Source organism: Novosphingobium sp. (genome assembly GCF_036803765.1).
Classification (GTDB): domain Bacteria; phylum Pseudomonadota; class Alphaproteobacteria; order Sphingomonadales; family Sphingomonadaceae; genus Novosphingobium.
In genome coordinates this window covers 1-54752 of sequence record NZ_DAIRTS010000009.1, presented here as the reverse complement: position 1 = coordinate 54752, position 54752 = coordinate 1, and the positions used below count along the sequence as shown (strand labels likewise).

Below are 54752 nucleotides of genomic sequence, written 5' to 3'. Positions count from 1 at the left end.
CCGGCCATCGCGCCGGGTTTCGTGCATCTGAAGGACTTGATCCATGCACAGCGAACCCATTTCGGCGGCTGCTTCGACCGCCCCTCTCTACAGCCAGGTCGCGTTCGATGACCGCGGCAACTTTCACTATCAGGGCGATCTCCAACAGCCGCGCGAAAGCCTTGCGTCAATTGTCGCCCGTATCGAAGCGCATCTTCGCACCTGCTTTCCCGACGCGCGCTTTGCCATTCTCACGCAGAGCTTCTCCGGCGGTCGCAAGATCATCGCGGAGGTTCTCGATGCGCCCGAGGACCTGACCGGCCGGGACGCCCAAAACGCCTTCATCGTCACGGTCAAGGATCAGATCGAGCGCTTCGGCTTCACCCGCTCGAACATCTATCAGGACTCGCACCACTGCGCCTTCTTCTGCGAGGTCCGCATAGGCCAACCCTATTGGTCCGCGCTGGCTGAACGGCGCGGATCAGGCAGCACGGTCGCGAGCATTGTATCGCTTGCCGCGTTCAAGAAGCGGGTGAAGCCGGGCGACCAGTTGAAACTCATCAGCGCACCGGGTTGGCATCGCGCCATCGGAACCACGCGGACCATCGAGGCCGTTCGGTCGAAAGATATCGTCCTTGAGGGATCGAGCTATCTCACCCTCCCGCGTGCGGCGCAGTTCGCCTGTGACGGCACGCTCGTGCGGATCGCGATCGGCACCGAGGACCGGCCAGACGCTCATCTTTTGTACCAATGGATACCCGCCAAAGCAGCCTGAAGCCTGCTGTTCCGCTTCCAGCGTGACCGGCCGGGCGCGCCGGATACTTGCCCCGCGACCGCGGGCCATTCCCGGTCATATTCCACCAAGGAGTGATATGATGAAAATTGACGAGATCGACACGGCATCGCCGGAGCAGCTTGCTCCGATCCTGCATGCCGCTCTCCAGCGTTTGGGGCAACTCGGACGCACAGGCGCCGTCGCGCTCGCGGTGCTCGTTGGCGACGATGACGCAGACTTCGACGAGGCATCGGGCTGGATCGAAGACATCGCCTCCGGGGGGCTGCGCGGCTGAAGCCAGAAAGCATCCATCGACGGGAGAAGCCCGGCCATCGCGCCGGGCTTCTCATAGGCGCGCCCGCGCCAATCATATCCCGAAAGGAATAGCTATGACCGCCTCAGCCGCGCGCTATCGCGTGCTTGAGCAGATCTACGACCTGCTATCGAATTATCTCGTCGACGAATGCCCGGACGATGAGCATTGGGAAAACTTCGACCCTGAAATCGATGACCTCCGCACCGTGGCAAGCGACCTGCTGGGCGCCGAGGCGGTGTCGCTGGCGGCAGCTCCAACCGAGCCGACGATCTTCTCCGTCGAGATCGAGTTCCTCAGCGGCCAAGAGCGCTTCGCCTCGGAAACCTACCGCGTCGAGGCCTATGACTGGAGCCAGGCAAAGCGGCTCGCCTTCGATCTGGCATCCGGCAGCGCCTACAATGACGAGGAACGCATACCGGATCTTGCCCGTCGCGCGATCGACCGGACAATCTTGGAGCTAGCCCAGCCATGCGATGAGGCTGTCCAGTCGGAGGCCTCGACCCGTCCCGATCCGGACGCCCACGCCGCACGCGCTGTCTCGTCATGAAAACGCAGCCAATGACCACGGGCCTGCGGGTCACCTTGTCCCGGACCGAGTTGGACACGCTCCTGACCCTGCTGCGACACAGCGCGGCGCATCCATCGGGCGATCGGCCGTGGCTTCTGTCCGGCCGGCAGGCGACTCTGGCTCCCACGATCGTCGACCAGCTTGAAAAGGGACTGGTATCGCTCCGCTGGAAACAGGCCGAAGCGCAATCGAGGCGTGAAGCTCCACGGCGCGAGGCCGAGCGCCGCGCGGCCCGCGAACATCATGCGTCGATCGACGGCTATACTGTCTGGGGCATGTTGGGTGATTGGGTCGATATGTCCGATGATCCCGACCGCCACCAATGGGCCGATCTGTTTCACCCGGACACCGTCCTGAGGGCGCAGGCTGAAATCAGACGTGGCGTATGGCGGATCTTTATCAGCAAGGGCCGGATCAGCTCCGAGGATTCCGTCGTCCTGCCCGGTGACTGCACCCTGACGGCGAACCGCGACGAGATTGCGGTACTGGCTCGTCGGATCATTTCCTCGCACGCGCCATGAGGAATCGCCGAACACCGCCGTCCCGCAGCGTGGAGGGAAGGTGGTGGTGAAGGGCGTGCGGCGGGATGTCCGTCGCCCGACCGGAGACTTGTCCATGCCAAACACTGTCCACCTGCCGCTGCATGCCGCGCTTGCGGTGCCCGAGCACCTCGCTGCCCGCGTCATCGCCCTTACGGCAGCCGAATATGAGGCCGCGACGATCCTGGCCTTCGACCCTGAGGCCAATATCTCTCCCGCCGCGCTGCAATCGGCACAGTCCTGCGAGGACCACGCCCTGTACGGTCTTGCAGCCAGCCACTTCGACGATGCCACATGGCGCCGGCTCGCCCGCGCCTGCGTCAGCGATGCCGATCGTTACGATGACGCTCAATGTCTCGCGGTCTTCCTCGCCGAGCGCTCCGCCCCATCCATCGACAGCGCCGCGATGATCCAGGCCAGCTGATGGAGGGAAGGAGGTCGGGGACGGTGAGGCGCGATGGCCGTTATCGGCCGCATCGGCGCCTCGCTTTCTCTTACGACGAGGTAACTCATGGAACTCATTACCGCCGAAATCCGCGGCGCGCTTCTCGCCAACGGCCGACGCGCCGCCCAAGGCGAAGATATCGACCCCTTGCCGGTCGTGAAGCTGTTCACGCCCGACGCCAACGCGACTTGGCTTCTCACCGAGGTGGATGTCGAAGATCCGGACATGCTGTTCGGCTTATGTGATCTTGGCGTCGGCAGCCCGGAACTTGGCTGCGTTTCGCTCGCCGAGCTTCAGCATATCCGCGGCGTCACCGGCATGTCGATCGAACGCGACCTCTGGTTCGAACCCAAGCAGTCGCTCAGCGCATATGCCCGCGAAGCCGTCGCCGCCGGCTATATCTCGGCCTGAGCGTCCACGCCGCAAGATCATTTTCCAACCCGAGCCGTTGGGCTGGCCGCATCGCGTGCCGGCCCTCGTGCCCGTGGGAGCGCCGACAATAACCAAGGGCAGATGCCATGCACATCGAACTGCGCAATATCGAATATAGCGAGGCTCTTTCGATCGCTTCCACCGCTTACGCCGCGGAGGTCTGGATCGACGGCGAACTTGCCTTTCGCGCCCGTAACAGCGGCACTGGCGGCGCCGACTTCATCACTCGGCAAGGTCGCCGGACAGAAGACGAGGTGAGCGCCTGGCTCAAGGCGACCCGGCTGCGACCCGTCAGCGACGGCGTCCGCATCGATCATGATCTGGAATGGGAAATCGGCCTGCTGCTGAACCGGGCATTGGAACATCGGCGTCTGATCGAGCTGATGCAGACCCATCTGGTGACGATCGAGCATGGGCAAATCTATCAGTATCCGTTCGGTCGTTACGCCCGCGCCAACGTGCGCCTAGCCGTGCTGCGTGCCAATCCCGACGCCATCATACTGAACGACGCGGGTGAAGCTGCCTTGCACATGGCCCTCGACATCCTGACGGCCGATCATTGAGCCGACCGGGCCATCGCCGAGGTCGCCCGGAAGTTTGGTCAGCCCACCAATCTCGCCACCCTCGATTCAGGGAGCATCTCATGTCCCGCAACTCGCCCCTACGGGGAAGGCTCGCTTCGTTCGAGCACGCCTATGCCGTCGCCGTCCAGAGGCGCCGGGAAACCGGCCGCTATCAGCTCGTGGTTCGGACGAACAATCCGACACAACCCTTCCGTGTCACGAGCACCTCTCCCGAACCCGATGAAAATCTTCTGCTCCAGGTCGCGTGAAAATCGACCGCTCAAAGAAAGGATCACCACGATGTCGGCGAACGCTACGAACAAGGCAATGGTCCGTCCTGTCTGCCGGCACTGCGGAAGCAGCGAAATCGTCCGTGATGCCAGCGCCCGGTGGGATGTCACTGCGCAGGACTGGTCACTCACCGGCGTCTACGACTGCACATTCTGCGACAACTGCAACGGTGAAGGCGACAGTTTGGCCGAATGGATTGAAGCAGAGGGCACTAGCCCTGCCAATGTTCATCGTGACCACGCCTGAGGAGAATATCCATGGCCAATCGTGTTTCAGCGTCGATCGAATTGGGCGGATCGCTCACTACGACCGACTATATCGAATTGTCGGAGATCATTGCCAGTGAAGGCCTGTCAATTGAATGGGACGGCGAACCCTTCGAACCTGATCATCGCGTTGCCGGTGCGCGGCTCAGTCTCTACGCGCATGAGGTCGCGTGGGGGCGGTTCGAAAAGCTCGAGACATGGTGTGTTGAAAAGCGCCTGGTCTTCGCCAGATGGTCCGGCACCTATGCCGGCGAATGGGGAGCCGAACGTGTCGTGTTTACGGGCGATGGCGCACCTGCATCATTCGCAGCGGATGAAGACGACACTGTCGTGATCAACCGTGGCACGGTCGAAAAGCTCGCATCGCTGGACGCAATCATCGCATACTTCGATGCGGCTGACGTTCGAGTTCCGCCACTGGTAGTCGAGGGGGACCCGAGCGAGGCACCTTCAGCGCAAATCAGCAATCCAACATCCCCTCCAAAGTCCGCGTATCCGTCCCGCATAAGTGCATGTTGGATCGGGTGAGGACAGGCCGATAGGAAAGGGCACGTCCAGCGCCGCAAGGGTGACCCCGAACGCTGAATGCGCTGGAGTCCAGCAGTAGTCCAACAGGTCCGTCAATCGCCGGCATCGCTCAAGCGCCTTTTGGCGGGAGGGGGAGGATGGATGAAGGCGGCGGTCTTCAGAGGAAGCCTGCGGATCGCGAGATGCCGCTCAATCCAGCAGCAGTTTCGATTGATCGTCACATGCTGCTTCCAGCATCAGGATCTTCATCATGCGTCTCACAGATGACCTCGCCGCCCGCAGACGGCTCTATACCTTTCCATTACCGACGGCGCCGGTGGTGGTGTTGATCGACATTCCCCGCCACTATGCCAGCGAGTCTCTTCCGCTCGGCCGATTTTATCCCATCATCGTCGAGACGGCGGAAGAGTTCGTCGAACTCGAAACTTTTCTGACAGCCGAACGGTCTGAGCCCGTCCCACCCGACCTGCTTGCGCGGCGTCCGAGCCACCTGGCCGTAACCTGCATCACCTTCTTCCAGTATTGCCCATCGGAACCCGGTTGGCCCTGGCTGCTGCTTTGCCATTGGCCCAAGACCTATACGCAACAGGTCGAGGAAGATGGCGAGATGCTGGCCCGCGATGCCTACACGATCGAGATGTTCAAGGGGCAGTCGCAACTCCTGGCGGCGACCGCTCAGTTTGCTCGAATCCTCGGTTCAGAGGTCCGTATTCAAACCGTCCCCACCGAGGGCGTCGCCGCGGGCTACGCCTAACTGCCTCGCCAATGGTCCCGGACAGAAGCCGGTGAGTTAGACCGGACGGTGCTTCGCGTCCTCACGTTCCCGCGCAAGATCGAGAGCGTGGGACAGACGCATGGCAACCACGCCGTCATCGGGGTCAACGAGGAGGTCCAGTGCCTCCTCCATCAACGCAATGGCCCTTGTCAGACCATCAGGTTCCTGATTCATGATCGTGCCCTTCCTCAAATCGCTCAGCCGGCTGGCACCCTCTACCAGAGAGGGTGCCGGCCCCTGAGCCGGACGATCGAAAACGCGACGATAGACGCGTGCCTGAACCTTTAGCTGCGAACAGCCTGGACATGCGCACAGGCCATCCGGCCGCGAAAAGCCATGCAGCCAGCTCTATCGTTCAGAGTTTCGACACTCCGGCCCGCCACCGGCAGGCCGCGCTCCTATAGGCAGAACCCGGTTTGCTGCCAAGCAAACCGGGTTCTGGAATTCTGATTATCAAGCGGGCGCGCCCGGACCCGCTATTGAGGCACCCCAAATGAGGTCGATCAGCTCGATGCCAGACGCGCGGATTGCACGGGACGGAACATCTCCGCCCGGCTCTTCATCAGATCGGTGAGCCAGCAAAGATGCGACGCAGCGTCCGGGAGAGGGAGTTCGGCAACCGTATCGAACAGCGCCCGCTGGTAGGGAGAGCCCCGATCGAGAATGTCGGTAAGCCCCAGCCGGGCGGGACTCTCCTCATCGACGATCTGCGCATTAGCCTCTCGCGCGGCGTCGAGAAACGCCTCTGCAAGCTCTTGCGCCTCGTAATAGCCGCCGTCGAGACCTTCGGACCGCGCAACATGCGCCAGCTTGCGGCGCACGAACACGATCTCAGGGTCACCTGTTGCGTCATCGAGCGGCAGGTTGAAGTCGAAATCAGCGAGATATTGTTCGATCATAATGCACCCATGCTTTCGGTGTACATCAGAACATTTTGCGAACAAAATTACAAGCAGACAATCGCGCCGGTTGTCCTGGACAGGCGCAATTCGTGGTTGCCCATGGTCTCTCGCACCCGTTGGCGAACTCCTCACCAGAAGCGCATGCGGCCACCTTGGTGCGGGGCGCGGCGAGGACGCCGCACCCCGCAATCACCGTCGAACCAAGTCGTTCATCGCATCCAGAGCCGCCTTTCGCAGGGTCTCGGCGTGACGGAACCGGACCGATGGCGCAAGGGCTGCCTCCGGGCAAGAAGTTCTAGGAGATAAGAGGCCTGTCGACGGAATTACTTGATCCAAAGGTGTCGACAGGCCTCTTATCTCCTAGAACTTCTAAAGCCCGCAGCGCGACGTCCCTTGCGCCATCGGTCCGGTCCCGCCCCTTGAGCCCCGGCGAAAGGCGGCTCCGGATGCGATGAACGACGCGCCAAGGCTCGTTCTCCGATGATCAGGCAGGAATGCCTCCGGCATGCTTTTCTTGATTGAGGGCCGCTATCGCGTCCTTTTTTGTGGCTCAGGCTCACCAGACACGATGAAATCGTGTCAAGAAAACAATCACATAGATGGAATGGAGCGGAGGAAGTATAAAGAAAGTGCGGAAGGGAAAGGCCCGGAAGCAAGACATGAAGGAGTATAGGACATGAATATCGGTGAGTTTAACTTGAAGAATGGCCGCCTTCTCGGCTGGATTGCCACGCACACGATTGATCTTCCCCGCTTGGGGTTGCGTTCGGTCGAAAGCGAAAACGACCAAGCCCCGGTTTACGAAATCCTCGCGCAGAACGTCAGCAACCGCTGGGTTCAGATCGGGGCGCTTTGGGAAGCTACCTCGAACAAGACCGGCGAAATTTTCCTTCAGGGGAATATTGACGATCCATCAATGCCGGAACCGCTCCCCATCGCGTTGTTCGGCACGCGCGAAGAAGGCTTCAATGTCGCATGGCGCAGGCCCAAGCGGCGGGACGACTTCGCGCCTGTTACGCGCTCGAATGGTGACAGCTACCGCGACGAACGCCCCCGCAGCGCGGGCGGCATGGGGGAAAGCACCGCCGATGACAGCGGGGAGTATGTCGGGCCGGACGCCACCCAGAAGCTGGACGACGAAATCCCGTTCTAACCCAAGCCAACGACGGGCCGGGGGAGCGCTGGAACGCTTCCCCGGACCCTGACCGATGCAAGATCAATGGAGTAAGCACCCATGAACAAGACCACGGCTAAGCGCAGGATTAGCAGCTTTACGGACCTGCCGGAACTCTACGCGGAGATGACCGCAACGGACGCCTTTGAAGCCTCGTTCGGCGATCCCTTGCCCCTGACCATCATCGAACCCGGCGAGGATGCGGGCGAACATTACATGCCCGACCCGCTCGCGGCACAGGCGGAATGTGGCGGCATCATCGCATCCATGTTCGACCTGTTGACCGACACCCGGCTTGACCCGCTCGCCCCGGAAATCGCTTGGGGCTTCGTCAACAGCTTTCACTTCACCGCCGGAAAACTGGAACGGGCCGAAGACCGCCTGGCCGACACTATCCGCGACATGACGCGGCGGCTCGACCCCGGCGAAGTGTTCAACAAGGAGCTTGAAGACAAGCAGCTTGAATGCCAGTCGCTTGCCGAACAGCGCGCCGCAGTCGAAGCCATGCGCGACTATGCCGCCGCCATGTATCAGGCATGTTCGGGCCGCGCATGGACGCCAACGAAAGGCTCCAAAGCCTCCCACATCACGACCGCCAGCCAGATCAGCGCGCTAGACTTCTTGCGCGCCCGTGCCGAAAAGCGCCGCGACCGATACGAGCCGCAAGGTCCGGTTGTCGTCGTGTCCGGGCCGACCGACTGGCACGACTGGGAAATCATCTGGAACCGGCTGGACGTCATCCATGCCCGTATCCCGCACATGGCGCTTGTCACCACCGGCCAGCGCACCGGAGTAGATGCCTCCGCCGCCTCTTGGGCAGCCCGCAACGGCGTGTTCTGCATCAGCTTCGACCTGCAAGGACGCGGGAAAGGGAAGAAGCGCGCATTCGACCGCAACCGGGACATTCTGGACTTGCTGCCAATCGAGGCGATCCTTTGCGAAGGCTCCGGCATCCAGAACCATCTATACGAACTGTTCAACCCCAAGTCGGGCGGACGGCGCGTGCCCACGCATGTCATCATGCGCGCCAGCCAGAAGGCAGCAACGCCCTTGCCCAAAACCCGCAGGCGCTTCGCCGCCTGACCCATCGGGCAAACTGCCAGCACATGGCCGATGCGGCTTCGCGCCGCATCGGCTTTTTTTGTGCAACAGGCCGCCGCCGCACCTGACGGCGCGGTGGCAATGATCCCAAGAAAAGGGGAAGCGCACAGGCCGCGCGATCCCTCGATCAGAGGAATGACCTGCCCCACGGCATCCCCGGTCAGGACTTGGGAAGCGCCGCCTTGAGCGCGGCTATCGCGGTCGGCCCGTCCAACTTGACCAGCAGCCCGACCGCCTCGCGAAACTCGCGTTCCCCGATCGACTCCACCGGCAGCGCCGTGACGATCGCGCCATAGCGTTCCCGAACGCGCCACCGCGTCGTTTCCATTTCCTCAGCCAGCTTGCGGCTCTTCTCGGCCAGATCGGCGAGCCGCTCCCTATCGGACATTTTCGGCATGACAGCTTTCCTCATTCACTGCCGGTCCGTCCGCCGTCCGCCTTGTCGCATGACAGGCCGCGTGTCGCAATCGCCAGAGCGTCGGCAAGAGAGCCGCCCGCGCCGTCATTTGGTGACGCAGCGACGCCGTCGCAGCGGGGCGAGGGACGCACGCCGCTTCGGCGTTTGTAATGCACCCTACGCACGGGTGCTTCAGGCAGAAAATCGTATATAAACAAAGCCTTGTTCTGGCAGACGTGTCAGCCAGCAGGCATTGTCCCTGGCTGACACGTCTGCCGGCTCAGCGTTATGCAGAGAAAATGCCCAGCATTTCCGCCCCTTTCCATCGGCAGACGCGTCTGCCACCTGCGATTTTCTTGTGATTTCCAAGCCCTTGGGCTATAAGGACCGCGCTTCAAGACCGTCCAGGCGAAGCTCCATCGGAGCACCGCCTTGGCCAGAGTCACAATTCGTATCGACGACGCCCTCCATCTCCGGCTTCAACGCCGGGCGCGCAGCGTTGGCGTCAGCGTCGCCGAACTCCTTCGTCCCGCCATCGACCAGGCCGCCGATCCTCGAAGCGGCTATGTCTATACCACCCAGGACGAGATCCTGTCCGGCGTCATCCAGACGCTCGCCATCGTCGCTGCTTCGATCCGGCGGCGATCCCCGGAAACACTCGAAGAGGGAATGGCCGACGCCAAGCAGATGCTCAACGATCGCGGCCTGCTCCCACCGGAGGAACGGCCATGAGCATCTTCCGCAACGACACGCTGGGATCATGGACACGGGGCGGTCAGGCCATCGTTCACAATGTCCGAATGACGACACAGGTCTTCATCCAGACCATGCTCGCCGGGCTGGCCATCTGGGCGCTGGGAACGGCGTGGTATGCGTTCGAGAAGTCGACCGACTACCATCGCTTCGTGCTTGTCAAATTGGTCGAGGCGACCTTCAAGGAAGATGCCGCGCCGGGGACACATGATCCCATCCGTTTCCGTACCCCGGAGGGGAAAGAATACTGGACCTCGGCCGACCGCCTTCTCGAGTCCCCCATTGCCAAACAGGCTCTCAGGAAGCTCGAAAAGGATCTCATTCACGGGGCCGCAATCGCCGGCGGCGGAGCGATCCTCGCGCTCATCTGGGCATGGTTCTACTTCACCCGCACGGGTCGGGGCCTGGGCTCCAACGAGTATATCCGCGGCGCCCGCTTCGGGACCACCGCGCAAGTCCGCCGCGCGCTCTGGCGGCAGAAGAAAGGAAGTTTTGCGATAGGCGGCGTCGCCATGCCCGACGCCTTCGAGCCGGAGCATATTCTGATCTGCGGCGCCCCCGGAACGGGGAAGACCAACCTCATCACCACGATGCTCGAGGGCATCCGCAAAAGCGGCAAGCGCGCCATCGTCTATGACACCGCCGGGAGCTTCGTCGAGAAGTTCTACCGCGAGGGACATGATGTCCTCCTGAACCCTCTCGACCAGCGCACCGACATCTGGTCGCCCTGGGTCGATGTGCCGCGGGACTATCACTACGACCAGATCGCGGAATCGACGATCCCCGACAAACATGGCGATCCCTTCTGGTCGAAGTCGGCCCGCGGCACATTGGTCGCTGTCTTGCGCAAACTGGCCCGGCAGCAGCACACCCTGATTTCGGTATTGCTCGAGCGCGTGCTCCGCTCTCCGGTCGCCGATCTCGCGGCCTTCGTCAAAGGCACCGACGCAGCCGCCTTCATCTCTTCGGAGGGGGAGCGGACCTCGGCGGGCATCCAGGCCGAGCTTGCCTCGGTGATGCGCAGCTTCTCCTATCTCGACGACACCACCGACGGCTTCTCGATCCGCAACTGGGTCGAGAATGAGGAAGACGATAGCTGGCTGTTCATCACCGTGAAGGCGGATCAGCTCCCGTCGCTGCGTCCGCTTATCACCGTCTGGCTCGACATCGCGATCAGCGCGATCATGAGCCTCGCGCCCAATCGTGATCGCCGCCTCTACTGCGTCATCGACGAGTTGCCGACGCTCCAGAAGCTGCCGTCGCTCTCAGACTTTCTCGCCCGTGCCAGGAAATATGGCGGGTGCGGCATCCTGGGTTTCCAGAGCTACCCGCAACTCGAAGCCACCTACGGCATTCAGGACGCCGCCGCGATCACCGGCTACTGCTCGACCTGGATCGCGCTGCGCGCCAACGACACCGCCACCGCGAAACATGTCAGCGAGAATCTCGGCCAGGTTGAGCAGGTCGAAGCCAATGAGGGCATGTCCTACGGCGTCAACGACATGCGCGATGGCGTGAACCTGTCGCGCATGCAGGTCACCCGCCCGCTGGTGATGCACACGGAGGTGACAAACCTGCCGAACCTTTCCGGCTATCTGCGCTTCGGGCGCAATCTGCCGGTCCTTCGTTTTACCGATCGCTTCAACCCAATCGCCACTATCTGCCCCGCCTTCGTGGAGCGTGTGACGCCCCCCAACAGGTTGCCGGTCGGCGGTGCGATCATCGGCCAGATGCGGGCGACCGCACAGGCGCGCGCCGCCGCTGCAAGGGACGCAGGCAACCGCCCACCTGATACGTCGCCCGTGCCTCCGCCCCAGCCGGATTTGTTCGACGAGGACATCGACCCGTCCGATGCGACGGGTCATGAAACCCCATCCCAGGTGCCGTCCGATGACAGCAGGGCAACGCCCGGCGAGCCGGCCTCCGAACCGCCCACGCCAGATGATCCGGCCGGGCCTGTCACCTTCCTGGGGGCAGCGCGCGGCCGGATGAACGTGCCCCTGGAGGCGCATGCCAGATCCGATGGCCCCCGTGACCGGGCGAGGCCGGCATGATCCATCCCCGCCGCCTCAAGGGCACGCCCACCAATCTCGCGCGCTACTACACGATCGGCGATTATTATTCGAAAGGCAGCGACGAACACAGCGAATGGGGCGGCAAGCTCGCCGCCGAACTGGGGCTCGAGGGTAAGGTCGATCCCGTCCGGTTCGAGGAACTCCTGTCAGGCAAGGTCGGGGATCAGCAACTCGGCCGCCGCCGCAAGGAGGGCATCCAGCACCATCCGGGCTGGGACTTCGCGGTCAACGCCCCCAAGTCGGTCTCGATCATGGCGCTTGTGCATGGCGATGAGCGGATCATCGCCGCCCACGAACGAGCGGTGGGCGTTGCCCTCTCCTATCTTGAGGAGAACGCCGAACTGCGCCGCCGGGTCGAGGGCGAGGTCGTCCACGAGACCACCGGCCGGCTGCTGTTCGCGCGGTTCACCGAACATAGCAGCCGGGAACTGGACCCCCATCTTCATACCCATGTCGTCGTCATGAACATGACGAATGCGGCCGACGGCGAAAAGATCGTCAGCCTCGAAACCCGCGCCATGTTCACCGAGCAGATGGTCGCGGGCCAGGTCTATCGCAACGACCTGGCCTATTCCCTGCGGGAGATCGGGTACGAGGTCGAGTTCGATCCCAGGCGCGGCCTGTTCGAGATCAGGGGCGTCCCCGAAGCGATGGTGCGCGACATGTCGCAGCGCGCCGAACAGATCGAGGCGCACGCCAGGGAACATGGACATGTGGGGCAAGCCCAGCGCGCGAAATCCTTCTACGCCACGCGCCGGGCAAAGGAGAAGGTCGGATTGGACGATCTCCAGGACCGTTGGACCGTCCGCGCACGTCCCTGGCAGGCAGAGATCGACCGTGTCTCCGAACAGGCGCGTGAAAAGGGCGAGCAAACGATCCTCCCGGATCCCCGAACCGCCGCCCGCGCGGTGCTGTTTGGTATCCGTCAGACCGAGACGCATGAAGCGGTCAACAATCTTGGTCGCTATTATCGCACGGCGCTCGCCTCCCATGTCGGTGAAGTCCGGCTTGGCGAGGTCCGTCCCCTGATCGCGGAGCAGGAAGCCAGGATTAAGCTCCTCCGCACGATCCGGCAGACGGGCGACCAAACGCTTTTGAAGGGCAGGACCAGCCTGCGTACGGTTAGGCTGGAACTGGCGCTGTCAGAACATTTGTCCCTCGCCATGGGGGATGCCGCGCCCGCGGCCACCCCGGAGCGCCTGGCGGAAGCGGCGCGCGCAGCCGGGCTCACCGAGGCGCAGAGCACCGCGCTGAACGGGATCGCGCTGGGAACGGACCGGCTGGTAGGTATCCAGGGCGTCGCGGGGTCCGGCAAGTCGACCCTGGTCGGCGCGCTGGTGCAAGCGGTTCGGCCAGGCCGGGAGGTCATTGCGCTAGCGCCGACATCGTCGGCGGCGGCCGACCTTGGCGCCAAGGCCGGTATCGAATCCCGAACGGTCGCGGACCTGCTTGCAACCGGTGGCCGCGACATCACCGATCGCCATATTCTCGTTCTCGACGAAGCCGGACAGCTCGGCAACCGCCAGGCGATGCGGATGCTTGAGATCAGCCGCCATACCGGTGCGCTGCTGATTCTCATCGGCGACACCAAGCAGACGGGCGCGATCGAACAAGGAAAGGCCTTCTGGCTTCTGCAGAAGCTCGGGATGCCAACCAACCTGCTCACCGAGTCAAGGCGTCAGGAAACGGACGCCATGAAGGATGCCGTCTCGCTGGCGCGCAAGGGAGACTACGGCGCCTCGCTCGGCGCGCTCGATCGCGTCACCACGGCGGCGACCAGCGAGGATCTGGCGAAGGATATGGTCGCGGCCTGGACCCGGCTCAAACCGTCAGGGCGTGCCGCCACCAATATCCTCGTGCTCGACAATGCCACCCGCCTCATCGTCAACAGCCAGATCCGTGAAGTTCTCAAACGCGAGGGCGCAATCGCCGCCGAGGACCGGCGGCTGGAAGTGCTGACGCCCGCCGGCATGTCGGATCAGGAGAAGCATTTCGCGCGCTTCTATTCGGGCGGACAGGTTGTCATGTTCAGCCGGGACAATGCCGGCCTCGGGATCGCCCGCGATACCGAATACCGCGTCGTCGGCACCGGCCGAGACAGCAAGGGCCGACAGGTCGTCCGCCTGATCGATCAGAACGGACGCACCATCGCGTGGAATCCACGTCTCGGCAAAGCCGGCCAGGTCAACGTGTTCATGGCCGAGAAGCGCGATCTTGCCGAGGGCGACCGCATTCAGTGGCGCCTGGTCAACAAGGATCTCGGCCTCAAGAACGCCGAGCGCGGAACCGTCGAAAAGCTCGAGGGCACGATGGCGACGGTCCGATGGGATCGCGACAAGCGGGTGGAGACCGTCGATCTCGGCATCCACAAGACCTGGGACCATGGTTACGCGGAGACCGTCTATTCCGCGCAGTCCAAAACCTATGCCCGCGTCTATGTGCTGGCGCCTGTCGAGTCCGGGCTCGTCAACGGCCAGAACTACTACACCGCGATTACCCGCGCTCAATATGGCGTGAAGCTCTGGACCGAGAGCCAGGAGCGGCTCGCCGCGAAACTGGCCTCGCGCTCCGGCGAAAAGACGTCGTCGATCGAGGGGCTCGGACGCCTGCGCACGGACAGTCATCGCGTGCGCGGGGCTCGCCACAAGGATCGTCTCGATGACGCGCGGCGAAGCAACGCCGAGGTACGAGACGCTCGACACCTGGACCGCGAAGAGCGCGAACGGCAGGCCCGCGAACGCGCCAACCGCGACCCGCGCGGTATCGGCGAGATCCTTGCCAATCGCGCCCATGAAGGTGCGACCGCGCTCGACCGCTTCCTGCGCGGGACCCTCACGCGCGGCCACAACGAGGGCGCGGGTCGCACCGAAACGCCCGAACGCGCTGATCCCGCACCCCACACCCCGCAGCCTCAACCCGACCATGGCCATGACCATGGCGGGCATGACCGATAGGAACGCCCATGACGCCGCCGTTATCGATCCTCCTGATCGTCGCTTTCCTTTTCCTGATCTACCGCCACTATCGCGTGCCGATCCGGCATCGCTGGCGCCGACGACAGGCCAGGGAGATGCTCGCGCAATTTAGTGGACGCGACCGTCATCAGCCCGCCGTCCTCCACTTTTCCCGCCTGCGCGCGATGGATGCCCTCGCATTCGAGGAACTGCTGCTCGAAGCGTTCGAGCGCCGAGGCTTCCGGATCATCCGAAATCATCGGTATAGCGGCGACGGCGGCATCGACGGGCAAGTGGTGATCGCCGGCCGCACCTGGCTCATACAGGCGAAACGATATGCCGGCGCCATTCGGCCGGAGCACGTCCGCGACTTCACAGCGCTCTGTTCGCGACACGACCAGCCCGGTCTGTTCATTCACACGGGCCGCACCGGTGGACAGAGCCGGGAAGTGCTTGCGGGTCTGGCGGACATCGAAATCATCTCGGGGCAGCGACTGCTTGCCCTCCTGACCGGTGCCCCATTTGCCGTCCCGAGCCGGATGAGCAACTCGCCATCGCAGCTCGGCAAAGCCGATCCGTCGCGCCCGCAAGACCGAGGGTGGTCGTCATGAACGGCCGCGCCCCTGGCCGCCCACTCTCGCTGCTGCTTTATGCCGCGATGGCGTTCGCGGTCGTGCCCGCCGATGCGGCTGCCAAGTCATCGAAGGAGGATGACCTTCGCATTGCTCGCTGTATCAAGGCGGCCGCACGCGGCCGGCCATGGCTCGAGCAGACGCTATGGGGCCTGCGCGATCAGGAAGCGGGCTGGCTGGGCGCCGAGATCACCAACAGCAACGGCACCCATGATCTTGGACCATTACAGATCAATAGCTGGTGGGTGCCGCGCTTTGCCCGGATGCTCGGCCGGGAAGAACGGCACATCCGCCACTGGCTGCGCTACGATCTGTGTTTCAATGCTGAGGCCGCCCGCTGGATATTCCTCGCGGCATTGGAGCAGACCGGTGACTATTGGAAAGCCGTCGGCGTCTATCATAGTCCGACACCCTGGCGGCAGCGACGCTATGCCCTGCTGGTCGCGGGACATATGCGCGAGCGATTTGATCGACGGTAAGGAACAGGCTCGACATAATTGAGATGTACGCCCGGCGATGTCACACCACTTCAATCGCGCCAGAGAAGAAACCGATGACCGACCGCTTCCTCTTCCGATTCAGCCCGGAGGACGACTTTCCCCCCTTTCCCGATGAAGCAGCGCAGCGCCACAGCCATGATCTTGCCTCCTTACTGTCCATCCTGATCGAGGCTGCGCGATGCAACGTCATCGATGCGCCAGGCAAGGCGCCGGATGATCCCTCGATCGTCGATGAGTTTGGTCGGCTGGTCGGGGCGGCCCACGGCTTCGAGGTCGCGCCTGATGTTCCCCTCATCGACCATCTCTGGACCCATGGTGAGCCGTTTCGACGTGGCGAGGTGGCCGAGCGGCTGCGGGATAGTAGCAAGCATTCGGCCATGTCTGTCGATGGCTTCCTGGCGCTCTACGGAACCGACGTGGAGAGCCCGATACTATACGGCCCCAATATGATGCCCTTTCGGGTCAGTCAGGCGATCGAGATGCCATCAGGCATCCCTGGCCCATTCCTTGTTCTGGTCGGATGCCGATTAGCGCCTGACGGACGCGCTGAGGCCCCATTCGCATACGCCCAGCCCATCTTTCATGGTCGCCGGTTCATGCCGGTGGCGTCCGAGCTGGAACGCGACGTTCTCCGGGCGCTTGAGCAGCTTCAGGTGGCGCTCGACGCGCAGGGAGCGGATTGCAGGATCGAGCGCGTCATCGGGAAACCCGCCCGCCGAGATGCCCCGACCATCGAATTGACCATTTCCCGGCAAGACAGCGTCATCCGCACAGTGCGGTTCGCGGTACAGGCCGATGAGATCATGACGCCACCCTCCCATGAAATTGGTTTTATCGTGACCCCAGCGACATGGGCGGATGGCGGCTTTGTCACCTGGCTGGAACACGCGATCCTGCAATAGCGCACCAACTCCTCATCTGGACAACTTGTGCAGATTATCTATATTGGGCAGGAAGGAAGTGCCCATGAATCACGCAACGCTCAGAACCCGCCGCGACGCTGTTGAAGCAGTCACGGAACTCTTTCAGCAAAAGGTCGGCGCGGCCAGCATGGTCGCGCTCAGGGAGTTGGTTGCGGCCCTCCAGCGGCCGAGCCCGGTTGGCGATACGCTCGCGCGGGCGGTGGTTTCCATCCTCGACGAGACGCCTGCCGCGCGCAAGCTCGCCGGGAGCGGGCTCGGTGAAGTGCTGTCAGAGAGCGATGCTGAAGCACGGCTCGACACACTGACGGTCGATGACGAGAGCGATGAATGGGCCGCTACCGAATTGCTGGGCGCCGGCGAGACGGCGGCTCGGCTGGGTATCGCGCGCGCATCGCTCGATAATTGGCGGCGCGCTCACAAGATTCTCGCCTTTCGAAAGGGCGTGCGCAATTTCGTCTATCCGGCGCGTCAGTTCGCGCGCCAGGGGCCGCTTGAAGGTCTCGATCGAGTGCGCCAGCACTTCGATGCCGACGATACGGCATGGGAGTGGCTGGTGACGCCGAACCGGTTCACTGGCGGCATCGAGCCGATCGAATGGCTGCGCAAGGGTAAGGTCGATGACGTTGCGCACGCGGCCGAAGGCGCGCTTGATTACCAGTGAAGCTCGACCTGTCGCGTGTAGCGGCGCGGACCGCACCGCTGGATCTGAATGCCTGGCCGCGTATATTCCCGGCTAGGCATCGCACGACGCCAACTGAGGCAGGCTTCGGCTCTAGCCGCTTCTCCAGTCCGGGTGATCAGTTTCGCGTGCTCTATGCCGCGCAGGATTTCCCGACCGCTTTTGCCGAAGCCGTCGTGCGCGACCGGTTTGTTGGAAAGCAGCGGCGGTTTCTATATCGCCCCCATCTGGAGGAGCTTGTCGCGACGGAGATCAGCACCATCGGCCCACTCATACTGGTCGATCTCAGCGGGCCGGCAGCGTATGAAATGGGCGTCGATACCGATGCCAAGGGCGCACGAGCCCACCTTACCGGTCAGCGGTTCGCGGAGGCGCTGCACAAGCAGAGCAAAGCCGATGGCATTCTGTTTTCTTCGCGCCTGACGAATTTGCCTGCGGTTGCCATCTTCGATCGTGCATTCACGAAGATCGCAGGATCGTCTTCTGTTGATCTTCTTCGCCTTGCCGCAACTTCTGATGAAGTCGCTCGCATGGGAATAACAATCAGGCGCCGCGCAATTAGAAACATATAAGTTACTGGGATTACTGTTTATTTTTTTCGGGTGATGTGCTATATTCACGCGGAAGGAATTTGGCATGATCTCGATCTCATCCTCCAATGATCATTCTGCAAAAACTGCTGGGAACGCCCGTCCATCGGCTTCCAATTGGCTCTGGAGACCTTGGTACGCCAAGCTCTGGTGGTCTGCGATACCGATCTGGTGGGCGGGGATGGCCGTGGTCTCGGCATTCGAGCCGCTATCCCGCTTCTACGACAGTGCAGCGGCGGGATTTCTCAACGTCCTGTTTTTTCCGATAACGGCGCTGATGGTGCTTGGGGTCGGCTATGTCCGGCATTGGCTCGACGGTTTTGTGCAGCCAGGCGCTGCAACAACGGCTGATCCGGTCGGCACGGACTCAGTTCGCCAGCGCGATTTCTATCGGGTGGACCCATCTGTCGACATCTTTGATCCAAGATCAGGGACAATATACGTCGGCAATCCGGAGAACGAGACGCACGGCTAACGCTTCTTGAAACTGCTATCACCGTCACCGGGGCTCCCATCCACATCGGTCGAAAAGCGCCCGGATTTCAGGACGGATGATTGCTCGATGGATGTCAGCGGCCCGGTAATATCGAAGGTCTCACGACCGGAATCCGCATCGCCCAGATATCGGTTCCGCATGCCATCTGGTCCAAGAATCCGGTCCGAAAGCTCTCGAGAGAATGTTGCAGCCGGATCGCTAGAACGTGCAGCAGCGCGCTCGGACGCCGCAATCGCGCTCCGAACGTCGTAATTGACGATATCCAATGACGATTGCGCGCGTTCGCTGCTGATCCCGACGTCACTGCTATTGAACCCAAGTTGGCCACCTACACGGCCAGAGGTAGAGCGATTACTTTGCGGCGCTTGGTTGCCTCCTCGGGATTGGCCGCGGCGTCCGGTTCCGCCCGATGCCTCCGATTCGGTGGTATCGACAGAGCCGCCAATGTTAGCGCCGACAGTCGTGCCCATCGTGACCTGGTCCTGCGCAGACCGCGACAAGGACCGCTGCCAGCCCGTCTGGCCGATGATCGCCTGAACGTCGCGCTGGAGCGTATCCGCCACCTGCGGCTGCAAACGCCAGTTGCCGTGTCGGTCCATCTCGAACCCGCCGCGTAGCCAATTCTGCATCATCGCCTGGCCTTCGGCGCCGCCGCCCATAAAATGCTCGATCGTGTCCGGCCCGGCCTGTTTGCCGGCCTCGAACCGCGTGCTCGTGTCGCTGCGCCCGGATTGCTGGAACCCGACCGAGCTGGAGACCAGCACGTCGTTGTCGGCGAAGCTGAACCGCGCGCGGCCGCCATTGGCGATCGCACCGAGCTGACTCTCGTTGATGAGACCGCCGCGCCACATTTGGGCCGCGGTCTCGGGCGTGAGATTGAGGCTGAGATCGCCGTTCTGCGCCATCGCGATCTCGCGCTTCGACATATCGACGCCATGCTCTTTCAGCAGCCCTTGCATGCGAGTCAGCCGCTCATTCTCGACGATGCGGGTGAGCCGTTCGTTGCGGGCGCGGTCGGCAATGCCGGCAGCGCCGCCCTCGGCCATGTCGGTCTGGTTGCCGACGCCCTGGCTCAAGGTGCGAACGAAGCTGTCGAGCCGTGCCGCCTGACGCACCGACATGCCGGCCGCCGCCGCGCCTTCGGCGAACCCTGCGTTGTCCGCCTGCCGGCGCTGCTCGCCGATCCGGGCAGCCGAGCGGGTGCCGTCATGGCCGACCTCGCGCTGGGCATCGAGCTTGCCGGACCGTTCCGCAAAGTCATAGCCAGCGGCCTCGCGGGTGCGGCCATAGACGCTGGTGCCCTCGCGCGCTGCCTCCGCTGTGGCACCATCAGCGGTGCCCACTTGCACGGCGGCGTTGTATGTTTCGAGGGCGCGGAGGACCTGAGCTTCGTTGCGGCCCGTCGCGCGGGAAAGCTGGGAGATGGCCGTGGAGCGCGCTTCACCCGAGAGGCTGTTGATGAACGAGGTTCGGCGCGACATCTCCTGGACCGGAATCCCGAGCATGGCGGCGGCATTGCGCTGCCCTTCGGTGCTGCCGGTTCGATGTGCCTGCTCGGTCGCGACGTTGCGGCGCTCGATCCCGGCGACATTGTCACCGGCGAAGTCCCGACGGCCCTCCATCGCGCCAACCTGGACCTGCGCGCCGGTCAGGTCGTTGCGCAGCATCTGCTCCTGATCGAACGTGTTGGCGATCAACTTGGCGAAGGTCGGATCGGCCGACGCCTGTCCGATCACGGTCGAAGCCTTGAGCGCGGCATCCTTCTGGTCATAGCCATTGCGCTCGAAGTGGCGCTGCGCGCCCTGCATCATCATGTCGTAGGATCGCTGATCGCCGAACGCGCGCCACTGCACCATTTTCTGCGCGAACGCAGCAAAAGCCCGCTCGCCCGACTGGCCTTCGCCAAAATAACCGGTGCCGAGCGCGCGCAGCGCATCCTTCTCCGCGAAATTGTGGATCGCACTCGTCGCGGCGTTGTCGCGGACCGCGCGGACGGTCGCCGGATCGGACAGGCTGCGGCCGGTAAGCGCGGGCGAGAGGCCGCCAAGCTCACGCGCGGCGTCGAGCCCGCCCAATGCCGTGGCGGCCGTACCTGCCGCGCCGCCGCCTTGCTCGCCAAGATAGCGGCTTGCCGCGCCGAAAGAGCGGTTGGCGCCGAAGCTCGACCGCTCGCCAAAATCCCCGAAGCTGGACGAGGACCCGGCGCGCGCCATGGTCCCCGACGCCGATGCCTGCGCTTCGAGCGCGCTGGCATAGCCCTCGCGCGTGCCGAGCGGGGCGGCTGCCGCCGTGCCCTGACCCTGCACACCGAGCGCGCCGCTGGTGAAGGCGGTGAACACATTGCCGCTGAACCGGAACACTGTGAACACGAAGGCGCCGGCGAGACCGGCGGCGGCGGTGCGGAAAGACCCGAAGATGGCGAGCGCCTTCATCGCAGCTGACGGCGCCAGCATCCAGGCATTGGCCGCGACATTGTTCGAACGCATCTCGGCCAGCACGTCGGTCGCCCGGCCAAGGGTCAGCTGGTAGATGCCGGCATCGATGACGCCCCAAAGCGCCACGAACACGAACAGGCCGAGCGCGAAGCTCGCGACCCTGAGGTTGATCGGGGTCAGAATGAACAGCAGCGCCACCGGCATCATGAAGAGCATGATCCCGAACACGGTGGCGCGGATGGTCGGCATCCACTCGTTGGCGGTCGACATGGTGGCAAGCCCGCCGGAGACCACGGCGCGGTTGGCCATGACCCTTGCCGCAGTCGCCGGACTGTCCTCGAACAGCACGTCGCCGACCGTGTTGCCAAGCAGGACGTTGGTCAGGAATTGTTGGAGCGACTGCGGCGCGTCCATCATCATCTGGCCCATCTCGCCGATGTTCGCGCGGCATCGCTGAAGCTGGGCGGCATTGGCGATGTCATAGCCGGTGCGGGTGCAGACCTGCGCGACATAGGTGTCGAACAGTCCGGGCTCGGAGAGCCGCGTCGCAATATGCTCCCAGGCCTCGTTGCAACTCACCGTCGTTCCGGCCTTGTCGGTCGAGGAATAGACAGTGCTGAAGGTGGCTGGCCCCGCCATCGCGGCGAAGGCCGCGGGCAAGTCCGTGGTCGTGCGGAAGAGCTGATCGTCGTCGACGCCATAGGCCGGCGAGACCCGCGCGACCGGATAGCATTGCCGGACATAGTCCTTGATCGTCGCATCGAGGAAGGTGTCGGTCATTGGGCCGCGGGGGGATGCGGCATTGAGGAACAGGTCGAAGCTGTGGCCGCCGGCGCCGAACTCCAGCTTGGCATTCGGATCGGTGGTGTTGTCGTCGATCACCTCGGCGAGCGCGCGCTCCATCATGTTGGTCATGCCCGCGACCAGCACGATGAGGTTGGGAACGTCGCCCACCGGCTGATAGGCGTTGCGGACCCGGTCATAGACATGGACCGTGCCGGTCGTGGCGACGAGACCGACGAACAGCCCAACGCCGATCAGCATCTGGAAGCCGAAGGCGACGAGGCCCATGCCTTGTCCGCGCACGCTGGCGAGCAGGACGCCGAGCGCGATGCCGACCACCGCGACGATCAGCACCAGCGTCTCGTAGCGCGGGTCGCCGAAGATCATCGCCACCAGGCGGAACGCGTCCACCGTCTCGGCAAAGCCGTCATAGGTATGGAAGCTCGTATCGATCGCCATGGCGGGCGTCGCGGCGAAGATAGCGAACAGGGCAAGGAGGCCGCGAACCAGACGGGTCATGACGCTCGGCTCCGGGTCAGCGGTTGCGGTTGGCGGCGGCGCCGGCGGCATCACGCGCGTCGCGATCGCGCTGCCGGACCACTCCGGCATAGTTGGCCGAGAGATTGGCCTGGCTGAGCGCCGCCATATAGGACTGGCGCATCTGCGCGCGCTGGCGCAGCACCTCCTCGCGCAGCCCGCCGAGCTGCTCGATCCCCTTGGCGAGGATACGGGTCTGACAGGCCTTGGCGTTGCCTGCATCACCCGCGCCGGCCGCGTTCACCCCGCGCTCGGCATTGGTGACGGCAAAGTCGATCGACCGGGTGAGGTCGTTCAGCATCTGATAGGCGAGCGTCAGCGCGACCAGTTCGTCGGTGTCGCCGATCACGCTGTCGACGACGCCTTGCCGGACACCCCATTCGAGCAGGCGATAGACCGGCAGCGTGCGGACATTGGCGACGAACTGCTTCTCTTCGGTGGTCAGCGCCGAGCGGGTGCGGATCTTCAGCGCGATCGAGTCCATGCGGGCACGGGCGAGAACGAGCGCGCCCTTGCCGCTGCCATCGACCGCGCAATCGGCGGATGTCGGCGGCACGGCGATCGCGCGCTTTTGCACCTTGCCCGACAGGAAATCATCGACGCTCTCGGTGTCCTGGCGCGGACAGGCGGGAATGGCGGTGAACAGCGGCACCTTATCCGCAGGATCCCAGCGCATATAGACGTCGCCGACCCGGGCACGCATGACGCCTGCCCAGTCCGAGGCGCCGACACGCGCGGCGGCATGGGCGAGCAGCGAGCCGGTCTTGAATATCTCGGTCACTTCGGCGGGGCAGTTCTCCAGCGCGTCGCGCAGATCCTCGGTCGGATTGCCCTGGTTCGCCTGGATCTTCTCGCGGCTGTGCTGATAGCTTTTCGAGAACCCCTCGCGCACCGACTTGTAGCCGGTCATCTCCTCGATGATGCCCGACATGTTGTCGTCGCCCTTGGCGATCTGGACCATGCGGTTGGCGAGCCGGCAGTCGTTGACCTGGATCGAGTTCAGGAAGTTGGTGGCCGCTTCCATCTTCGAGATGATGTTGCCCATTTTTTCATCGAGCGTTTCGAGCAGATATTGAAATGCCACAGCGGGCGCGGCTTGCAGGATGCTCTCGAGCTTCTGGACGAGATAATCGGGATCGAGGAACGACATGCCGCCGAGGAACATGTCGATGCCCCCGCATCCGGCGCGCACCTTGGGCAGGGTCACGCTCATCAGATAGTCGTTATGGACGTCGACGCGGCCCGACATGCCGCCCGCGGTCACATAGCCGCGGGTCTGGTCCTCGAAGCTGCCGGGCGAGGTGTAGGTCACATTGTCGAACCAGCTTTCCGCCCAGCTTTGCGCGGAGGCGGGTGTGGCGGTCGCGGAGATGGCGATCGTGCTGGCGAGCAGGGTCAGACGGGCGCGGAGTTTCGCCATGGCGGGCTTCCTTTTCGAGATGATGCGAAGAACCGGCCCGCCATGCTCAGTTGCCTCGCTTGCTGGGATTGGGACGCGCGGGCGAACCCACGATCCCGGTGAACTTGGACATGCCGCGCACGCCGACCGCGGGCTTGACCCCGGTCAGCATCTTGGCGGCGAGGTAGAGATTGCGCGCGAGATTGGGCGCATGATCGGTGCCGATCGCTATGGGCACGATTCGGTTCGGATCGGACACCGGGCGCACCCAGGCCACCGGATGACCGACCCAGGGCAGGCCCAGCCGCCCGGAACGCAACATGGCTTCCTGGCTGCCGATCGTGCGAATCTGCCAGCCATAGCGGCGGCCGAGCGATCCGAGCTTCGTCCACAGATCGGCACAGGGGATGCAGCCGGGCGCTGTGCTCATCTCGACCAGATAGGCTGGCGCCTGTCCGGTCAGCACCGCCGCGAAATCAGGCGGCCAGTCGCGCGTCACCGGAACGCGGCCGAGCCACTCGCGCATCTCGGCCTCGGTCGCGACCGGATGGATGGCGGCGCGCATCGCCTGCTCGCGCGTGACCGGCTGCGCTGACGCCTCCGGGACCACCGCGATCGATGCGAGCAATGCGAGGGCGGCCCGGCCTGTCATCGCTGCGGATCCAGGCTGGCGCCGACGAGATCGCCGCCGAGGACGCGCGGATCGGTGGCCGACACCGGGCCATTGGCGAGCGCGTCGAAGAACCCATCCTCTTCGCCCGCGCCGGTCATGAACTGTTCGGGCCTTATGTCGCCCGCCAGCAGCCGCACCGCCTGATAGGCCATCTGGATGAGGTTGGGATAGGCTTCAACCCCGCTGGCGATCACCATGCGCTGCTGGCTGTTCCGCCGGATGACCATCGTGGTGGGCGTGACCTCAACCCCGAACCGCTGCGCCAGCTCCGGCTTGCGATCGATGTCCATCAGCGTGACCTGCCAGCCCATCTCTTCCTGGAAGCGCTGAACGATCGGCCATTGCACGCGGCAGTATCCGCACGTCGAGCGCGAGAACATGACGAGGGCAAATTCATTGGCGCGGCCGCGCAGATATTGCCGGCGTACCTGGTCCTTTTGCGCGGAAAGCTGATCGCGGGCCTCGCCAACCATCGGGTTCGCCGACTTGGCGTTGAGTTCGGGATGCTGGAGCATGGCGATCTGCGTCACGCCGGCAAAGGCGCGCGCCTTTCTCCGGGCAAAATCCTGCAAGCGCCAGAAATCCGCGACCGCATCGATTGTGAGCACCGTGGCGGCATAGTCGCGCTGCTGCTCGATCAGCTTGCGGATTTTGGGCGGCGTCCAGCTCGCCAGCTCCGCCATGGGCGGTATCCGGGGCTTCACCAGCGCATCGGGATCGTCAGGCTCTTTGGCGGGTGGCGGCGCCTGATACCACCAATAGCCGGTGCGGGCCTCGTCGCGCTGCTGCGCCTGCGCGGCGGAAGCGACGAGCATCGCAGCCACCGCCAGGCTGGATAGAAGCCGCTTCACAGCAGCTTCTCCATCCGGCGCAAGCGTCCGATCGTGACCGGACCATAATAACGGCTGTCGAACCCGCTGACATGCGAAGACCCGACGAAGATCGTACCAGGCAGAATCTGGCCATTGTCGGGCTGCCAATGATCCAGCGCCTGTCCGTTGTGGCCGTAAGGCTTGCTCACACCGAGCAGACGCTCATTGCAATAATACCAGCCATCCCATTTGCCCGGCGTCATCGAGGGTTTCTCGATCATCGAGATGCGGTCGCCCGGCAGGCACAGCGCATATTTGGTGACGGTCACCGGCTTGGGGCCGGCGAGCGGGTGCGAGAGCGTGAACGACACGAGATCGCCGCGCGCGATCGGCCCCGGCGCTTTACGGATGAGATAAGCCTCGACCGACGGGCTCATCACGATCGTCACCTGGGGCAAGGCCCAGAAGGTCAGGAGACCGATCGGCAGGACGATGCCATAGGCCTTCCAGAGCTGTTCCGGGCGCGGCGGCTGGCCGAGCCCCGAGCTGCCGAGTGCGACCGCCGCTTTGAGCGGCAGCTCCCGCAATTCCGAGCAAACCGCCTTAGCGGCCCTGTAGGCGAGCCTGAGCATCGCTGACCTCCTTCTTGCCGCCGAGGCGGGCATAGTCTTCAAGCAAGCCGGACAGCGCGGCGTCGCCGTAGATGACGTGGGCGGCGCGAGGGCTCTCATCCTCGCGCTCGCAATAGGGCAGCGCCGGATCGCCAGGGATCATGGCGAGCGCGGGAACACGGGCGACGCCGTGCTGGCGGAAGACCAGCGGGTCGACGATGAGCTGGACGTCGCGCATCGCGCAGGCCGGGCCTTCACAGCCCGGATCAAGCCGAAGGATCTCGGCCGAGAGCTTCGCCATCGGCGCGACCTTCGTAAGACCGCCCGGCATGCCCCGGAAGGCGAGGATGCCGCGCGCCTTTTCCAGCTGGGCGGCATAGGTCCGCAGCGTCGTCACCGGCATCGACATGGACACGAACAGCACCGGCACCCAGCCTTGCGACGATGCTGGCTTCCTGACGCCGGCGACCGTGTCCATGTCGGGGGCTTCGAGCCCCAGCGCCTGGCCGAGGCGGCGCGCCATCGCTTCCTGCTCGGCGGCGAGGGCTTCGACCGATTGCCGCTGGGCATTGCGCGCGCGCGTCTCCATCTCGGATGACTGCACCCGCCCGCGCAGGCCATCGAACGCCCGGCGCCGAAGGTCTTCGGGTGGCGTCGGCAGCGCAGCCGGTCCCCGCGCATCGGCATCCTGTTTTCGCGCAGCGGTCGCGTCCTTGAGGCGATCGAGAGCCGCGTCGCCATGCGACGCCGCCTGATCGCGCGCATTGTCCGGTGTTCCGGCCTCCTGCGCGAATGCAGTGGCGTGCAGTAGCATGAGAGCTGTCGCGCCGAGCAGCGGGCGCACGCTATTTCCCGATGACGTCCATATACGCATCGATCTTGTCCTTCATGTCGATCTGGATGTCGGCCTGGGCTCTGGCCTCGATCTCGGAGTAATATTCGGAGAGGTCCATTTTGGAGAAATCGAGCGCCTGGAACTCCTCCGGCGTGAACCCGCGGCAGTAGGGATTTTTGGGCGTGCCCCAGCCGAGCCCGTTGAAGCTCTTGAGCTGCGGGCGGCCCTGTTCCTGGATGATGCGGCCGAGCTTGGTGTTGAAGCAGCAATGGCCCCGCGATTTCTGGACGCAGATGCCGAGGATCTTCGAGGAGCAATAGCTGCCGACCTCGTGGCACATGCCCGAGCCGCGCAGCATGCCGACTTCCATGTCTTGGCTGTCACAGCCGGACAGGAGAAAATCCATCATGAAGTTGATCGCGAGACTGATCGCGATCGAGGTCGGATCGATGCCGACGATGATCGCGTTGGCGCCGGCGCTCGCGGCCTGGCCGGCGGTCGCGCCCGCCTTGAATGCGGTGAACGCCGCCTTCATGCCGGTGAACACGCCCTTGGCGACGGCGATCTTGGTGCCGATCGACGAGATCGAGCCGCCCATGCCGTCCTTGACGATCTTGCCCTTGTCCTTGCAGCAGTTGGAGAAGGTGGTGCGCAGACCCGCAGGGCGGCAGCGCGCCGCGCGCCCGGAGAAGATCTCGATATTGCCGAGGCAAGCGCCGTCGGCATCGACCGCGCCGTCCGCCGGAACGCCGGGATCGTCGGGCACCGGCTCGTCCTCGATCGGCGTTACGGTCAGGTTGGCGCATTGATTGGGCGAGCAGGCGGGGCCGCCATCCTGCGGCAGGCAGGCGAACTGCTCGCCCAGCGGACAGCTATAGGCGCCGTCCTGCTCCTGCACGCACGAGACCTTCTGCAGGGGACATTGATATTGCCCGAGCGAGGTGATCTCGCAGGCGGCGGTCTCGCCCGGATCGTCGGCATCGCCATTGCCGTTGAGGTCTGCGGCGCACATCTGCGTGGCCTGCGCCAGCGCGGGCGCAGCAGGCATCACCATTGACAGGGCGGCAAAAAGCCCGGCGATCAGAGGGATGAAGGTTCGGCGCATCAGCGGGACTCCGAGGTGCAGATCATGTCCGCGCCGCCGAGCCGCACCGTCTGCATCATGACGATCGCCTCGGGGAAATCGTCGAGACAGCCGCAGTCGGACACCAACTCCTCGCCGTCGCCCAACGGGCAGATGTCGGCGCCGGCGCTGCTGCGCGTGCAGCCATGGTAGAACGTGTCCCAGCCTGTGGGCGCGTTCTGGCGTGAGCCGACCACGCCATCGGGCGCGACCCCCGTATTGGCCCTGGGCGCGCGGGTCTTGCAGATCGGCTCGCAGGCGGCGACCGAACCACGGTCGGGAAGCGCGAACGAACGCGATGAGGCTGTATAGCCGCCGTCTTTGGTCTTCACCCGGTCGGCCAGCAGCGTCTCGGTCGAATGGTCGATGATATAGGCGCCACGGCTGAGATCGGGCTGCGGCAGGACGCCGGTGTCGATCGTGCAGCGATAGCGGCGATCACGTTCGAACCAGGGCCGGGAGAGGCTCAGCGAGCAGGCGCCGCTCTCGAACAGGCGGGTCTGCGGGAGCGGCGTCAGGCCGGTGCCGACCCCATTGCGGAAGGTCTGGACACCATCGACAGTTTCGTCATGAAGCTGGCAATTGGCGTCGGCGGCATAGCCGGCGCACAGATCGACGAGCTTCTCGGTGGGATTGCAGCTGAGATCGAGCGTGGCATCGATCCGCGCCGACACTTCGCCTTCGCCGCCGACCGCGACCCGCACCCAGATCTCGTGCGCGCCTTTGGTGAGGAAGGGCTTCAGGTCGAGATTGGGGGTGCCGTACCAGGTCCGCCCGCGCTCGCATTTGCCCGGCGGCAGTCCGGTTCCGGTCCAGCCTCCCGGATCGGCGTGGACGAGCACGCCATCGACGCGGACCTGCACCCAGTCGTCGAACAGGATCTGCGAGAGCCGCGCCGAGACGAGGCGATCGGGATCGCCGACATCGAGCGTCATCCGAAAATCATGGATACGGCAGCTACCGCCGCTCAGGCTGTCGTCGCGCGGCGATCCCAGCAGGAACGCGCGGGTGTCCGGTGTATCGGCATAGGTCGCATAGCCGCCCGAAGTCCGCGCGATGATGCCGTCGGCGGTGACCGCCTCGAGCTTGACCTCGCGCCGGATCGTGCAGGCGCGAATCTGTTCCGCCTTGCCCATGCCGGCGGGCGAGCCCTTGAGCGCCTGGAACACGCTGTTGCCGGCCGCGAGCGATGCGGCATCGCCCTGGATCTGGGTGGGATTGGCGCGATAGACCGTCTGGGCGAGCGATGGATTGGCGGCGCAGGCGGTCGACTGCGCGCCGGTATAGCGAATGATCGGCCCGTCGATCGCCGCCTGTGCGACGCCGATACGCGGATCGGCGCTGGTCAGCGCACCAACCACGCCGCCGCCGATATCCTTCAGCGTCGCGGCCATATTGCCCCAGACCAGATTGCTGCCGCAGCTGTTGTTGACGCAATAGCAGCCGGCGAGCGCGGTCAGGTCGACTTCGCTCAGCTTCAGTTCGCCCGCGGCCGAGACATCCCATCTATAGCTGCGGCACTGGTTCCAGGTGCCGGGCTGGCAGGCGATCACGCCATTGGCGCAGATACCCGACACCGGCATCGGCAGGGTGAGCGTCTGGTCGAACGAACCGTTGAGATCCTTGTCGCGGCTGATGCGCAGGGTGGTGATGTCGCCCGTGGATCCCGGCTGCGCGAGGATTTCGAGCAGCGTAGAGGTGGTCTGGCAGGCGAGCGTCGGGTTGAAGCTCTTGGTCCCGTCGACGGTGGTGATCGCCTCGCCGGCGAGGCCGGGCGTTACATAATTCTTCTGGATCGCCTCGCTGTCGGCGCTCTTCTCGCGCGCGGCCTGCGCGGCGGCACGCGCGCGTTCGTCCATGCTCTGGGCATGGGCTGAGATCGGCATCGCAAGCGCGGTGGCCATCAAGGCAAGAGCGCGCACGTTCATTGCGGGCGCTCCCGCGCGGCGCGCGACCCATAGGCGAAGCGAAGCAGGTCTCCCGCCCGGAGCGAGGGCGATCCGGGCGAGAGTATCCGATAGACAGCCTGGCCTTCGAAGGTGGTCAGCACGGCCGCGACCGGGGCGGCGGTGAGAGGGGAGCCCGCCGGTCCGGCCTGGGGGAGACTACCCAACAGGGGACTGGCGGCCGTGCTGACCGGGGGTGGAGCGGCGGCGCAGGGGGCTGTCACCGCCGCTCCCGCCGCGCGCAGGGCCGCATCGTCAAGCGGTCCTTGGCGGACGGACCAGCTCGGTTCAGGGGTTTGCGCGCAGCGTGGGGGAAGCGATCGGCTCATGGGGTGGAAACCCCCGCGCAGCAGATCGCTTTTTCGAAGAGCATGAATTGGGCATTGTCTTTGCCGGGGGCGTGCTTGCCGCTCGTCCACAGCGCGCCAGGACGCCCGATATTGACGCATTTGCCGCCCTTCACGGGCTCCATGATCTGGAGCTTGTAGCGGCTCTTGGTCCAGATCGGCTGAGCTTTCAGCGAACAGCCGTCTTCGGAATGGATGGTGAGCAAACCCAGGCGCCCCATCATGAAGGTGGTGCGCGCGGCAAGTCCGGCCCAGGCCTCGACCCGATCACCCATATGGATGTCGCCGGCGATCGGGTAGGTCGAACCCCAGCTTCCCATGCACCAGAACAGGGGATCGATCGTCTTGCCGGCAGCCGCCGCCGCGCTGTCGGCCATGCAGGCAAGGCCGGCTGCGGGGTTGCCGAACAATATGCCCTCGGGCTGGATGATCGCGCCGAGCGTGCCCGACTGCCAGGTCGGCAGCACCTCGGTGATCATCGCGACGTCAAAGCCCTCATCCTCGATGCAGGGCAGGTCCGTGAACATGTCGAGCATCTTCCAGACCGGCGAGATGTAGTAATGCGCCTGCGCGAAGAGCTTGGTGGTGTTGGTGCCGTCCGAGATTGACGACTGGCTGCCCTGGAGCTTGCCGCCGGTCGGCAGCAGATCGACGCCGAGCGCCATCATGCAGCCGGGTTCGGTCACCACATCGACCATGCGATTGGGCGACCAGAAGCTGACTTTCACCCCGAACCAGAAGGTCGCGCCCTTGCGGCAGGCGCAAAGCGGCTTGGAGGCCGACTGCGCATCGAGCGCCTTGTCGAGCTTGTCGAAGCTGCCGACGCGCACGCCGCCGATGGTGATCGGAAAGATGCAGTTCCACCGCACCTTGGTGATGGGATTGAAGATCGTGCCGGCCTCGCATTTTGAGGCATGGGCCGGTGTTGCCGGGGCCAGCAGCGCGAGGACGATTGCGGCGGCGCCTGCACGCAGCGCGGAGGTGATGCGGGTCATGGCTTGCTGCCTCCCTTGCGCTCGAGGCGGACTTCGGTGAGTTCGAGTTTCTGTCCGGCCTGGCGGACGATGACGGGGGCAACGGTGAGACCGAGGCGCTCTTTTACCCGCTCTTCGAGGATGAAGAGGGCACGGCCGTGCTTCTCGCCGAGCGAGAGGGCGTCATCCCGGCTATCGCCGCCGCCGGTCAGGAGAATCCAGTCGGTGAGCGCGGCCGTCTTGAGCGCCCAGCCGAGATCGCGCGGATGGACGATGACGAGGCGCTGGGGCAGCGACACATAGGTCAGCGGGTTGAAAGTGAAGCCCTTGGGATAGAGCAGCTTGCCGTCAGGCAAACGGATTTCCTGATCGAGCGTGTAGAAGGGAACGACGCTGCGCACCCGGTCTTTCTGGGCGATGCCGAGCGTGGCGCCCTTGAGCGCGCTCCAACCCGAGCGCGGACCGAAGCGCGGGGCGATGGTGGCGGGCTGCTTTGCGACCGCGGCCTCGATCTCGGCCATCGCATCGGGCTCCGCGATCGGCCAGGTGCGCCCGATGGTCGAGGTCTCGGCCCGCGCCGATCCCGCGAGGATCAGGGCGCCGACGATCATCGCGCTGATCAGCGCCGACTGGATCGCGACGACATGCCAACCCTGCGGGAATCCGTTATCGTCCACGGCGGCGCTCCCTCCAGCTTGGCGGCGGATTGCGGCTCTCGCCCCAGACGGCGCAGCACAGCCCGGTCGTGCCGATCAGCAGCGCCAACCAGATGAGCGGGCGCGTGCCGTCGAGGTCGGCGCCCGACCAGATGAGCAGGAACGCCTGCACAAGCAGGATCAGATGCGTGCCGACCAGTAGACGGATCGACGACTGGCAGGGCGCGGCCGAGAAGATGCCGTTCATCGCCGCCTCCGCATGGGAAGCATGTCGCAGCGCGAGCGGTGCGAGAGGAGCCAGTTCGTGACCTTCGGCCCGAGCGTTGCGAAGGCCAGCACGAACGGTCCGCCGGTGAGCCCCGCAAAAGCGATGACCCCGGCGATGAACTCGAACCGGGCGATCTCGGTGATGCCGGCACGGGCGAGCCCGACATAGGCGGCAGTGCCGATCAGCGGACCGGCCAGGGTCAGGAGCATCCTGTCGATCCGCCAGCGAGCGTGTTCGCCGGCCTGGATATATTCGTACTCATCGCGCGCTCGTGAGAGCATCCTGACCCGGCGGATCAGGGTGCGGTTGGCCCGAACCAGATAGTCGTGAAGGCTTTCGTCCGGCTCGCGCGGAACCTCGGTGAGATGTGCGTCGGACTTGTAGGTGAACGGCTCCAGCCTCATGATTTCCTCCTGAGCTTTGCGAGAAGGCGGCTTGCGGCGCCCGTGAGCCCGATCAGCATCAGGCCGGTCAGGAAGCAGCCGATCCCAACGGTGGCCGCGCCGGTCAGCGTCTTCGACATCGGCAGGTCGAGCGCGATGCCGGCGGCGAGCACCAGCGAGGCGATCATCACCGATTCAATGATGACGAGACGGAAGCGCCATTGGATCGCCTGAACCTCGGCCCGCTCGGCGACGCGCGCCTCGATGATCCGTTCGAGTTCATCGTCCGGGCTCAGTTCGAGCGTCATCTGGGCGGCGTCGGGCTTGCGTGTTCGCATCACAGCCTCCCGTCCGAACCGGTCGGCGCCAGGATCTCGGCGGGATCGACCCCGGCGAGTTCGCAGACCGCTTCGAGTGGCGAGCGCCCCTTGCGGACCAGCGCCTCGAACGCAGCGACCTCGTCCGGCGCCGACGTGTTGATCCAGTAGCTGAACGGATCGACGACAAGCCGGGCGATTCCGAGACCCAACGGGCTGTCGATGAAGACTTCGGAATAGTTCGGCTTGTTGTTGCGGACCGATTTCAGGAGGTCGAGGACGAACCCCGAATAGTCGAGGATCTTGTTCTCGACGGCCTTGTCGTAGGTCGAGCCCTGGAGCAGGAACCGCGTCGCGGCATTTTCGAGGATGACCTGGCCGGTGCCGCCGAACAGCATGAGGTCGTTCATCGATTGCAGCACGATACCGAAGCTGCCGCGATATTTGCGCGCCCGGCGATAGCCCTGGCTGAACGCCTCGGCGAGACGCGACAGATCCTGCCCATCGCTGCGGGTCATGAACTGCGCGGCCTCATCGCACAGGACGAAGCGCGGACGGTCGCGCGCGGAGAGATAGAGTTCCTGCGTCACCGCGTTGACGACGACCATGATGACCACATTGAAAAGGTCGGGCATGGCCTTGAGGCGCTCGAGTTCGAGCACCACGAACTCGTCGCTCGAAATGTCGAAGGTCGATGGGCCGTTGAAATAGTGCCCGTAAGCGCCGTCCGACCCGAAATCCCGCAAGTTGAACGCCAGCTCGCGCGCGGTGGGCACGAGATGGTCCACCCGGTCGAGGTCTGAGGCGGTGTTCGCGGGATAGGCGCCGAGCCACTCCCGCACGGCATCGATGCCGGCTTCGGCGCGGCCGCTGTCGATCGCCCATTGCACCGCCGACTTCAGCAGGTTCCATTCCGACGTGGTGACCGGCTTCCGGGTGGCGGCATTTGCCATTTCCGCGACGATGGCGACGGCCATCGAGATGGCGGATTCCCGGTCATCACCGTCCATGGCGAGTCCGAGATCGAACGGGTTGAGCACGAGATGCTCTTCGCCGAGATCGATATAGCGACCCGAACAGAGCGTGCAGAGCTTCCTATAGCTGCCGCCGATATCGATGATGCGGATCAGTGCGTTCTGCGCGAAATATTGCTGGCACAGATTGTTGAGCAGGAAGCTCTTGCCCGCGCCAGACTCCGCCGAGACGACGAAATTGTAATTGTTGATCCGGGGATCGAAGAGGTCGAGCGTGACGAGCTGCCCTTTGCGCCCGGTGTAGAGCAGCGCCGGTCGGCCGCCGCCCCGAAAATCGGTCTGGATAGGCGACATCAGCACGGCGGCGCGTGCCGGCAGGCGAAAGTCGCGCTGGAGCATGCGGATCGTGCGCTTGTCGGGGTAGAGGCCAAACGGCAGGCTGGCCGCGAGCAGGATCGGATTGAGGTAGCTTTCCTCCTGCACCATCCAGGGCAGCGGCTCGCTCTCCCACAGCCGCTTCGCGCGCGCGGCCATCTCGCGGGCCTGATGGCGGTCGCTCCCGAACACCCACAGGGTCGGGATCACCGAGACGAAACGGCTGTTACCGATCTCGTCGAGGATCCATCCGATCTCCTCGATCTGCTTGCCGACCTCGACCGCGAAACTTCCCGCCGCCTTCTGTGCCGACAGGATCTGCGCGCGCTTGTGAATCTCGAACGCCGAATGGTCGAACAACACATTCAGCGTGAACAGGAATGGCCCGCCGATCTGGTCGCTGTCCTCGCTGCTGCCGCGCATGCCGCCGGTCAGGCGATTGGCGCGCTCGGCCGTGATCCGGCGCGGCGGCGACTTGGGCGTCAGGCAGCGGGCGACCTGGTCGCCGAGGAACACTTCCGCTCCCTCGAATGCAAAAGCCGGACCGGCGTCGATGATCTGCTTGCGGATCGCCAGCGCACGGGTTGCATCGCCTTGCGAGAAAACGCCTGGCGCATGATCGAACACCCCGTTGAAGATACGGCGGTAGAAGGACACCAGTTCCTGCGGCGGGAGCTTGCGGATGCCGAGCTTGGCCAGTTGCTCCTCGATCTGGCGCTTCAAATCGCTGTCCATCGGCGCGCGCGTCTTCACCGACAGGAAGGTGCGAAAGTCGCGGACCGGAATGCCGTGAAGGGCTTTGAGGCCGCCGGTTCCGGCACGAAGATAGTCGAAGGTCCGCCGCGCAGAGACCTGGATCAGCGGATCAGGCCGGGTCTTGAGGTCGAGATAGGCATCGAGCGCATCGTCGATGAGCGGATCGGCGAAACTGTGAAGCTGGAGCACCGTCCCTTCGGGAAAATGCACATTGAGCAGGCCGAGCAGCGCTTCATGGACATGCGCGAACATATAAGCCGAGGGGACCAGCTCCCAGGCATAGCCCCAGCCATCGTCGATGCAGAGGAAGGCTTCCTCCTCCTCGACCCAGGCGACGAGCGGCAGGAAATCCGAGAAGCTGTCGCGCGAGACGCTCTGGCGCAGCCGCGCCAGCGTCATGCCATCGCGCTGATCGACCAGCGCGCTCATGGCTGCTCGCCTTCGCCGGCGGTGCGCTCGCGGACCTGTTCGAGGATCGGCACGCGCGTGCTCGACGATTGCGGGGCGACCAGATAGTCGCCGACCACCCATTGCGGGCGCTCGAGGATCGAGAACACATAGCGCTGCATGTAGAGCCGGTCGGGCCGGTGCTGGTCGGCATAGGGCAGGATCAGCGTGCGGATCGTGCGTGCGGGCTTCAGCATCGGCGTGACCGGCTGGTCGATCAGTCCCTGAAGCTCGCGATAGACGCTCTCCCGGTATCCGGCATAGGCTTGGGGATCATTGCGGCTCCGGCCGCCGGTCCGCGTGCCGCCGCGCTCGCGCAGCATGGCCTTATCGCGGGTGACGGCAGGGTCCGACTTCGACGTCGCGCCTGCCACCGCGTCGGCATAGGCCTTCTCCGGGTGGATGCACTGGCCATGGTCGTCATTCTTGCAGGAGAATTTCTCGCTATAAGGCGACATGATTGAGCCGAGCGTCGCGCAGCCGCCCAGGGCGGACAGCGCGGGGAGGAAGAGGACGAGGGCGGCGGCGCGTGTGGCGCACCGGCGTTGCGCTTGGGGCATGGGACTGGCTCCCTGGATGTGAGGGCGCGCGCGCATCAGAACTTCGCGCCCGCGGTTGGCTTGATTTCGAGGGTCACGCCCTCCTGGATCACGACGACCACGTCCTTGGCCGCGCCGACCTCGACGATCGGGCCGGCCTGGCGGGCTAGGTCGAGATAGAAGTCGGTAAGCTTCTCCGACGAGCGCGACAGGCCGCCGGCAATGCCGGCCTTTGCAGCATCGCCCGCATCGAAGCTGCGCACCGATCCCAGCGCCGAGGTCGAGACATCGCCGACCGTGTTTTCGACGGTATCGGCGATGCCGGTGATGGTGCCGGCGATGAAGGCGCGGGCAAGCGCAGCACCGGCACGGGTGACGACCTTGCCGGACAGACCCTTCTTGCCGTCGGTATCGACGAAGAAGCCCTTGATTGGCTGATCGACCACCGAGCGTTCGTCGAAGTCGACGCAGGACAGCGAGACGAGCTGGATTTCCACCCGCTCCTTGGCGAGGCTCCCGGTCGCGTTGCCGATGACGAAGCAGCCGGCAAGGTTCGCCTTGACGTCATTGGGGAGCACGGCGGGCGCCTGGACGCGCGCGATCAGCGGCTCCGGGTTGCTGGTCGCGTCCCGGCTCGCCAGCGCGTCGATCCCCGTCAGCAGCCGCGCCTTCATGAAACCAGGCGGCAAATAGATCGTCCGGGTCTTTTTTTTAGCGCCAGCCGCCCCGTCGGCGGCCGCGACCGGACTGGTCGCGGCGCCGATCGCGCCCACCGTCTTCTCGACCGGCGGGGCCGGCGGCGCAGGAGGCGCAGAGGGAATAGCCGGCGGCGCCGTCATCGACGGATCGAGATCGCTCGTATCCGGCGGTTCGGGGAAAGCCGGCGCTTCGCCGGGCAGCGCCTGGGGCAGATCGGAGCCCGGCGCGCCTGCGGCGCCCGGTCCGATGCGGCCTTCCTCGATCGCGGTGACGCGATCGCCCAGCAGGCCTTGGCCGTCGAGAATCTTCTTGAGATCCCCGCGCAGCTTCACTTCCAGGCTGTCGCCGCGCAGTCCCGCGCCCATATCGAGTTTCGACGAGGCCGGCGCGCCGGTGTCCTGCGGCGCGTCGCCGCTCGCGAAATAGAGCCCTGCGCCGAGCAGACCGACGATGCCGGCGACGCCCAGTTGTTTGAGGCGAAGCTGCTGGCGCGAACTGAACGACGCCCAGCGGACCCGCATGTCGAGCAGGGCCGGACCACGTTCGGGCGTTTGCCTGTCGGCGCGGGCCTGCGCGGCAAGATGCTCGCTATAGCTGGTCGGCGCGCCGGTGTCGGCGGGTTCGTCGGCCGGCGTCATTGCACCGCTCCCCGGCGAATGACGATCAGCCGTGCCGCTTCGCCCGGTTTGAGGACGGTGCGATCGAGCGTGACCGCGAAGATGTTGACACCGAGGTCGGGCACGAGGAAGCTACGTTCATCGAGCGTGACCTCGGCGATCGCGGTCACCAGATATTCCGATGCCGACAGGCCGGAGCCTTCGATCTCGACGCGCCGCCGCTCGTCGATCTCGGCTTCCGCCAGACTGGCGAGGCGAAGACGATCCGCGCGGGGTGCGACAGAGGTGAAGCTGGCCGGAATACGGTCTTGCAGCATCGACAGCGTGATCGAGACCGCGCGCTCTTCCTCGACCAGCGGTCCGAGCAGCTCTTCGTTGGCGCGTGCCCGCTGGGTCGCGCCGGCCTGAAGCGTCACCGTCTGCGCCGGGATATCCGACGGCTCGGCATAGAGCGCATAGACCGCGCCGTTGCAGGTGATGAAGAACTCGGAGGGGACCGTCACGAACGAGCGTGTCACCGCGCCGGCATCATCGACCTCGCGGACGAGGAACTTGATCCAGGCGTTCGAACCGGCGCGCTCGACGGCGATCGCCTTCTCGGCCGAGAATTTGATGTCCTCGATCTCACCGCCCGCGCAGATGACATGGTTGATGTCGCGGTTGGACAGACGGATCGTGCTGGTCTGGTCGGGCAGCGCGACGATCGTCTGCGCCGCCGCAGGAAGCGGCGCGAGCACGAGGCCGAGCGCCAGCAACCGCTTAACGGGGATTGGCATCGAAATTTTCCTCGGAAAGGGCGATCAGCCAGAAGCGGCCATTGTCTACGCGAAAGCGAATCCGCAGATTGCCCCGGAACTTGCGGATCACGCCGCCGATCACCCGGACCTTCTCGACCGGCACGAGGATTTCGCGATCGGTCCAGGTCACCGGCTGATCGGGGCGGATATAGGTCGCGATCGATAGCGTCGGATTGTCGGCCAGCTCGTCGAGCAGCCGGTTGAGACTGTCGCGCAGGCTGTTGTAGGCCGATGGATGGGTGATGCTCAGCAGTTCCTGGAACTGCCGATCCGCTGAATAGGCGGAATAGGTGCCGGACAGCGATACGATGTTGCGCGTGATCGTGCGCAGATAGGCCTCGGACGGTTTGCTGCCGGTCACATAGAGATCACCGCCCGCGCCGAAGGGCACGACCACCGTACGCGTGTTCTGGTTCGACGTGTAGATCAGAGTGCCGAGCACCGCGGTGATGCCGAACAGGCCGGCGACCGCGACCTTGAGCAGCCGGTTCTCCTCGAACAGGTTGCTCGACCCTTGCAGGTAGCGATGGATACCGTAGCTCGCTGGCTTGCCGGCCAGGAGATCGTCGGTCCTGCGGGAGGATCGTCGGAACATCGCGGGCCTCACTCGAAAAAGCGGGTCTGCGTCGGACCCGGATAGTTGCGGAACGCGACAAGGCCCCAGCGCCAGGCCAGGTGCGGGATGAACCCGCGCGGCTTGGTGCGCAGCCAGGGCACGAAAAGGAGAAGACCCGCGATGAGCGCCCAACCGAGCATCCCGCCGACGATGACCGCGACGAAGATGACCGTGATCACCAGCACGAACTCGTCCGAGCCAAACCACAGGATCTGGACCGGCTTGTGCAGATATTGGGGTAGTCGCTCGTCCACGAGCCTTCTCCTCTTGCTTCAGGACCGTCCAGAGAAGCCGGTTGACTATCTGGATGGCTTACCGGGGCGCCTGCGCGCCCAGGTCCGGGGGTGTCCGCGCGCGCCCGTTCCGGCGCGCGCGGACGGGGGGCTCAGATGACCATTCCAAAGGTCTGGAGGATGGTGTCGGACTTGATGAGGCAGACGGCCGCGACGATGGTGGGGATGCCCACCATGACGTTGGAGAACAGCCGCGACACGCCGAAGAGGAAGGCCGCGACGCCGCCGACGAACCCCAGCGGTCCCTTCACGCCCTTGTTCACGACGATGTCGTAGATGTCGTAGCCAAGGTCGCCGGTCGTCGGGGCGGTGAACGCGTGGGCGCCACCGCTGACAAGGGCGAAGGCAGCCAAAGGGATGCCGACATTGGCGACCGAGACGACCCGGTTGCCGATCTTTCTGATCATGGACTTGCTCCGTGCACTATGGGCCGTCCGGGTCACTGCCTGCCGGCATCGATCGTGATCGCTGTCGGCCGGCGGCATGACTGGACGGCCCGATTGGGCCATGGCCGCCGGCATTCCGGTCCGCCGGGCGACGCGCCGAAGCGCGCTGCCGCAGGCGACCGCCAAGAATTGGGTTGGAGGATTGTCAGCGCGGCGCATCGGTTTGCGCCTTGGCCTTCGCACTCAGAAACTCTTCGAGCTCGGCCTGCTGGAACCCGGAGATCAGCTTTCCATCGGCGATAATGGTCGGGGTGCCGCTGACCCCGATCTTGCTAACGACCTCGGCATCGGCCTTGACCCTGGCTGCACCGGTCGCGCATTTGCGCAGATCGGCAGGCGCCGCTCCGGCGTAGATCGCCTTGAAGGCCTGCGCCTTGTCGGGCGAGCAATGAATATGCTCGGCCTTTGCCGCAGCTTCGGGGTGGATGCCCGAGACGAAGAAGATCAGACGGCGGACAGGTCTGCCCTCCGCTTCTTTCGCGGCCCAGAAGCGGTCGAGCGCGCGGCAATACGGGCAATCGGGATCGGTGAACTCGATGACGGTCGGCGCATCGACGGGGCCGAGTGCGAGCGCCTTACTGGTATCGATGCCTGAGAGCTTGCGCCGGGCAGCGGCGTCCTGCGCCAGCGCGGTGACGTTGAGGCCGTTGCGGTCATAAACGGCCGCGAACAGGATATGCTCGCTGTCCGGGGCATAATAGACGATCCGTCCGCCCGCGCTCGCCTGGTAGATCGGCCCCTTCACCGGAGACGGCCCGAAATCCTCGAACTGGAGGTTGGTGAAGGTCTGCTGGAGCTGCGCCTGCGCTTCTTCCGCAGCCTTGTTGAACGACGGCTCCGATTGCGCCTGAGCGAGAGCGGGAAGTGCCGCGCCAAGCGCGAGCGCCGCACACAGATTGACGATGCGGCTATTTCGCATGGCGCGTGTCCTTGTCGTTGAAGCGGTCAACCTTGATCACGGCCAGATCGAGGAGGACATTGGCGCCAATCCGGACAGGAGCCGGCCGCTTTGCGGTTTGCGCGGAACAGGTCGAAGCGCAGGTGCAGATCGCAAACCCCGCCGCCGTCTCCCTGATGATGCTCGGTTCGGCCCCTGCGCTACTGGTGAGCGTGTGCGCCATGCCCGGTGAGCCTGTAAGGCACACCAAGGCAGCAGCGATCGCGCCGATAATCGGCTTCGTCATACATGACTCCCCGTTCGGCGCCGTGGGCGCCGGCTAATTTGAAGATGCGATTACGAATGGCTGGCGATTCTGCCCGGCCTTCCGAGATCGCCCAGTGCATGAAAGGCAATCGGCGGCCATGCAACAGCAACAGGAAATGATCTGCCGATCGTTCGGAAATAACTACTTTGATGCGAAATCAATCCGAAATGGTTGATTCGACTCTGTTCAGGATTAAATTCAGATAATCGGCATTTTGAATCCGAATGCCCGCTTTCACGCATTATATCTACGCCAATGGATTTAGGTTCATATCCCGCGCTAGATCTGCATTTATAGATACATTCGGAACTTCACTTATTGCGAATTGTGCAGCATCTACAATTGCTGCCTCTCCACCCAGTTCGATACGCTGTCGGCACGTCCCTAATGGCGACGTGCTTTCATCAGCTGGGAGATCGAGATGGTACGATCGCAGCGCCTTGCCGAAGCCGACCTCTCGGGCCTGCGTTCGGTGAAAAAAGCTTCGGGCGAGCGGATTCGCGATGAGCGCCGTCGGCGCGGGATCAAGCAGGGAGAACTCGCCGACGAGATGGGCGTCAGTTCGCGGTGGCTGCGCGAGATAGAGGCTGGCAATCCGGGCACCAAACTCGATGACCACCTTAACGCTACGATCCGGCTGGGCCTGTCGGCCGGCCATATCGTGCTACCGATTCTGTTCATCACGCAAAGAATGTCCGTGCCCCACACGCTGCTGCATACCGATCTACGCGCGCTGGAACGTGCGTGTGTCGATCTGATCGCCGAGGCGGCGATCAAGTCCGTGACCGGGGAACTGCGGCCGAGCTGGTGGACGGACTCCTGAAATGCGGAATCTCAGTGCCGCACATGAGGATTATGTGGTGGATCGGAAGCGAGCGTCTCCGCCAGTATATTATGGCTTCCTGACTGTCCGTTGCGAGCCTCATAATCTTCGAGGCGATATGAAAAGACCAAGAACCCGCGGGCGCGGTCACTCTTCCGAGCACGTATTCAGCGCGGTCTCGCACCGCGATCACTCGACCGCGTCATCGGTAGGCTAGTCATGACGAAGTCAGAATCGTCCGCCGCTGAAAGCTCTCGCGTTCGATCGAGCGCAATCGAGCCGCTGACCGTGCGGATATCCACCGCCGTGCAACTCACGGGTATAAGTCGATCCCGCCTCTACGAATTGATCCAGTCGGGCGACCTCGAGACCGTAAAGGTCGGTCGCACCACGCTCATTCCATATAAGAGTCTGAAAGCGCTGACCGGCGTCTAGCGCGATGTCTGCTTGCCACGCCGGAAGGCCGGATGAAGTATCTTTGCGCCATCCCGAAGCTGATCGAGATAGTCTGACCAGTGCTGCATCATGCGCACGCGTTCATCCCAATACTCGCCACGGGTGTAGGCACGCCTCACCGCATTGCTCTCGGCATGTGCGAGTTGACGCTCGATGGCATCGGGATTCCATTGCCCCATCTCGTTGAGCAAGGTGCTGGCCATTGCCCGAAAGCCATGCCCCGTCATCTCGTCCTTGGCATAGCCAAGGCGGCGCAGAGCAGCGTTGATCGTATTTTCCGACATCGGCCTCGTTCCCGAGCGCAGTGAAGGGAACAGGTAGGGGCTGAACTCGACGTCGGTCTCAAGTGACTCGATGATCGCAAGTGCTTGGCGCGACAACGGGACAGAATGGATCTTCCGCATCTTCGTTTTGTGAGCCGGGATCGTCCACACGGCAGCATCGAAATCGAACTCGCTCCATTCCGCGAACCGCAATTCTCCGGGCCGAACGAAGACGTGGGGCAGGAGCCGAAGCGCGGTCCTGGTGAGCACATGGCCGTCGAATGCCTCAACCGCGCGGAGCAACGCGCCAACGGCATCTGGCTTGAGGACAGCCGCCCGGTGCGTAACCTTGTGGAGGACAAGCGCGCCACGCAGATCCGCCGACACGTCACGTTCGGCGCGCGACGTTGCAATCGCGTAGCGGAAAATCTGGCCGCAGGTGCCTCTTAGCCGCTGCGCCGTGTCATAACGCCCCTTGGCTTCGATCTTCCGCAGCGCCAGCAGTAGTTCTGGCGCTGCGATGTCCGCAATCGGTCGCTTCGCGAGCGACGGGCGAATCTGGTTGATCAGCCATCGGTTCTTCTTGAGCGTGACCTCGGATATGCCGTCCTTTGCGGACTTCTCCAGCCATTCATCGGCAACCGCCCCGAAGGTGCAAGCGGCTGCAATGCTAGCGGCGATCTTGTCGAGCCGGGCCTGCTGTGCGGGGTCGGTTCCCTTGGCAAGAAGCCGCCGGGCTTCATCGCGACGCTCGCGTGCGTCGGCGAGGCTAACCTCGGGATATACACCAAAGGCGAGCGTCTTTTGCTTGCCGTCAAATCGGTAGGCCATCCGCCAGTAGCGATGACCGGCGGGTGAAATGAGCAGGAACAGGCCCCCGCCGTCGCTCAGTTTGTAGGACTTCTCGGCGGGCTTGGCGTTTTTAACGGCTACAGCGGACAGGGCCATTTGTTGGTATCTCCTTCCGGAGGCCCCCAGGGATACCAACAAATATACCCACTTTTTGTTGGTATGCCCCCGGATCAAGCCGGACCGGCAGGGATTTTATACCACACAAAACCCTTGAAAAACAGCCATTTTCTGGACGAATCTGGACTGTGCTGGAAGGGTAGGTGGAGGCCCGAGCCGGAATCGAACCGGCGTAAACGGATTTGCAGTCCGGTGCGTCACCACTCCGCCATCGGGCCTCTCGTCGCGTGGCCGGTTGGGGCCACGGGTGGGAGAAGGGCGGTTAGACGAGAGCCGCCCCCTCTGCAAGGGTTTTCCGAATGCTTATGCCTCGGGCATGGCCCGTCCCTTAAAGCCTTGGGCGATCACGTACCATTCGGAGGAATCCTTGCGGCTGGCCGGCGGCTTGGCGTGCTTCACCGTGGTGAAGTTGCGCTTGAGGATCGTCAGCAGTTCCTTGTCCGTGCCGCCGGCAAAGACCTTGGCGACGAAGGCGCCGCCCGGGGCGAGCGTGGTGATGGCGAAATCCACCGCGGTCTCGACCAGGCCCATCGTGCGCAGGTGGTCGGTCTGCTTGTGGCCGACGGTGTTGGCCGCCATGTCCGACAGGACGAGGTCGGGCGGCCCGTCGAGCGCTCCCTCGAGCGCGGCGGGCGCTTCGTCGGACATGAAGTCCATCTCGAAGATCGTCACGCCCTCGATGGGCTCGGTGGGCAGGAGATCGATGCCGACCACGCGCGCGGACGGGGCCTTCTTGCGCACCACCTGGCTCCAGCCGCCCGGCGCGATGCCGAGGTCGACGACGCGCTGGGCGCCGCGCAGCAGGGTGAACTTCTCGTCCAGCTCGATCAGCTTGAAGGCGGCGCGGCTGCGCCAGCCCTCGGCCCGCGCCTGCTTGACGTAAGGGTCGTTGATCTGCCGCGAAAGCCAGCGTGCTGAGGAGGCGGTGCGCTTCTTGGCGGTCTTCAGCCGCTCGTGCGGGTCTTTGCCGGATCGGCTCATCGGGAGTTTCCACTGTTTAGCTGGCGCAAGGCCTCGCGGCTGCGCACGGCATCGCCGCCCGTCGCCATGAGGCTGCGCAGGATGCCTTCGCGAATGCCGCGATCGGCGATGCCCAGCCGGTCGGCGGGCCAGATGTCGAAGATCGTCTCGAGGATGGCGCAGCCCGCCACGACGAGGTCCGAGCGCTCGCGCCCGATGCAGGGCACGCCGACGCGCTCCGCCGGCGACAGATGCGCGAGCCGCTGGCTGATCGCGCGCATGTCGGCCGTGGGCACGATCAGGCCGTCGACCGCGCGCCGGTCGTATTGCGGCAGGCCGAGATGCAGGCTGGCGAGCGTCGTCACCGTGCCGCTGGTACCGAGCAGGCGGATCGCCCCCTGCTCGATCGCGCGCGCGCGGATTTCGGCGATGCGCGCCACGAACGGGGCAAAGCCGCGCGCGACACGGGCGCGCATCTCGGCATAGCCGGCGGCGCGCGCCTCGGGACTGTCGGCGATCGGGCCGACGCCTTCGGTCAGCGAGACGACGCCCCACGGCACGCTCTGCCAATCGAGGATGCGCGGCACCGGATCGGCGGGATCGACCAGCACCATCTCGGTCGAGCCACCGCCGATGTCGAAGATCATCGCCGGCCCATCGCCCCGCTCGAGCAGGATGTGGCAGCCCAGCACGGCGAGGCGCGCCTCTTCCTGCGCGGTGATTATATTCAGGCGGATGCCGGTTTCGCGATAAACCCGCTCGATGAACTCGGCGCCGTTGCTGGCGCGGCGGCAAGCCTCGGTCGCGACCGAGCGCGCGAGGTGGACGTTGCGCTTCTTAAGCTTCTCGGCACAGACATGCAGCGCCGCGAGCGCTCGGTCCATCGCCGCGTCGGACAGGCGGCCGGACTGCGCCAGCCCCTCGCCCAGCCGCACCACGCGACTGAACGCGTCGATCACCACGAAATGCGCGCCCGACGGCCGCGCGATCAGCAGACGGCAGTTGTTGGTGCCGAGGTCGATCGCGGCATAGGCCTGGCGGTGGAACGGCACCGGCCGCTGCCACATGCCCCGCCCGCTGCACTCTGCGGCCGAGCCGGGGGAAAAGACGTCGGCGATGTCCACTGGATCGAGGCCGGGCGCAATGCCACCGTGGGCGCCACCGTACGCACCATTATCAAGGCCGCTGTCCACTGCGGGAACGGGAGAGGGGGTCGCGACGCCCGGCGCGCCCTGCGTGCTGCGGCCTTCGCCGCGCGGCGATGCGGCCGAACGGGCGCTGCGCGATGGGGCGCCCTGTGTCAGGGAAGAGTGCGTCCGGGAAGAGGATGTGCCGGCTGACGGTGCGGGCGACTGCGTTCCATCGGCGCCGGGCGGCGCACCGGCCGATCGCCTGCGCTGCCTGTGCCGTCCGCCGGATCGCGGCCCTCGCCCCTTGGCCGGCGGATTGGGGTCCGCCATATTCTCAATTCGCTTATGTTTTCCTGCCGGCCTTGCCGCCGGATAGGTACTTGGCCGTCACCGTAGCGTCATGCCGCCCGCCCGGCAAGCCGCGCGAAAAAAGTGGGTTGACGGCCCAAACGCCCCCCACTAGAGGGGCGCCTCCCGATGCCCCGTCGTCTAATGGTAAGACTACGGATTCTGATTCCGTCTATCGAGGTTCGAATCCTCGCGGGGCATCCAAGCAACCATCTCAAATCGCTGTATATTTTGCCGCTTGATAGATGGATGGCGCCTGCTGGGCTTCCCCGCCAAGATCCCCTTAATACCGCGCTTTTCCGCCCGCTCCGGCCATTCCGCGCAACATGAATGCGACATGCGACAGAGCGCGGAATCGGCTTGGCTCATAGCGACATCACGGCAGTTCGCGCCGCCCGGCAGCGCTGTGAGCAGATGCCAATGACTGAAAAGCCGGTCATCATTCCAGGCTGGTGGAACAATCCGAAAAGTTCACGTGTATGGATATCCATACGACTGCCGATGACGTGTAGCGATATCGCTACGACTGGCACCGACAGGCGGTCTCATGCGTCACCATATGGTGACGACTGACCATATCCTCGCTTTCGGCGAACTTTTGTTGACGGGGCTGATATCCCAACCCGATCGGGCAGTTATCGTGGCGACGAACGGCTTTGCGCTTATCGATTCGGGGCATCGCAGACTCCTGTTACAATGGTGTAATCAGGATCACGCCTTGCGGCGCGGCGGGGAAAGGAAACAAAGGCCGGAGGGCAGCGGCGTCGAAGCTGTTTGCCGAGAGGCTATATTCTCCGTCGTCGTACACGCGCCACGATAAAACCCAGCGCCGCAAAGGGCAGAACGATGGAGAGCGCAAACGGTAGGTTAATGGCGAACGGAGACCCAGTTCGCCGGGAGGCATACGCGATGACAATCTCGGCCAAGCAAGCGATGGCCAGGCCCAAGCCTGCACCGATCATTGCGCCACGCTTTGCACCCATCCTCCGCCCCCTACATTTTAAATGAGCTCAATGCGGTTTGGACCAGGCGCCTGACCGCCTCCGGCCTTGATGGCTGATCCTCCTGCGCTGCTGCCCATTCGTCAAGCTGGGCGAGCTGCTCTGGCTGCATTCTCACAACGACTTGAACACCCTTGCCAGTCGGCGCGGGTCCCCTTCTCTTCTTTGCTATCACGGTTTCTTGACTGCTCATGCAAAGCGTGATAGCACAGTTTCGAGCCGAGAGGAAGTTGCACCTTCCCCCCGGCTCTAACCGCAATCGATCATTGGGAGATCGTCATGGCTGACTATGCGCTTACGGCAAACCGCCGGGAGTTTCTATCAAGCACTGCCGGGGTTGTGCTCGCGACCGTAATTCCCTCTCCGGCGCCCGCCACCGATTATCGTTTAGCTTGGGATGCCGCGCTCAGGCGGGTGCAGCTCGCCGATTTCGAATGGCGTACGAAGTCGGATGCGATCGATGCCATGGATCGCTCGAGCGCGGCCTGGGCACAGGCCAACGACGAGCTAGAGGCCTTGGTCGAGACGTTCAGCGATGCTGAAATCGCGCTGCTCGATACGCCGGCCCCCGATCGCATTGCGTTGCAATGGAAGCTGGACCGCATTCTTGATGGCGGGATTAACGGTCCTTGGACCGAATCCTATTCAGCCGATTACATCCGTCAGACCGTAGCGGATTATCGCCGCCTGCTGGGAGACGCATAATGTCGACCGCGGAACAGATTGCATGGGCCGACGCGTGGCAAGCTTTCGAGGCCGTCCGCGCTGAGCAAGAGGCTTACGACCGGATCATCTGGATGCCTGCCTACGAAGCCATGGAGCTTGGAGGATCCAAGATTCCGGCCAACGTAAATGCCGAAATGGAAAGGCTGGTCGACGCTCGCTGCAAAGCAGATGATGCGATCATTGCGGCTGCTGCGCCTGATCTAGCGGCGGCGGTATGGAAGCTCGAATACACGCGCGAGCGCTGGGCTGATTGCGCTGAGTGGCCCGAAGCTTGGTGGGCGCACATCATGGGCGACTTTCGCCGCCTGCAAACCCAAGACCCGGCCACCAAACAGCAGCAATGGCAACGGAACTTTGCAGCCTGGCGCCTCGCTCGCCAAAGGGTCGACAACTGGAGTGGCGCCGATGATGCTCCAAAAGAGGTGTGCGATGTCGAGGCTGATGCGTGGCGTAGGATGCTTGACACGCCGGCGCCAAACCTTGCAGCCCTAAAGACAAAACTGGAGCAGTTGCTCAAGGTCGAGCATGCTGTCGATGCCACGAGCGCGTGGGATGCTCGCGAGGTCCGGCAGACACTGGCGGATCTTGCTGACCTGATCAAACCGGAGCCTGCAGCATGACCCTAGACTGCTTCATTCGCCTAGCGGACCTTACCAAACTCACGGGCCTGTCCGAAGCGACGTTGCGCCGGAAGGAGAAGGCTGGCCATTTCCCGGCACGAGTAAGGCTTGGCCCCAACGCAGTCGCCTGGCGAGAGTCGGAGGTGGCCGCGTGGATGCGGGAACCTCAAGATTACCGGGTTACCTTGGCATGACAAAACGGGCGCGCTTTCGGGAAGTAGACGTCAAGCGCGCCGTTTCCGGAGCCGCACGTGCAGGATTAAAGATTGCGCGTGTCGAGATCGAGCCGGACGGGACAATTGCTATCTTCGTGGGCTCACCCGACGGCGCAGACGCCCAGAGCGCCGCTTGGGATGCTCGGATAAAGGCTTACCGCGAGCACACACATGGAACCGCGCGACGAAATTGCCCGAGAAGGCAAAACGACAGATAGAATGAAGGCGCTGCTGGTCTAGACCCGCAGCGCCATTGCAATACTCTGGGGCTGCGCTTCCACCAGACACTTGCGTCATTAAGTGCGGCTAACTCCGGCCGTTTTACCAAGGCTGAAGCCGATCGGGGGGAGCGCGCCAGATAGCCTCGCCATTTCTCAACCAGCATGGCTGGACTTAACAGACATGTGATTTCGCGTTACCGCTTCGCCCGCCAACAAGGCTAAGGTGGAGTTAGGTATGCTGGGCAAGACTGTTTTTGCGGCTTTCGCAATGATCTCACTGACCGTCACCTCCGTCGGCGCAGAAGCCAAAGCGCCGTGTCGCGATACGAAGGGCAAGTTTATCAAGTGCCCCGAAGTTAAGCCGGCTCCCGTCCGTTGCCGTAATGCGAAGGGGCAATTCGCAAAGTGCGGAACGCCTGGTGCGAAACCGGCATGATAGTAGCGGGCGGGCCTAGCGCCCGCCCGCGTTCAGTGGCTAGCGCGCCAGCGCGCCACATCTGTATTGCTCACGTCTGCCGGATAACACATCGGGGCATAACCACCAGCCCGGCTCCAAGCGCTTCGCCGTCCGCATGAAGATCCATTGCGTGCCGAATTATACGGGCACGGGCAATTGCCGGGATATGATGCGATCGACTCGCGGATAATACGTTGCTTAATTTGAGCGTCTGATAGCGCACTCCGCGCACTAGCATTCGCCGTGAAAATGACAGCCGACAGCGCCATCGCAACAAATGCTGTCCGCATCTCAATTCTTCGGATTGCTTGAGGGCGGCTTTGGCGCGGGATAAGGGTCCTTCGTCCCAGCAACACCAGTGTATGGGTTCACGTTGCCCCTAGTAGACCAATTGTCGAGGCGGGTATTGTTGGGGTTGGTTTGTACGTGAGGAGCAACATATGTCCCGTCACGGCGCACGTAACCACGGACGGAATGCGTGCCTTGCGCGAGAGCTGGTCCGGCAATTAAAGTTACCGCTACAGCAATCAAAATCCGCTTCATAAGGTTCCCCTGATTCTTCTCGAGAATTCATATTTTATGCGGGACAGCGTTTGTCGGCCACTAGTAATATTGCACCAATATGGTAGCAATATTCTGCTCGGCGCATTTTCGAGAAGGTATGCCCCCGCTCCCGCGGGCCATTGGCATGCTTTAGCTCAATGATTGTTTTCCGCTGGGCCGATTTGTGCCGTATTCTGCGCACGATAAGGACCCGAAAGGCTTCCCCCGATATTGGGCGTTAGATCCGAACACGTCGCGTGCGCGTGAGCGAAGCCAACATCCAAACACGCACCGCTGGCTTGACCAGTCGCAGCGGACGCCAGAGCATTTGGGCAATGACCAGATAAACGGGGCGCTTCTGAAAAAGAGCGAGTGCGAAAAGGCAATCTACCGTCTGGTGAGCAAATGGGTCGATGAGGTTGGCGTCCAGCCGGGCCAGGCTCGCATGCCGTCCTTCAGCTCGTTACGGAGTTGGCTGGAGCAGCGAAGATACGGTCACTATCTCAGCTTCCGTTCCGTAATGGGGCCGCCGGAGAATGCTGAACAATGGTTCGATGAGGAGCTTAAGCAGACCTGGCGGAACTAGGCGGGGCACGCGTCAGTCTATCTCGCCGCCATCGCCGGCCACATGGACCATGTAGGCCCAAGCGCCCAAATAGCGCGCTCTACCGGCACGGTCTGGTCCAGCCGCTTCCGCTGCCACAGCGCATTCGCCCAGCACCTCGGCCAACTCCGTTGTAGTGCAGATCCCTTTCCGTTCCAGCAGCCCGCCCAGGGCCGCCAGAGCAGTGCCGATCGCGATAGCGGCGTCGTGGTCCATGATCGTTCCTTCCATTGCTCGAAGGCGACGATGGCGGATTGCAGCACTGCCGCCTATTCCCAGAAATGGGATAGACGGGCGTTGCAAAGGGTCGCTTTGGCGAAGTGCAACGTACCCCGTCAGGTGATTGCCCAATCGCCAAAATGCTGAACGATCTCGCCGCGCCTCAGGTTCACGTTAGCAAATTTTGCCGGTCCGTCAGGCGCGATACGTCTGGCAAAGTCGTACCGACAAATTCAGCATTACATACCTGATTGACCCAATCTGATTTTCTTGGCATGTTCCGAGAATGCCCATCGCCACGCAAAAGGAACGTTTCAACAGCCTCATCGAGGTGATGAAGGCGGTTCCGGATGAACAGTCCGCTATAGAGCATTTCACCGCGATCCGCTGGAAGCATGGCGCGTTCTGCCCGCATTGCGGATCGACCAAGGTCTATCACTTTTCGGATCACCGGACCCACAAGTGCGGTGACTGCCGCAAGCGCTTCTCGATCAAGGTCGGCACAATCTTCGAGGACAGCAAGATCGGCCTGCGTGAATGGATGCTAGCCGTTTGGCTTATTACCAGCCACGAGAGAGGCATCGCTAGCACTCAGCTCGCCAAGGATATTGGCGTCACACAGAAAACTGCTTGGTTCATGCTGCACCGGCTTCGCTATGCTGCGCAAACGAGGTCCTTCAATCGCCCCCTAAGTGGCGAGGTTGAGGCCGACGGATCCGATCAATTCTATGCGCCGCTGTCTCGGTTTTCTGACCGTCTCACTCATAAGGAACTGATCGCATGACCGACAATCGTCAACTGGGCGGCCCGATGAAGTTCGATTTCGACTTTGACGAGGCCATGCAGCGGGTTGCGCAGACTAATCCCAGCGAAGTGACGGAATTGGTTGAAAGCGCGACCGCAATGAACAGCATCGATGCGCTGATTGACCAGTTTGAGCAAGCGGGACACGACGCGCCGAATGGCGATAAGACATGGTTTGCTCGCGAACTACAGTCGCTGCTTGGATACCAAAAATGGGATAAGTTCGAGCAGGTTGTCGAGCGAGCCAGGCTGGCGTGCAAAAATGCTGGCCACCGTGCCAGCGATCACTTCCAAGAGATTTTTCCCCAGACGGGGAAAAACCCCAAAGGCGGGCGTCCGTCGAAAGATTTCCAGCTTGATCGCTATGCTTGCTACCTAATTGCGCAGAACGCTTCTTCGTCCATGAAACAGGTTGCATTCGCACAAACCTATTTCGCCATCCAGACGCGCCGTCAGGAACTTACCGATCGCGATGGCATCGACTTCGACAAACTGTCCGAAAGCCACAAGCGGCTCTATCTGCGAAATCAAGTAGTCGCGGAGAACAAGAAGCTTAACACCGCCGCCAAGGCAGCGGGCGTCACGACCGGGTCAGACTTCGGCAAGTTTCACAACAAGGGCTATCAGGGGCTCTACGGGGGCCGTGGCGTCGACGAAATCAAAAACTACAAAAATCTACCCGCCAAAGCCAACGTGCTCGACCACATGGGCAGCACCGAATTGGCTGCAAATCTCTTTCGCATCACGCAGACCGAAGAGAAGCTACGCAGCAAGAACATCGTCGGGAAGGAAAACGCCTGTAGCGCGCATTATGAGTTTGGGTTAAAGGTCCGACAGACAATGAAGGAACTTAGCGGTATCATGCCGGAGGACCTTCCCGTCGCCGAGAACGTCAAGAAAATCGCAGCGCAAGAGCGCAAGCAACAGCGCATGAGAGCTATCCCAGCGCAGACCCGTATCGAACAGCCCCTTGCGGCTCCCAGGGCCGCCGATCCGGTCGAAATCGACCTGTCGAAAGACCTCTGGAAATACGCGCTACTGATAATGTCGGTTCGGCAGAATGGGGAAATTTCTACCAGCGCTTTGATTGATGCGATACCCAGCTACGTGAAGCTCTCAGACGGTCACATGGCTGCTAATGAAAGCCGGAAGGATTCCAAATATTCGCAGATTGTCCGCAACCTCAAGTCACATAGGTCCAGCAAGTCAAACTTCATTTATAAGGGATATGCTGAGGACATTCGCGGTGGTTTCAAGATAACCGATAAAGGAAGGGAATTTGTGTGGAACTACTTCATGGATTATGTCTAATCCAACTTTAGCCACGAGCATCATGGGCCCTGAAATTTGTCAAACATTGCTGTTTCTGCCACTTTCGCGCCACCCTGGGCAGATCACATCAATGTTTTGCCAAAGACGGTCGAAGGCCCGAAACCATGCTGCTCAAGCCACGGTCGGTCGCAAGTTCAGCAATTCCAGCATGCGATAAGCCGCATCCATGCACGGGACCGATGCAAGAACCCTTATCCCCAAGCCGTTCGCCTCGGGGCTCGCTTCGTACAAGTACAGTCCGTATGAAGTTGGTTTGATTCCGTTATCTACCAAGGTTCGGCTCGATAGTTCGGACACATAAACTTCTGTTCCGCTCGAGGTTGTCCCCACGACAAGGAATTCATCCATGGCTAGACCTCCCGCTCCTAGGCCCAATGCCAGACTGTCTGCATCGCAACTCGCTGACTATCTTGTTGCGCCCACTCCGATAGGGCAGATGGGGATTCTTCGGCAAGCGAAATATCCTGGCCCGAACCGCCCCCTGATTATCCAGTATCAGCACGCCAAAAGAGCTATTGCGGAATGCTTGCGGAATCGTGCCGCGACGGCGCGGATCATTGCCGAGGCGGTTGTATCGCTTGAGCAGCGCCGTGATGACCCAGGCTGCACTCCTCTCGTACGAGACGATGCTCAGCGATCGATCGATGTTATTCTGCAATTTCAGCGCTCCGCCAACAATCTGGACCTATGGCAAGCCATCTACGATGAAGCACCTGCGCGGCCTGCCACGCTGAACATCAACGGCGTGGAAATATCGGTGTTCCCGGATGCGCTGGCGCTTTCACAGGCGCGAAGTGACAATCGAGTCGGCCAAGTTTTCATTCGTTGCACCATTGGACAGCAGGGAGATGCCGCCGAGAACAGGCGCGCGGAGGCCAATGGGCACCTCGCCACCATCGCCCACCTTCACGCCACGCATTATCTTGCTCATCGCGGCATCCCCCACGCGCCGACATCGATCGTTCTGGATGTTCCGAGAGGCCAAGTGGCGCGGGGGGCGGTCAACATGGCGCGGCGCATCGCCAACATTGAGACTGCTTGTGCGATGATCGCTGCACTCTGGCCGACAGTGTGATTGGCCCCTCGGCTAGTTGGCCAGCATGACATCGGCGCCACGTCCAACCCTGAACAGCCCAGACCAACTCGTGATTGGGTAATGAGTTTGGTAACGCCGCGCTACGCTAGCGGCGCAAACACCTGATACTCAGACTCAAGTTGAATGGGAACACTCTGACTCATGCCCTATTCAGTTCGTCGCAACAGGCCACCCATAAGTGAGGCGGTTGCCGACGATGCCACGAAGGGCAATCCCGCTGCAGTCCTGATCGTTGCAACCTAGCGCCACGGAGTTGTTGTAGCGGGACTCAAACTTCGCGACGTAGCGGTGAAAGTGCTTCTTCTGGCAGTGCTGATAGACGCCCTTCATGCCGCGCTTGAAGTGCGAGAACGCGTCTTTAATCGTGTTAGTGTCGATTGTCAGGTTGTCATGATCGACGTACTGGGCGGTCACTGAATCGCGGCGCCTGCCTGCTGTTGGCGGAACCAGTAGAGCACCTCGTCGTCGGTCGGCGCGCGGCGGTTCACCTGCTTGAAGGTCTGCACGATCTCCGCGCGCTGCGCATCAGACGGCGATGCCTGATACAGCGGCTTTTCTTTAGCTCCCCAGAGCAAATCCGGCACCTTGACCGTGCGGGTCGCGCGTTTGGCGATGTCGTACCATTCGGTCGACGACGGGGCCCGGCCGTTCTTGGCGACGAAGGCATCGGCTTGGGCCTTCATGGTCTGCAGCGCTGCGGCCTTGTCCCCGTCCCCCATGGAGATCGGGTTAAACGTCAAGTAGGTCGACAGCGCCGCTGATGTATCTTTGAATGGGTCCCACGGTTGCGGCTTACTGGCCTCCTTGCGCATCTTGGCCTGGTCAGTGACGATCCGCGCGAAGTCGCTCGGCGACACCTTGCCCATATATTCCTTGGGCACATCAGCGCGCATGAAGCCGTCCGGGTCATTGTACATGCGAAGCGTGGCGTTCAGCGCGACATTCTCCTGAGCTTTATGAGTCGCTACATCGGATTTAGCCTTTGCCGCTTCGATCAGACCGGAAAGAGCATCGACGCTCATCGCATCACGGACCCTTTGTGGGATTTGATTGAAGGACGTGAAACGATCGCCAAGCTCGATGACGACCCGCTTAGCTTCATCGTCAGCCTCACGTTCAGCGCGGGCATCGATAGCGTCTTTTCGAGCAAATTCCTGATCAATTGCAGCCTTCGCCCGCTGCTTTCGCTCCAATGGCATATCTGCCTTGTCGATCGCTGCGTAAGCAGAGGCCTTGTCCCACGATGCCGCCGCGCTGGCTGAGGGTGCATTCTGGCCGATGTAACGCATGGGGTCGACTGGCTTGCCATTGAGCCGCATCACGACGTGGGTATGTGGCCCGGTTGTGTGGCCGGTCAGCCCCACCGGACCCAAATTGGTATCTGGTCCGACCTTTGTCAACCGGCGCGCAAAACTGACCCCCTATCGGCGCCCAATATTGACCCCACCT

The 54752-nt window shown here is 63.3% G+C and carries 59 protein-coding genes, 2 tRNA genes and 1 pseudogene; 30 read left to right on the top strand and 32 right to left on the bottom strand.

Going from position 1 to position 54752, the window contains the following annotated elements:
- Nucleotides 1–43: 43 nt before the first annotated feature.
- The 10 genes from V7Q48_RS08130 to V7Q48_RS08085 all read left to right on the top strand — a co-directional run bounded on the left by V7Q48_RS08130 (nucleotide 44) and on the right by V7Q48_RS08085 (nucleotide 5456).
- A complete protein-coding gene (locus V7Q48_RS08130) occupies nucleotides 44–754 on the top strand; it encodes a hypothetical protein (protein WP_333837427.1) in 711 nt (236 codons plus the stop codon).
- A 100-nt stretch (nucleotides 755–854) separates the two neighbouring features.
- Complete coding sequence (locus V7Q48_RS08125) at nucleotides 855–1049, top strand: hypothetical protein (RefSeq protein ID WP_333837425.1); 195 nt, start codon at nucleotides 855–857, stop codon at nucleotides 1047–1049.
- Between the two features lie 94 nt (nucleotides 1050–1143).
- Complete coding sequence (locus tag V7Q48_RS08120; protein ID WP_333837424.1) at nucleotides 1144–1617, top strand: hypothetical protein; 474 nt, start codon at nucleotides 1144–1146, stop codon at nucleotides 1615–1617.
- Nucleotides 1618–1628: 11 nt separating this feature from the next.
- Nucleotides 1629–2159 carry a hypothetical protein gene (locus V7Q48_RS08115; protein WP_333837423.1) on the top strand — a complete coding sequence of 177 codons (531 nt, stop codon included), beginning with the start codon at nucleotides 1629–1631 and terminating at the stop codon, nucleotides 2157–2159.
- A 94-nt stretch (nucleotides 2160–2253) separates the two neighbouring features.
- Nucleotides 2254–2601, top strand: coding sequence for a hypothetical protein (locus V7Q48_RS08110; protein ID WP_333837422.1), 348 nt, complete (start codon nucleotides 2254–2256; stop codon nucleotides 2599–2601).
- An 87-nt stretch (nucleotides 2602–2688) separates the two neighbouring features.
- Nucleotides 2689–3033, top strand: a complete 345-nt coding sequence (locus V7Q48_RS08105; protein WP_333837421.1) for a DUF2958 domain-containing protein — start codon at nucleotides 2689–2691, stop codon at nucleotides 3031–3033.
- A gap of 107 nt (nucleotides 3034–3140) precedes the next feature.
- Nucleotides 3141–3617, top strand: coding sequence for a hypothetical protein (locus V7Q48_RS08100; RefSeq protein ID WP_333837420.1), 477 nt, complete (start codon nucleotides 3141–3143; stop codon nucleotides 3615–3617).
- A gap of 300 nt (nucleotides 3618–3917) precedes the next feature.
- Nucleotides 3918–4154 carry a hypothetical protein gene (locus V7Q48_RS08095; protein WP_333837419.1) on the top strand — a complete coding sequence of 79 codons (237 nt, stop codon included), beginning with the start codon at nucleotides 3918–3920 and terminating at the stop codon, nucleotides 4152–4154.
- 11 nt (nucleotides 4155–4165) lie between these two features.
- Nucleotides 4166–4702: a hypothetical protein gene (locus tag V7Q48_RS08090; protein WP_333837418.1), complete on the top strand. Its 537-nt coding sequence runs from the start codon at nucleotides 4166–4168 to the stop codon at nucleotides 4700–4702.
- A 250-nt stretch (nucleotides 4703–4952) separates the two neighbouring features.
- Nucleotides 4953–5456: a hypothetical protein gene (locus V7Q48_RS08085; RefSeq protein WP_333837417.1), complete on the top strand. Its 504-nt coding sequence runs from the start codon at nucleotides 4953–4955 to the stop codon at nucleotides 5454–5456.
- Between the two features lie 36 nt (nucleotides 5457–5492).
- Here the strand turns inward: V7Q48_RS08085 and V7Q48_RS08080 are convergent, their stop codons facing one another.
- Both V7Q48_RS08080 and V7Q48_RS08075 read right to left on the bottom strand, forming a co-directional pair.
- Nucleotides 5493–5651: a hypothetical protein gene (locus tag V7Q48_RS08080; RefSeq protein WP_333837416.1), complete on the bottom strand. Its 159-nt coding sequence runs from the start codon at nucleotides 5649–5651 to the stop codon at nucleotides 5493–5495.
- A 329-nt stretch (nucleotides 5652–5980) separates the two neighbouring features.
- The gene (locus V7Q48_RS08075) at nucleotides 5981–6376 is read right to left on the bottom strand and encodes a hypothetical protein (protein WP_333837414.1); all 396 of its coding nucleotides are present in this window, start codon (nucleotides 6374–6376) and stop codon (nucleotides 5981–5983) included.
- 679 nt (nucleotides 6377–7055) lie between these two features.
- Here V7Q48_RS08075 and V7Q48_RS08070 point away from each other — a divergent pair.
- Together V7Q48_RS08070 and V7Q48_RS08065 are read left to right on the top strand one after the other, a co-directional pair.
- The gene (locus V7Q48_RS08070) at nucleotides 7056–7532 is read left to right on the top strand and encodes a DUF736 domain-containing protein (RefSeq protein WP_333837413.1); all 477 of its coding nucleotides are present in this window, start codon (nucleotides 7056–7058) and stop codon (nucleotides 7530–7532) included.
- A gap of 81 nt (nucleotides 7533–7613) precedes the next feature.
- Entirely contained in the window at nucleotides 7614–8636 is a 1023-nt protein-coding gene (locus V7Q48_RS08065) for a DUF2493 domain-containing protein (protein WP_333837412.1), read from the top strand.
- 178 nt (nucleotides 8637–8814) lie between these two features.
- On the opposite strand, the gene V7Q48_RS08060 is transcribed toward V7Q48_RS08065, so the two are convergent.
- Nucleotides 8815–9051, bottom strand: a complete 237-nt coding sequence (locus V7Q48_RS08060) for a hypothetical protein (RefSeq protein ID WP_333837411.1) — start codon at nucleotides 9049–9051, stop codon at nucleotides 8815–8817.
- 432 nt (nucleotides 9052–9483) lie between these two features.
- Between V7Q48_RS08060 and V7Q48_RS08055 the strand changes: the two genes are divergently transcribed.
- The 9 genes from V7Q48_RS08055 (at nucleotide 9484) to V7Q48_RS08015 (ending at nucleotide 18632) form a co-directional block, all read left to right on the top strand.
- Nucleotides 9484–9783 carry a ribbon-helix-helix protein, CopG family gene (locus tag V7Q48_RS08055; protein WP_333837410.1) on the top strand — a complete coding sequence of 100 codons (300 nt, stop codon included), beginning with the start codon at nucleotides 9484–9486 and terminating at the stop codon, nucleotides 9781–9783.
- Nucleotides 9780–11858 (top strand): type IV secretion system DNA-binding domain-containing protein, encoded by a 2079-nt coding sequence (locus tag V7Q48_RS08050; protein WP_333837409.1) that lies wholly within the window; start codon nucleotides 9780–9782, stop codon nucleotides 11856–11858. The genes V7Q48_RS08055 and V7Q48_RS08050 overlap by 4 nt, the downstream gene beginning before the upstream one ends.
- On the top strand, nucleotides 11855–14833 hold the full coding sequence (gene mobF / locus V7Q48_RS08045; protein WP_333837408.1) for a MobF family relaxase: 2979 nt from the start codon (nucleotides 11855–11857) through the stop codon (nucleotides 14831–14833). The genes V7Q48_RS08050 and mobF overlap by 4 nt, the downstream gene beginning before the upstream one ends.
- A gap of 8 nt (nucleotides 14834–14841) precedes the next feature.
- Nucleotides 14842–15444, top strand: a complete 603-nt coding sequence (locus V7Q48_RS08040) for a restriction endonuclease (RefSeq protein ID WP_333837407.1) — start codon at nucleotides 14842–14844, stop codon at nucleotides 15442–15444.
- Complete coding sequence (locus tag V7Q48_RS08035) at nucleotides 15441–15944, top strand: lytic transglycosylase domain-containing protein (RefSeq protein WP_333837406.1); 504 nt, start codon at nucleotides 15441–15443, stop codon at nucleotides 15942–15944. The genes V7Q48_RS08040 and V7Q48_RS08035 overlap by 4 nt, the downstream gene beginning before the upstream one ends.
- A gap of 74 nt (nucleotides 15945–16018) precedes the next feature.
- Nucleotides 16019–16867, top strand: coding sequence for a hypothetical protein (locus V7Q48_RS08030; protein ID WP_333837405.1), 849 nt, complete (start codon nucleotides 16019–16021; stop codon nucleotides 16865–16867).
- A 64-nt stretch (nucleotides 16868–16931) separates the two neighbouring features.
- Nucleotides 16932–17549, top strand: a complete 618-nt coding sequence (locus V7Q48_RS08025) for an antitoxin Xre/MbcA/ParS-like domain-containing protein (protein WP_333837404.1) — start codon at nucleotides 16932–16934, stop codon at nucleotides 17547–17549.
- Nucleotides 17546–18139, top strand: a complete 594-nt coding sequence (locus V7Q48_RS08020; protein ID WP_333837403.1) for an RES family NAD+ phosphorylase — start codon at nucleotides 17546–17548, stop codon at nucleotides 18137–18139. Before V7Q48_RS08025 ends, V7Q48_RS08020 begins: the two co-directional genes overlap by 4 nt.
- A 64-nt stretch (nucleotides 18140–18203) precedes the next feature.
- Entirely contained in the window at nucleotides 18204–18632 is a 429-nt protein-coding gene (locus V7Q48_RS08015; protein WP_333837401.1) for a hypothetical protein, read from the top strand.
- Here V7Q48_RS08015 and V7Q48_RS08010 read toward each other — a convergent pair.
- The 22 genes from V7Q48_RS08010 to V7Q48_RS07905 form a co-directional block, all read right to left on the bottom strand.
- Nucleotides 18629–22390 (bottom strand): conjugal transfer protein TraG N-terminal domain-containing protein, encoded by a 3762-nt coding sequence (locus V7Q48_RS08010; RefSeq protein ID WP_333837399.1) that lies wholly within the window; start codon nucleotides 22388–22390, stop codon nucleotides 18629–18631. The genes V7Q48_RS08015 and V7Q48_RS08010 overlap by 4 nt on opposite strands.
- Nucleotides 22391–22406: 16 nt before the next feature.
- Entirely contained in the window at nucleotides 22407–23828 is a 1422-nt protein-coding gene (locus V7Q48_RS08005) for a conjugal transfer protein TraH (protein ID WP_333837398.1), read from the bottom strand.
- Nucleotides 23829–23874: 46 nt separating this feature from the next.
- Nucleotides 23875–24459, bottom strand: a complete 585-nt coding sequence (locus V7Q48_RS08000) for a hypothetical protein (RefSeq protein WP_333837397.1) — start codon at nucleotides 24457–24459, stop codon at nucleotides 23875–23877.
- Nucleotides 24456–25295 carry a conjugal transfer protein TraF gene (locus V7Q48_RS07995; RefSeq protein ID WP_333837514.1) on the bottom strand — a complete coding sequence of 280 codons (840 nt, stop codon included), beginning with the start codon at nucleotides 25293–25295 and terminating at the stop codon, nucleotides 24456–24458. Before V7Q48_RS07995 ends, V7Q48_RS08000 begins: the two co-directional genes overlap by 4 nt.
- Nucleotides 25296–25327: 32 nt before the next feature.
- Nucleotides 25328–25924, bottom strand: a complete 597-nt coding sequence (locus V7Q48_RS07990; RefSeq protein ID WP_333837396.1) for a S26 family signal peptidase — start codon at nucleotides 25922–25924, stop codon at nucleotides 25328–25330.
- Nucleotides 25896–26777 (bottom strand): type-F conjugative transfer system pilin assembly protein TrbC, encoded by an 882-nt coding sequence (locus V7Q48_RS07985; protein ID WP_333837395.1) that lies wholly within the window; start codon nucleotides 26775–26777, stop codon nucleotides 25896–25898. Before V7Q48_RS07985 ends, V7Q48_RS07990 begins: the two co-directional genes overlap by 29 nt.
- Nucleotides 26749–27786 (bottom strand): conjugal transfer protein TraN, encoded by a 1038-nt coding sequence (gene traN / locus V7Q48_RS07980; protein ID WP_442947108.1) that lies wholly within the window; start codon nucleotides 27784–27786, stop codon nucleotides 26749–26751. The genes V7Q48_RS07985 and traN overlap by 29 nt, the downstream gene beginning before the upstream one ends.
- Before the next feature lie 56 nt (nucleotides 27787–27842).
- A complete protein-coding gene (locus V7Q48_RS07975; RefSeq protein ID WP_333837394.1) occupies nucleotides 27843–29789 on the bottom strand; it encodes a hypothetical protein in 1947 nt (648 codons plus the stop codon).
- A gap of 343 nt (nucleotides 29790–30132) precedes the next feature.
- Nucleotides 30133–31149, bottom strand: a complete 1017-nt coding sequence (locus V7Q48_RS07970; protein WP_333837393.1) for a TraU family protein — start codon at nucleotides 31147–31149, stop codon at nucleotides 30133–30135.
- Nucleotides 31146–31739 carry a conjugal transfer protein TraW gene (locus V7Q48_RS07965; RefSeq protein WP_333837512.1) on the bottom strand — a complete coding sequence of 198 codons (594 nt, stop codon included), beginning with the start codon at nucleotides 31737–31739 and terminating at the stop codon, nucleotides 31146–31148. Before V7Q48_RS07965 ends, V7Q48_RS07970 begins: the two co-directional genes overlap by 4 nt.
- Before the next feature lie 55 nt (nucleotides 31740–31794).
- Nucleotides 31795–32031 (bottom strand): hypothetical protein, encoded by a 237-nt coding sequence (locus V7Q48_RS07960; protein ID WP_333837392.1) that lies wholly within the window; start codon nucleotides 32029–32031, stop codon nucleotides 31795–31797.
- Entirely contained in the window at nucleotides 32028–32456 is a 429-nt protein-coding gene (locus V7Q48_RS07955; protein WP_333837391.1) for a hypothetical protein, read from the bottom strand. Before V7Q48_RS07955 ends, V7Q48_RS07960 begins: the two co-directional genes overlap by 4 nt.
- Entirely contained in the window at nucleotides 32453–32743 is a 291-nt protein-coding gene (locus tag V7Q48_RS07950) for a hypothetical protein (protein WP_333837390.1), read from the bottom strand. The genes V7Q48_RS07955 and V7Q48_RS07950 overlap by 4 nt, the downstream gene beginning before the upstream one ends.
- 29 nt (nucleotides 32744–32772) lie before the next feature.
- Nucleotides 32773–35286 (bottom strand): TraC family protein, encoded by a 2514-nt coding sequence (locus V7Q48_RS07945; protein ID WP_333837389.1) that lies wholly within the window; start codon nucleotides 35284–35286, stop codon nucleotides 32773–32775.
- Nucleotides 35283–35864, bottom strand: coding sequence for a TraV family lipoprotein (locus V7Q48_RS07940; protein ID WP_333837388.1), 582 nt, complete (start codon nucleotides 35862–35864; stop codon nucleotides 35283–35285). Before V7Q48_RS07940 ends, V7Q48_RS07945 begins: the two co-directional genes overlap by 4 nt.
- A 35-nt stretch (nucleotides 35865–35899) precedes the next feature.
- Complete coding sequence (locus V7Q48_RS07935; protein ID WP_442947107.1) at nucleotides 35900–37180, bottom strand: TraB/VirB10 family protein; 1281 nt, start codon at nucleotides 37178–37180, stop codon at nucleotides 35900–35902.
- Nucleotides 37177–37935 carry a type-F conjugative transfer system secretin TraK gene (locus V7Q48_RS07930; protein WP_333837387.1) on the bottom strand — a complete coding sequence of 253 codons (759 nt, stop codon included), beginning with the start codon at nucleotides 37933–37935 and terminating at the stop codon, nucleotides 37177–37179. The genes V7Q48_RS07935 and V7Q48_RS07930 overlap by 4 nt, the downstream gene beginning before the upstream one ends.
- Nucleotides 37919–38551, bottom strand: coding sequence for a TraE/TraK family type IV conjugative transfer system protein (locus tag V7Q48_RS07925; RefSeq protein ID WP_333837385.1), 633 nt, complete (start codon nucleotides 38549–38551; stop codon nucleotides 37919–37921). Before V7Q48_RS07925 ends, V7Q48_RS07930 begins: the two co-directional genes overlap by 17 nt.
- A gap of 8 nt (nucleotides 38552–38559) precedes the next feature.
- Nucleotides 38560–38826 (bottom strand): type IV conjugative transfer system protein TraL, encoded by a 267-nt coding sequence (locus V7Q48_RS07920; protein ID WP_333837384.1) that lies wholly within the window; start codon nucleotides 38824–38826, stop codon nucleotides 38560–38562.
- A gap of 131 nt (nucleotides 38827–38957) precedes the next feature.
- Nucleotides 38958–39272 (bottom strand): hypothetical protein, encoded by a 315-nt coding sequence (locus V7Q48_RS07915; RefSeq protein ID WP_031310237.1) that lies wholly within the window; start codon nucleotides 39270–39272, stop codon nucleotides 38958–38960.
- A gap of 184 nt (nucleotides 39273–39456) precedes the next feature.
- Entirely contained in the window at nucleotides 39457–40230 is a 774-nt protein-coding gene (locus V7Q48_RS07910) for a DsbC family protein (RefSeq protein WP_333837382.1), read from the bottom strand.
- Complete coding sequence (locus tag V7Q48_RS07905) at nucleotides 40220–40495, bottom strand: hypothetical protein (RefSeq protein WP_333837381.1); 276 nt, start codon at nucleotides 40493–40495, stop codon at nucleotides 40220–40222. Before V7Q48_RS07905 ends, V7Q48_RS07910 begins: the two co-directional genes overlap by 11 nt.
- Nucleotides 40496–40937: 442 nt before the next feature.
- Between V7Q48_RS07905 and V7Q48_RS07900 the strand changes: the two genes are divergently transcribed.
- Together V7Q48_RS07900 and V7Q48_RS07895 are read left to right on the top strand one after the other, a co-directional pair.
- Nucleotides 40938–41339 carry a helix-turn-helix domain-containing protein gene (locus V7Q48_RS07900; RefSeq protein WP_333837380.1) on the top strand — a complete coding sequence of 134 codons (402 nt, stop codon included), beginning with the start codon at nucleotides 40938–40940 and terminating at the stop codon, nucleotides 41337–41339.
- Between the two features lie 219 nt (nucleotides 41340–41558).
- Nucleotides 41559–41774: a helix-turn-helix domain-containing protein gene (locus V7Q48_RS07895; protein WP_333837379.1), complete on the top strand. Its 216-nt coding sequence runs from the start codon at nucleotides 41559–41561 to the stop codon at nucleotides 41772–41774.
- Here V7Q48_RS07895 and V7Q48_RS07890 read toward each other — a convergent pair.
- The 4 genes from V7Q48_RS07890 to V7Q48_RS07875 form a co-directional block, all read right to left on the bottom strand.
- Nucleotides 41771–43006 (bottom strand): tyrosine-type recombinase/integrase, encoded by a 1236-nt coding sequence (locus tag V7Q48_RS07890; RefSeq protein ID WP_333837378.1) that lies wholly within the window; start codon nucleotides 43004–43006, stop codon nucleotides 41771–41773. The genes V7Q48_RS07895 and V7Q48_RS07890 overlap by 4 nt on opposite strands.
- A 165-nt stretch (nucleotides 43007–43171) precedes the next feature.
- Nucleotides 43172–43245: transfer RNA gene (locus V7Q48_RS07885), tRNA-Cys, on the bottom strand.
- A gap of 85 nt (nucleotides 43246–43330) precedes the next feature.
- On the bottom strand, nucleotides 43331–44008 hold the full coding sequence (locus V7Q48_RS07880) for an RlmE family RNA methyltransferase (RefSeq protein ID WP_333837377.1): 678 nt from the start codon (nucleotides 44006–44008) through the stop codon (nucleotides 43331–43333).
- The gene (locus V7Q48_RS07875) at nucleotides 44005–45054 is read right to left on the bottom strand and encodes a Ppx/GppA phosphatase family protein (RefSeq protein ID WP_333837375.1); all 1050 of its coding nucleotides are present in this window, start codon (nucleotides 45052–45054) and stop codon (nucleotides 44005–44007) included. Before V7Q48_RS07875 ends, V7Q48_RS07880 begins: the two co-directional genes overlap by 4 nt.
- Nucleotides 45055–45595: 541 nt before the next feature.
- Between V7Q48_RS07875 and V7Q48_RS07870 the strand changes: the two genes are divergently transcribed.
- From V7Q48_RS07870 to V7Q48_RS07855, 4 genes are all read left to right on the top strand, one after another.
- Nucleotides 45596–45669: transfer RNA gene (locus V7Q48_RS07870), tRNA-Gln, on the top strand.
- 1076 nt (nucleotides 45670–46745) lie between these two features.
- Nucleotides 46746–47171: a hypothetical protein gene (locus V7Q48_RS07865; RefSeq protein ID WP_333837373.1), complete on the top strand. Its 426-nt coding sequence runs from the start codon at nucleotides 46746–46748 to the stop codon at nucleotides 47169–47171.
- A complete protein-coding gene (locus tag V7Q48_RS07860) occupies nucleotides 47171–47812 on the top strand; it encodes a hypothetical protein (protein ID WP_333837372.1) in 642 nt (213 codons plus the stop codon). Before V7Q48_RS07865 ends, V7Q48_RS07860 begins: the two co-directional genes overlap by 1 nt.
- Complete coding sequence (locus V7Q48_RS07855) at nucleotides 47809–48006, top strand: helix-turn-helix transcriptional regulator (RefSeq protein WP_333837371.1); 198 nt, start codon at nucleotides 47809–47811, stop codon at nucleotides 48004–48006. The genes V7Q48_RS07860 and V7Q48_RS07855 overlap by 4 nt, the downstream gene beginning before the upstream one ends.
- A 1840-nt stretch (nucleotides 48007–49846) precedes the next feature.
- Here the strand turns inward: V7Q48_RS07855 and V7Q48_RS07850 are convergent.
- Nucleotides 49847–50068, bottom strand: coding sequence for a hypothetical protein (locus V7Q48_RS07850; RefSeq protein WP_333837370.1), 222 nt, complete (start codon nucleotides 50066–50068; stop codon nucleotides 49847–49849).
- A gap of 289 nt (nucleotides 50069–50357) precedes the next feature.
- On the opposite strand from V7Q48_RS07850, the gene V7Q48_RS07845 reads away from it, so the two are divergent.
- The 3 genes from V7Q48_RS07845 (at nucleotide 50358) to V7Q48_RS07835 (ending at nucleotide 53282) form a co-directional block, all read left to right on the top strand.
- Nucleotides 50358–50855, top strand: a complete 498-nt coding sequence (locus V7Q48_RS07845; RefSeq protein WP_333837369.1) for an IS1595 family transposase — start codon at nucleotides 50358–50360, stop codon at nucleotides 50853–50855.
- Nucleotides 50852–52186, top strand: a complete 1335-nt coding sequence (gene dinD, locus V7Q48_RS07840) for a DNA damage-inducible protein D (protein ID WP_333837368.1) — start codon at nucleotides 50852–50854, stop codon at nucleotides 52184–52186. Before V7Q48_RS07845 ends, dinD begins: the two co-directional genes overlap by 4 nt.
- A 367-nt stretch (nucleotides 52187–52553) precedes the next feature.
- Nucleotides 52554–53282, top strand: a complete 729-nt coding sequence (locus V7Q48_RS07835) for a hypothetical protein (protein WP_333837367.1) — start codon at nucleotides 52554–52556, stop codon at nucleotides 53280–53282.
- Nucleotides 53283–53453: 171 nt separating this feature from the next.
- Here the strand turns inward: V7Q48_RS07835 and V7Q48_RS07830 are convergent.
- Together V7Q48_RS07830 and V7Q48_RS07825 are read right to left on the bottom strand one after the other, a co-directional pair.
- A pseudogene (locus V7Q48_RS07830) lies at nucleotides 53454–53708 on the bottom strand (transposase); the annotation flags it as partial.
- A 5-nt stretch (nucleotides 53709–53713) separates the two neighbouring features.
- Entirely contained in the window at nucleotides 53714–54667 is a 954-nt protein-coding gene (locus tag V7Q48_RS07825; RefSeq protein ID WP_333837366.1) for a M23 family metallopeptidase, read from the bottom strand.
- Nucleotides 54668–54752 lie beyond the last annotated feature (85 nt).

Coding starts and splice junctions, on each gene's coding strand:
- V7Q48_RS08130 (WP_333837427.1), top strand. CDS start 44: ATGCACAGCGAACCCATTTCGGCGGCTGCTTCGACCGCCCCTCTCTAC.
- V7Q48_RS08125 (WP_333837425.1), top strand. CDS start 855: ATGAAAATTGACGAGATCGACACGGCATCGCCGGAGCAGCTTGCTCCG.
- V7Q48_RS08120 (WP_333837424.1), top strand. CDS start 1,144: ATGACCGCCTCAGCCGCGCGCTATCGCGTGCTTGAGCAGATCTACGAC.
- V7Q48_RS08115 (WP_333837423.1), top strand. CDS start 1,629: ATGACCACGGGCCTGCGGGTCACCTTGTCCCGGACCGAGTTGGACACG.
- V7Q48_RS08110 (WP_333837422.1), top strand. CDS start 2,254: ATGCCAAACACTGTCCACCTGCCGCTGCATGCCGCGCTTGCGGTGCCC.
- V7Q48_RS08105 (WP_333837421.1), top strand. CDS start 2,689: ATGGAACTCATTACCGCCGAAATCCGCGGCGCGCTTCTCGCCAACGGC.
- V7Q48_RS08100 (WP_333837420.1), top strand. CDS start 3,141: ATGCACATCGAACTGCGCAATATCGAATATAGCGAGGCTCTTTCGATC.
- V7Q48_RS08095 (WP_333837419.1), top strand. CDS start 3,918: ATGTCGGCGAACGCTACGAACAAGGCAATGGTCCGTCCTGTCTGCCGG.
- V7Q48_RS08090 (WP_333837418.1), top strand. CDS start 4,166: ATGGCCAATCGTGTTTCAGCGTCGATCGAATTGGGCGGATCGCTCACT.
- V7Q48_RS08085 (WP_333837417.1), top strand. CDS start 4,953: ATGCGTCTCACAGATGACCTCGCCGCCCGCAGACGGCTCTATACCTTT.
- V7Q48_RS08080 (WP_333837416.1), bottom strand. CDS start 5,651: ATGAATCAGGAACCTGATGGTCTGACAAGGGCCATTGCGTTGATGGAG.
- V7Q48_RS08075 (WP_333837414.1), bottom strand. CDS start 6,376: ATGATCGAACAATATCTCGCTGATTTCGACTTCAACCTGCCGCTCGAT.
- V7Q48_RS08070 (WP_333837413.1), top strand. CDS start 7,056: ATGAATATCGGTGAGTTTAACTTGAAGAATGGCCGCCTTCTCGGCTGG.
- V7Q48_RS08065 (WP_333837412.1), top strand. CDS start 7,614: ATGAACAAGACCACGGCTAAGCGCAGGATTAGCAGCTTTACGGACCTG.
- V7Q48_RS08060 (WP_333837411.1), bottom strand. CDS start 9,051: ATGCCGAAAATGTCCGATAGGGAGCGGCTCGCCGATCTGGCCGAGAAG.
- V7Q48_RS08050 (WP_333837409.1), top strand. CDS start 9,780: ATGAGCATCTTCCGCAACGACACGCTGGGATCATGGACACGGGGCGGT.
- mobF (WP_333837408.1), top strand. CDS start 11,855: ATGATCCATCCCCGCCGCCTCAAGGGCACGCCCACCAATCTCGCGCGC.
- V7Q48_RS08040 (WP_333837407.1), top strand. CDS start 14,842: ATGACGCCGCCGTTATCGATCCTCCTGATCGTCGCTTTCCTTTTCCTG.
- V7Q48_RS08035 (WP_333837406.1), top strand. CDS start 15,441: ATGAACGGCCGCGCCCCTGGCCGCCCACTCTCGCTGCTGCTTTATGCC.
- V7Q48_RS08030 (WP_333837405.1), top strand. CDS start 16,019: ATGACCGACCGCTTCCTCTTCCGATTCAGCCCGGAGGACGACTTTCCC.
- V7Q48_RS08025 (WP_333837404.1), top strand. CDS start 16,932: ATGAATCACGCAACGCTCAGAACCCGCCGCGACGCTGTTGAAGCAGTC.
- V7Q48_RS08015 (WP_333837401.1), top strand. CDS start 18,204: ATGATCTCGATCTCATCCTCCAATGATCATTCTGCAAAAACTGCTGGG.
- V7Q48_RS08010 (WP_333837399.1), bottom strand. CDS start 22,390: ATGACCCGTCTGGTTCGCGGCCTCCTTGCCCTGTTCGCTATCTTCGCC.
- V7Q48_RS08005 (WP_333837398.1), bottom strand. CDS start 23,828: ATGGCGAAACTCCGCGCCCGTCTGACCCTGCTCGCCAGCACGATCGCC.
- V7Q48_RS08000 (WP_333837397.1), bottom strand. CDS start 24,459: ATGACAGGCCGGGCCGCCCTCGCATTGCTCGCATCGATCGCGGTGGTC.
- V7Q48_RS07995 (WP_333837514.1), bottom strand. CDS start 25,295: ATGCTCGTCGCTTCCGCCGCGCAGGCGCAGCAGCGCGACGAGGCCCGC.
- V7Q48_RS07990 (WP_333837396.1), bottom strand. CDS start 25,924: ATGCTCAGGCTCGCCTACAGGGCCGCTAAGGCGGTTTGCTCGGAATTG.
- V7Q48_RS07985 (WP_333837395.1), bottom strand. CDS start 26,777: ATGCGTATATGGACGTCATCGGGAAATAGCGTGCGCCCGCTGCTCGGC.
- traN (WP_442947108.1), bottom strand. CDS start 27,786: ATGCCTGCTGCGCCCGCGCTGGCGCAGGCCACGCAGATGTGCGCCGCA.
- V7Q48_RS07975 (WP_333837394.1), bottom strand. CDS start 29,789: ATGAACGTGCGCGCTCTTGCCTTGATGGCCACCGCGCTTGCGATGCCG.
- V7Q48_RS07970 (WP_333837393.1), bottom strand. CDS start 31,149: ATGACCCGCATCACCTCCGCGCTGCGTGCAGGCGCCGCCGCAATCGTC.
- V7Q48_RS07965 (WP_333837512.1), bottom strand. CDS start 31,739: ATGATCGTCGGCGCCCTGATCCTCGCGGGATCGGCGCGGGCCGAGACC.
- V7Q48_RS07960 (WP_333837392.1), bottom strand. CDS start 32,031: ATGAACGGCATCTTCTCGGCCGCGCCCTGCCAGTCGTCGATCCGTCTA.
- V7Q48_RS07955 (WP_333837391.1), bottom strand. CDS start 32,456: ATGAGGCTGGAGCCGTTCACCTACAAGTCCGACGCACATCTCACCGAG.
- V7Q48_RS07950 (WP_333837390.1), bottom strand. CDS start 32,743: ATGACGCTCGAACTGAGCCCGGACGATGAACTCGAACGGATCATCGAG.
- V7Q48_RS07945 (WP_333837389.1), bottom strand. CDS start 35,286: ATGAGCGCGCTGGTCGATCAGCGCGATGGCATGACGCTGGCGCGGCTG.
- V7Q48_RS07940 (WP_333837388.1), bottom strand. CDS start 35,864: ATGCCCCAAGCGCAACGCCGGTGCGCCACACGCGCCGCCGCCCTCGTC.
- V7Q48_RS07935 (WP_442947107.1), bottom strand. CDS start 37,180: ATGACGCCGGCCGACGAACCCGCCGACACCGGCGCGCCGACCAGCTAT.
- V7Q48_RS07930 (WP_333837387.1), bottom strand. CDS start 37,935: ATGCCAATCCCCGTTAAGCGGTTGCTGGCGCTCGGCCTCGTGCTCGCG.
- V7Q48_RS07925 (WP_333837385.1), bottom strand. CDS start 38,551: ATGTTCCGACGATCCTCCCGCAGGACCGACGATCTCCTGGCCGGCAAG.
- V7Q48_RS07915 (WP_031310237.1), bottom strand. CDS start 39,272: ATGATCAGAAAGATCGGCAACCGGGTCGTCTCGGTCGCCAATGTCGGC.
- V7Q48_RS07910 (WP_333837382.1), bottom strand. CDS start 40,230: ATGCGAAATAGCCGCATCGTCAATCTGTGTGCGGCGCTCGCGCTTGGC.
- V7Q48_RS07905 (WP_333837381.1), bottom strand. CDS start 40,495: ATGACGAAGCCGATTATCGGCGCGATCGCTGCTGCCTTGGTGTGCCTT.
- V7Q48_RS07900 (WP_333837380.1), top strand. CDS start 40,938: ATGGTACGATCGCAGCGCCTTGCCGAAGCCGACCTCTCGGGCCTGCGT.
- V7Q48_RS07895 (WP_333837379.1), top strand. CDS start 41,559: ATGACGAAGTCAGAATCGTCCGCCGCTGAAAGCTCTCGCGTTCGATCG.
- V7Q48_RS07890 (WP_333837378.1), bottom strand. CDS start 43,006: ATGGCCCTGTCCGCTGTAGCCGTTAAAAACGCCAAGCCCGCCGAGAAG.
- V7Q48_RS07880 (WP_333837377.1), bottom strand. CDS start 44,008: ATGAGCCGATCCGGCAAAGACCCGCACGAGCGGCTGAAGACCGCCAAG.
- V7Q48_RS07875 (WP_333837375.1), bottom strand. CDS start 45,054: ATGTGGCAGCGGCCGGTGCCGTTCCACCGCCAGGCCTATGCCGCGATC.
- V7Q48_RS07865 (WP_333837373.1), top strand. CDS start 46,746: ATGGCTGACTATGCGCTTACGGCAAACCGCCGGGAGTTTCTATCAAGC.
- V7Q48_RS07860 (WP_333837372.1), top strand. CDS start 47,171: ATGTCGACCGCGGAACAGATTGCATGGGCCGACGCGTGGCAAGCTTTC.
- V7Q48_RS07855 (WP_333837371.1), top strand. CDS start 47,809: ATGACCCTAGACTGCTTCATTCGCCTAGCGGACCTTACCAAACTCACG.
- V7Q48_RS07850 (WP_333837370.1), bottom strand. CDS start 50,068: ATGGACCACGACGCCGCTATCGCGATCGGCACTGCTCTGGCGGCCCTG.
- V7Q48_RS07845 (WP_333837369.1), top strand. CDS start 50,358: ATGCCCATCGCCACGCAAAAGGAACGTTTCAACAGCCTCATCGAGGTG.
- dinD (WP_333837368.1), top strand. CDS start 50,852: ATGACCGACAATCGTCAACTGGGCGGCCCGATGAAGTTCGATTTCGAC.
- V7Q48_RS07835 (WP_333837367.1), top strand. CDS start 52,554: ATGGCTAGACCTCCCGCTCCTAGGCCCAATGCCAGACTGTCTGCATCG.